This is a genomic window from Geomicrobium sp. JSM 1781026 (genome assembly GCF_041949955.1).
Lineage (GTDB): Bacteria > Bacillota > Bacilli > Bacillales > Marinococcaceae > Geomicrobium_A.
In genome coordinates this window covers 230,685-288,355 of record NZ_JBHFQF010000006.1, presented here as the reverse complement: position 1 = coordinate 288,355, position 57,671 = coordinate 230,685, and the positions used below count along the sequence as shown (strand labels likewise).

General features: G+C 43.6%; 46 protein-coding genes and 1 riboswitch (2 of these 47 cut by a window edge). Of the genes, 15 read left to right on the top strand and 31 right to left on the bottom strand.

Going from position 1 to position 57,671, the window contains the following annotated elements; translation table 11 throughout:
- Together pabB and ACE1TF_RS13120 are read right to left on the bottom strand one after the other, a co-directional pair.
- Positions 1-963, bottom strand: partial view of an aminodeoxychorismate synthase component I gene (gene pabB / locus ACE1TF_RS13125; RefSeq protein ID WP_375017355.1) — the 5' portion only. It extends 762 nt beyond the left edge of the window; the window shows 963 of its 1,725 coding nt (coding positions 1-963); its start codon is at positions 961-963; its stop codon lies beyond the left edge, outside the window.
- Positions 964-1,122: 159 nt separating this feature from the next.
- Positions 1,123-1,293 (bottom strand): hypothetical protein, encoded by a 171-nt coding sequence (locus ACE1TF_RS13120; protein ID WP_193744612.1) that lies wholly within the window; start codon positions 1,291-1,293, stop codon positions 1,123-1,125.
- Positions 1,294-1,479: 186 nt separating this feature from the next.
- Here ACE1TF_RS13120 and kynU point away from each other — a divergent pair, with 186 nt between their 5' ends.
- From kynU to ACE1TF_RS13100, 4 genes are read left to right on the top strand one after another with little or no spacing between them, the layout of a single operon-like run.
- Complete coding sequence (kynU, locus tag ACE1TF_RS13115) at positions 1,480-2,721, top strand: kynureninase (protein ID WP_375017460.1); 1,242 nt, start codon at positions 1,480-1,482, stop codon at positions 2,719-2,721.
- Positions 2,718-3,368, top strand: coding sequence for an arylformamidase (gene kynB, locus ACE1TF_RS13110; RefSeq protein ID WP_375017353.1), 651 nt, complete (start codon positions 2,718-2,720; stop codon positions 3,366-3,368). The genes kynU and kynB overlap by 4 nt, the downstream gene beginning before the upstream one ends.
- Positions 3,358-4,206: a tryptophan 2,3-dioxygenase gene (gene kynA, locus ACE1TF_RS13105; RefSeq protein ID WP_042396603.1), complete on the top strand. Its 849-nt coding sequence runs from the start codon at positions 3,358-3,360 to the stop codon at positions 4,204-4,206. The genes kynB and kynA overlap by 11 nt, the downstream gene beginning before the upstream one ends.
- Positions 4,207-4,239: 33 nt before the next feature.
- Positions 4,240-5,205, top strand: coding sequence for an MBL fold metallo-hydrolase (locus ACE1TF_RS13100; protein WP_375017351.1), 966 nt, complete (start codon positions 4,240-4,242; stop codon positions 5,203-5,205).
- On the opposite strand, the gene recQ is transcribed toward ACE1TF_RS13100, so the two are convergent.
- The gene (gene recQ, locus ACE1TF_RS13095; protein WP_375017349.1) at positions 5,190-6,956 is read right to left on the bottom strand and encodes a DNA helicase RecQ; all 1,767 of its coding nucleotides are present in this window, start codon (positions 6,954-6,956) and stop codon (positions 5,190-5,192) included. The genes ACE1TF_RS13100 and recQ overlap by 16 nt on opposite strands.
- Before the next feature lie 136 nt (positions 6,957-7,092).
- On the opposite strand from recQ, the gene ACE1TF_RS13090 reads away from it, so the two are divergent.
- The gene (locus ACE1TF_RS13090) at positions 7,093-7,935 is read left to right on the top strand and encodes an SDR family oxidoreductase (protein WP_375017347.1); all 843 of its coding nucleotides are present in this window, start codon (positions 7,093-7,095) and stop codon (positions 7,933-7,935) included.
- Between the two features lie 110 nt (positions 7,936-8,045).
- Here the strand turns inward: ACE1TF_RS13090 and ACE1TF_RS13085 are convergent, their stop codons facing one another.
- The 14 genes from ACE1TF_RS13085 to ACE1TF_RS13020 form a co-directional block, all read right to left on the bottom strand.
- Positions 8,046-8,171 carry a hypothetical protein gene (locus ACE1TF_RS13085; RefSeq protein WP_255357819.1) on the bottom strand — a complete coding sequence of 42 codons (126 nt, stop codon included), beginning with the start codon at positions 8,169-8,171 and terminating at the stop codon, positions 8,046-8,048.
- Positions 8,172-8,185: 14 nt separating this feature from the next.
- Positions 8,186-9,373, bottom strand: coding sequence for a hypothetical protein (locus ACE1TF_RS13080; RefSeq protein WP_375017345.1), 1,188 nt, complete (start codon positions 9,371-9,373; stop codon positions 8,186-8,188).
- 11 nt (positions 9,374-9,384) lie between these two features.
- Positions 9,385-9,837 carry an RNA polymerase sigma factor gene (locus ACE1TF_RS13075; RefSeq protein WP_375017343.1) on the bottom strand — a complete coding sequence of 151 codons (453 nt, stop codon included), beginning with the start codon at positions 9,835-9,837 and terminating at the stop codon, positions 9,385-9,387.
- Positions 9,838-9,959: 122 nt separating this feature from the next.
- Positions 9,960-13,331 carry an SbcC/MukB-like Walker B domain-containing protein gene (locus ACE1TF_RS13070; protein ID WP_375017341.1) on the bottom strand — a complete coding sequence of 1,124 codons (3,372 nt, stop codon included), beginning with the start codon at positions 13,329-13,331 and terminating at the stop codon, positions 9,960-9,962.
- Positions 13,328-14,521 carry an exonuclease SbcCD subunit D C-terminal domain-containing protein gene (locus ACE1TF_RS13065; protein WP_042396574.1) on the bottom strand — a complete coding sequence of 398 codons (1,194 nt, stop codon included), beginning with the start codon at positions 14,519-14,521 and terminating at the stop codon, positions 13,328-13,330. Before ACE1TF_RS13065 ends, ACE1TF_RS13070 begins: the two co-directional genes overlap by 4 nt.
- Positions 14,522-14,535: 14 nt before the next feature.
- Positions 14,536-18,282, bottom strand: a complete 3,747-nt coding sequence (gene addA, locus ACE1TF_RS13060) for a helicase-exonuclease AddAB subunit AddA (RefSeq protein WP_375017339.1) — start codon at positions 18,280-18,282, stop codon at positions 14,536-14,538.
- Complete coding sequence (gene addB / locus ACE1TF_RS13055) at positions 18,282-21,770, bottom strand: helicase-exonuclease AddAB subunit AddB (protein ID WP_375017337.1); 3,489 nt, start codon at positions 21,768-21,770, stop codon at positions 18,282-18,284. Before addB ends, addA begins: the two co-directional genes overlap by 1 nt.
- Positions 21,767-22,705 (bottom strand): S1C family serine protease, encoded by a 939-nt coding sequence (locus ACE1TF_RS13050; protein ID WP_042396572.1) that lies wholly within the window; start codon positions 22,703-22,705, stop codon positions 21,767-21,769. Before ACE1TF_RS13050 ends, addB begins: the two co-directional genes overlap by 4 nt.
- 153 nt (positions 22,706-22,858) lie before the next feature.
- On the bottom strand, positions 22,859-23,233 hold the full coding sequence (locus ACE1TF_RS13045) for a VOC family protein (RefSeq protein ID WP_375017335.1): 375 nt from the start codon (positions 23,231-23,233) through the stop codon (positions 22,859-22,861).
- Between the two features lie 23 nt (positions 23,234-23,256).
- Positions 23,257-23,703 carry an NUDIX hydrolase gene (locus ACE1TF_RS13040; protein WP_375017333.1) on the bottom strand — a complete coding sequence of 149 codons (447 nt, stop codon included), beginning with the start codon at positions 23,701-23,703 and terminating at the stop codon, positions 23,257-23,259.
- Positions 23,704-23,705: 2 nt separating this feature from the next.
- Positions 23,706-24,593, bottom strand: coding sequence for an acetamidase/formamidase family protein (locus tag ACE1TF_RS13035; protein ID WP_375017331.1), 888 nt, complete (start codon positions 24,591-24,593; stop codon positions 23,706-23,708).
- A gap of 129 nt (positions 24,594-24,722) precedes the next feature.
- The gene (locus tag ACE1TF_RS13030) at positions 24,723-24,926 is read right to left on the bottom strand and encodes a DUF6501 family protein (RefSeq protein ID WP_042396567.1); all 204 of its coding nucleotides are present in this window, start codon (positions 24,924-24,926) and stop codon (positions 24,723-24,725) included.
- 15 nt (positions 24,927-24,941) lie between these two features.
- The gene (locus ACE1TF_RS13025; protein WP_042423940.1) at positions 24,942-25,430 is read right to left on the bottom strand and encodes a hypothetical protein; all 489 of its coding nucleotides are present in this window, start codon (positions 25,428-25,430) and stop codon (positions 24,942-24,944) included.
- A 137-nt stretch (positions 25,431-25,567) separates the two neighbouring features.
- Positions 25,568-25,981 carry a hypothetical protein gene (locus tag ACE1TF_RS13020; protein WP_042396562.1) on the bottom strand — a complete coding sequence of 138 codons (414 nt, stop codon included), beginning with the start codon at positions 25,979-25,981 and terminating at the stop codon, positions 25,568-25,570.
- A gap of 537 nt (positions 25,982-26,518) precedes the next feature.
- Between ACE1TF_RS13020 and abc-f the strand changes: the two genes are divergently transcribed.
- A complete protein-coding gene (gene abc-f / locus ACE1TF_RS13015; protein ID WP_375017328.1) occupies positions 26,519-28,144 on the top strand; it encodes a ribosomal protection-like ABC-F family protein in 1,626 nt (541 codons plus the stop codon).
- Between the two features lie 65 nt (positions 28,145-28,209).
- Here the strand turns inward: abc-f and odhB are convergent, their stop codons facing one another.
- Positions 28,210-29,469, bottom strand: a complete 1,260-nt coding sequence (gene odhB / locus ACE1TF_RS13010) for a 2-oxoglutarate dehydrogenase complex dihydrolipoyllysine-residue succinyltransferase (protein WP_375017326.1) — start codon at positions 29,467-29,469, stop codon at positions 28,210-28,212.
- Positions 29,469-32,300, bottom strand: a complete 2,832-nt coding sequence (locus ACE1TF_RS13005; protein ID WP_375017324.1) for a 2-oxoglutarate dehydrogenase E1 component — start codon at positions 32,298-32,300, stop codon at positions 29,469-29,471. The genes odhB and ACE1TF_RS13005 overlap by 1 nt, the downstream gene beginning before the upstream one ends.
- A 534-nt stretch (positions 32,301-32,834) precedes the next feature.
- On the opposite strand from ACE1TF_RS13005, the gene ACE1TF_RS13000 reads away from it, so the two are divergent.
- Entirely contained in the window at positions 32,835-33,632 is a 798-nt protein-coding gene (locus ACE1TF_RS13000; protein WP_375017322.1) for an HAD family hydrolase, read from the top strand.
- A 31-nt stretch (positions 33,633-33,663) separates the two neighbouring features.
- Complete coding sequence (locus ACE1TF_RS12995) at positions 33,664-35,016, top strand: YjiH family protein (protein ID WP_375017320.1); 1,353 nt, start codon at positions 33,664-33,666, stop codon at positions 35,014-35,016.
- A 311-nt stretch (positions 35,017-35,327) separates the two neighbouring features.
- Here ACE1TF_RS12995 and ACE1TF_RS12990 read toward each other — a convergent pair whose 3' ends face one another.
- The 4 genes from ACE1TF_RS12990 to ACE1TF_RS12975 all read right to left on the bottom strand — a co-directional run bounded on the left by ACE1TF_RS12990 (position 35,328) and on the right by ACE1TF_RS12975 (position 38,211).
- Entirely contained in the window at positions 35,328-35,954 is a 627-nt protein-coding gene (locus tag ACE1TF_RS12990; RefSeq protein WP_375017318.1) for a hypothetical protein, read from the bottom strand.
- 156 nt (positions 35,955-36,110) lie between these two features.
- Positions 36,111-37,349, bottom strand: coding sequence for an alpha/beta hydrolase (locus tag ACE1TF_RS12985; RefSeq protein WP_375017316.1), 1,239 nt, complete (start codon positions 37,347-37,349; stop codon positions 36,111-36,113).
- A gap of 188 nt (positions 37,350-37,537) precedes the next feature.
- The gene (locus ACE1TF_RS12980) at positions 37,538-37,927 is read right to left on the bottom strand and encodes a type II toxin-antitoxin system PemK/MazF family toxin (protein WP_238544457.1); all 390 of its coding nucleotides are present in this window, start codon (positions 37,925-37,927) and stop codon (positions 37,538-37,540) included.
- 20 nt (positions 37,928-37,947) lie between these two features.
- Positions 37,948-38,211, bottom strand: coding sequence for a hypothetical protein (locus ACE1TF_RS12975; RefSeq protein ID WP_375017314.1), 264 nt, complete (start codon positions 38,209-38,211; stop codon positions 37,948-37,950).
- Between the two features lie 191 nt (positions 38,212-38,402).
- Between ACE1TF_RS12975 and ACE1TF_RS12970 the strand changes: the two genes are divergently transcribed.
- On the top strand, positions 38,403-38,933 hold the full coding sequence (locus ACE1TF_RS12970) for a hypothetical protein (RefSeq protein WP_375017312.1): 531 nt from the start codon (positions 38,403-38,405) through the stop codon (positions 38,931-38,933).
- 24 nt (positions 38,934-38,957) lie between these two features.
- On the opposite strand, the gene ACE1TF_RS12965 is transcribed toward ACE1TF_RS12970, so the two are convergent.
- Complete coding sequence (locus ACE1TF_RS12965; protein WP_375017310.1) at positions 38,958-39,602, bottom strand: hypothetical protein; 645 nt, start codon at positions 39,600-39,602, stop codon at positions 38,958-38,960.
- 164 nt (positions 39,603-39,766) lie between these two features.
- A riboswitch (Lysine riboswitch) is annotated at positions 39,767-39,948 on the top strand.
- A gap of 197 nt (positions 39,949-40,145) precedes the next feature.
- Here ACE1TF_RS12965 and dapA point away from each other — a divergent pair.
- Together dapA and yidD are read left to right on the top strand one after the other, a co-directional pair.
- Positions 40,146-41,033: a 4-hydroxy-tetrahydrodipicolinate synthase gene (gene dapA, locus ACE1TF_RS12960; protein WP_375017308.1), complete on the top strand. Its 888-nt coding sequence runs from the start codon at positions 40,146-40,148 to the stop codon at positions 41,031-41,033.
- 71 nt (positions 41,034-41,104) lie between these two features.
- The gene (yidD, locus tag ACE1TF_RS12955) at positions 41,105-41,335 is read left to right on the top strand and encodes a membrane protein insertion efficiency factor YidD (protein ID WP_375017458.1); all 231 of its coding nucleotides are present in this window, start codon (positions 41,105-41,107) and stop codon (positions 41,333-41,335) included.
- A 24-nt stretch (positions 41,336-41,359) separates the two neighbouring features.
- Here the strand turns inward: yidD and ACE1TF_RS12950 are convergent, their stop codons facing one another.
- The 5 genes from ACE1TF_RS12950 to kapB all read right to left on the bottom strand — a co-directional run bounded on the left by ACE1TF_RS12950 (position 41,360) and on the right by kapB (position 46,777).
- The gene (locus ACE1TF_RS12950) at positions 41,360-42,529 is read right to left on the bottom strand and encodes a M24 family metallopeptidase (RefSeq protein WP_375017306.1); all 1,170 of its coding nucleotides are present in this window, start codon (positions 42,527-42,529) and stop codon (positions 41,360-41,362) included.
- 43 nt (positions 42,530-42,572) lie between these two features.
- On the bottom strand, positions 42,573-44,018 hold the full coding sequence (locus tag ACE1TF_RS12945) for an aldehyde dehydrogenase family protein (RefSeq protein ID WP_375017304.1): 1,446 nt from the start codon (positions 44,016-44,018) through the stop codon (positions 42,573-42,575).
- A 30-nt stretch (positions 44,019-44,048) separates the two neighbouring features.
- Entirely contained in the window at positions 44,049-45,077 is a 1,029-nt protein-coding gene (locus ACE1TF_RS12940; protein WP_375017302.1) for a homoserine dehydrogenase, read from the bottom strand.
- Between the two features lie 13 nt (positions 45,078-45,090).
- Entirely contained in the window at positions 45,091-46,284 is a 1,194-nt protein-coding gene (locus ACE1TF_RS12935) for a cystathionine gamma-synthase family protein (protein ID WP_375017300.1), read from the bottom strand.
- A 133-nt stretch (positions 46,285-46,417) separates the two neighbouring features.
- Entirely contained in the window at positions 46,418-46,777 is a 360-nt protein-coding gene (gene kapB / locus ACE1TF_RS12930) for a sporulation phosphorelay system protein KapB (RefSeq protein WP_375017298.1), read from the bottom strand.
- Between the two features lie 175 nt (positions 46,778-46,952).
- Here kapB and ACE1TF_RS12925 point away from each other — a divergent pair, with 175 nt between their 5' ends.
- On the top strand, positions 46,953-47,924 hold the full coding sequence (locus ACE1TF_RS12925; RefSeq protein WP_375017296.1) for an FUSC family protein: 972 nt from the start codon (positions 46,953-46,955) through the stop codon (positions 47,922-47,924).
- Positions 47,925-47,996: 72 nt separating this feature from the next.
- Here the strand turns inward: ACE1TF_RS12925 and ACE1TF_RS12920 are convergent, their stop codons facing one another.
- The gene (locus tag ACE1TF_RS12920; RefSeq protein WP_375017294.1) at positions 47,997-49,484 is read right to left on the bottom strand and encodes a glutamate synthase subunit beta; all 1,488 of its coding nucleotides are present in this window, start codon (positions 49,482-49,484) and stop codon (positions 47,997-47,999) included.
- Between the two features lie 26 nt (positions 49,485-49,510).
- Entirely contained in the window at positions 49,511-54,091 is a 4,581-nt protein-coding gene (gltB, locus tag ACE1TF_RS12915) for a glutamate synthase large subunit (protein ID WP_375017292.1), read from the bottom strand.
- A gap of 336 nt (positions 54,092-54,427) precedes the next feature.
- Here gltB and ACE1TF_RS12910 point away from each other — a divergent pair, with 336 nt between their 5' ends.
- The 3 genes from ACE1TF_RS12910 to ACE1TF_RS12900 form a co-directional block, all read left to right on the top strand.
- Positions 54,428-55,519, top strand: coding sequence for a toxic anion resistance protein (locus ACE1TF_RS12910; protein ID WP_042397765.1), 1,092 nt, complete (start codon positions 54,428-54,430; stop codon positions 55,517-55,519).
- Between the two features lie 45 nt (positions 55,520-55,564).
- Positions 55,565-56,479 (top strand): hypothetical protein, encoded by a 915-nt coding sequence (locus tag ACE1TF_RS12905; RefSeq protein WP_042397762.1) that lies wholly within the window; start codon positions 55,565-55,567, stop codon positions 56,477-56,479.
- Positions 56,480-56,819: 340 nt separating this feature from the next.
- Positions 56,820-57,671: the 5' portion of an MBL fold metallo-hydrolase gene (locus tag ACE1TF_RS12900; protein ID WP_375017290.1), read on the top strand. 84 nt of this gene lie beyond the right edge of the window; 852 of the gene's 936 nt are visible here — the first part of the coding sequence; its start codon is at positions 56,820-56,822; its stop codon lies off the right edge, out of view.

Genomic DNA, 57,671 nt, shown 5'->3' with positions numbered 1-57,671 from the left:
ATCCCCAGTTGGTGTAACGTAGCCGATCGATCCACAATACACCCCTCGGGGGTCGGCCTCTAGGTCTTGAATGATTTTCATCGTCTCTTGCTTTGGCGCTCCGGTGATCGAACCGCAAGGGAAGAGAGCACGAACGAGTTTCCGAAATCTCACTTCAGGTCTCATCGTACACGCCACAACAGACGTCATTTGCCAAACGGTCGGGTATTGTTCAATATGGAACAAATCATTCACATGAACTGAACCTAACTTCGCAATGCGACCGAGATCATTTCGAAGAAGATCGACGATCATCACATTTTCCGCACGATCTTTCTCAGAGTGTACGAGCGTTTTTTTTAGTTGCTCATCCTCTGAAGACGTTTCCCCTCTACGAATCGTTCCTTTCATCGGCTTTGTCATAAGTTCATTGTCAGTTTTCGAAAAGAACAATTCAGGGGAGACCGACACAACTTTACGGCCATCCCCAATGTCCACATACGCACTATATGCGGCTTGTTGTTTCGTTTTCAAATCCTCATAATACGATTTCGCATCTCCAAGAAATTGACTTTCCAATTGCATCGTATAATTGACTTGATACGTATCGCCTTGGCGGATATGTTCGTGAATCGTTTCAATATCTTTCATATATTTACTCTTGGTCGTTTTCGTTTCCCAATGACCTACATCATATGGCTTTGGCTTCTTCAATTGTGGCACAGCTTTAGCTTTCGAAAAAATGCCAAACCAAACGAGCGGCATGCCACTCTCCTTATGAACCGAAAAACTTCGTATGTCTGCTTCATATGAAATAAACCCTGCCGCAAAGTACCCTCGTTCCGTCCACGAACCAACCTCATCTAGACATCGGTCGACTTCGTCAACGTGGTTTGTCGTTATGATATGTATGGGATTCGTGAACAACAGTGGGCCTGTCTCTTTATGATGAAAATCGATTTGTACGTACCCGCGATTTGTCATGATTTCGTCATCCTCTACTGCATGTAATGTCACGTAAAACAAGCGGAAACACACGCATCGCTATGCCCGTGTTTCATCTTCTTCAGTATACATTATCATTCTAATTGATGGGACTGCCTGCAGACAAAAGAAAAGCACCCCCTATGGAGTGCTTGCCATTTATGATGATTTCTTGTGGGAAGGTACGAGTGCATATGGTTGGTGTACTGACAGACGTTCATGAAACAACCGTTTTAGTGCATCGTCTTCCATATCCACCAGGAAAGGTCGAGGAATCCCGCATAACTCACTCAAAAGACGGATCATTTCTACTTTTGAAAAACGCAACATCTCCAAGCCCCCTATCAGATATTTGCTTACACTTATACTATACCGTTTATGAATGCAATATTCAAAAAATTATTGTTTAGAGAGAAATATGGAAAAGATACATCGTTCATGAGAAGATAGTACAGAAATCGATGATGAAGGAGGTCGTATGTTTTGCACCGTTATACATTAGAAAAGGCAAAAGAAATGGACAATCAAGAAACGGTCGCATCACTTCGTGATCAGTTTTACACAAACCATTCTCACATTTATTTTGACGGAAATTCCCTCGGACTCTTATCAACATCCGCGGAACAAAAAGTGCTTGAACTGTTAGAAAGTTGGAAACAACATGCCATTGATGGCTGGACGAAAGGCGATCATCCTTGGTTTTACTTAAGTGAGCAACTTGGAGAAAAAAGCGCCAACCTCATTGGTGCACGCGTCGGCGAAGTGATTGTCACTGGGTCAACGACAACGAATCTTCATCAGCTCGTTGCCACTTTTTATCAACCTGAAGGGAACAGAACGAAGATTCTCGCAGATGAATTGAACTTCCCGAGTGATATTTATGCGCTAGAAAGTCAACTCAAACAAAAAAATAAAAACCCTGACGATCACCTTGTGAAAGTTAAATCCCGTGATGGCCTGACCTTACATACCGATGACATCATTGCTGCTATGCGTGACGACATTGCACTCATTGTTTTGCCTTCAGTGTTGTACCGGAGTGGACAAGTGCTTGATATCGAAGCGATTACCCGGGCTGCAAATGATAAGAACATTCCGATTGGATTTGATCTTTGCCATTCCATCGGCAGTATTCCCCACCAACTTCATGATTGCGAAGTGGACTTTGCTTTTTGGTGCAACTACAAATATGTGAATGCCGGACCTGGAAGTACAGGTGGGCTGTTCGTTCATGAGAAACATCACGTGAAAACCCCAGGCCTTGCCGGATGGTTCGGTTCGAATAAAGAAAAGCAATTCGACATGAATCATGAACCTACGTTTGCCGATGATGCCGGGTCATTTCAAATTGGCACACCCCACATTTTGAGCACTGCGCCATTAATTGCCAGTTTAGATATGTTCGAGCAGATAGGCATTAACGCCCTACGTGAGCGTTCGTTACGGATGACGGCTTATTTTATGGATCTGATTGATGCCCGCCTATCATCGTTTCAGTTTACTGTCAGCAATCCGCGAGGTAACAAAGAACGTGGAGGGCATGTATATTTAGAGCATCACGAAGCGGCTAGAATCGTTAAAGCTCTTAAAAAGAATGGCATCGTGCCCGATTTACGGCCACCAAACGGGATCCGTCTCGCACCTGTGCCCTTGTATAATACATATGAGGAAATCTATCATGTGGTGGATGCACTCTATGAAATTATGTCGACGAAAGCATATGAACAGTTTAGTAAAGAGCGGGATGTCGTCTCATGAGCGAGTGGATTGATATTACCCAACCGCTCACGGGCTCACTCGCTCATTGGCCCGGTGACATTCCATTCACGTATAAAGAAACTTACTCTCACGCCGACACCGGATCCGTTGCCATCGGGCAAATTCAGCTGAGCCTTCATAGCGGAACTCATGCAGATGCACCGTACCATGCAGAAAAAGAAGGTCAAAGGATGGGCGATGTGCCGATTGAACCTTTTATCGGACCCGCACAAGTTGTGGATCTATCCGCTTATCCAACCATCTCAAAAGAAGCGTTGCAACAATGCGGACCGATTAAAGCCCGTCGCGTATTACTTAAAACAAAAATACCGAACGATGCGAACCGTTTTCCGGATTCAATTGCAGCGATAGACGAAGCGGCGGTTGACTATTTATTTGAGCAAGAAGTAAAACTCATTGGTGTGGATGTGCCGTCTGTTGATCCGCTTGATAGCAAATCGATGCTCGCGCATAAAAGATTAAATTTACGCAACATGTATATATTGGAAAACCTTATGCTCGACCACGTTGAAGCGGGGGGCTATTTTCTATCAGCATTACCGCTTGCAATTACACACGGTGATGGTAGTCCGGTCCGAGCCGTTCTAAAGAAGCAAACGTTAGGAGGAACATGTTTTGGACAATGACGATCAATTGAAAGCGTTTAAAAATGAGAAAGACATCCATACCGATTTTAAAGACAATATGACGTACAGTGACTACTTGACGTTAGATCAAATTCTCTCCAGCCAAAACCGGTTGTCAGATCATCCAGATGAAATGCTCTTCATCATTATTCATCAAGTGAGTGAACTATGGATGAAGCTCATTATTCATGAGTTAGATCGGGCAATTCAATCAATACAAGCTGGTGAACTTTCACCTGCATTCAAAATGCTCGCGAGAGTTTCAAAAATCCAATCGCAAATCATCCAAGGTTGGGATGTGTTATCAACGTTAACTCCGGCAGAGTACATGGAGTTTAGAGATGCTCTTGGCAAAGCATCAGGGTTTCAATCCTATCAGTACCGAATGATTGAATTTTCCCTCGGATATAAAACCGAACATAGCTTAAAGATTTACGAGAACGAACCCGAGATTTACGAAAAGCTCAAACACCAGCTAAATAGACCGAGCTTGTATGACGTGTCGATACAAGCGCTCAGTCGCGCGGGCTTTGCTATTGACCAACATGTACTAGAGCGCGACATTACCAAGCCATATACGACACACGAAAGTGTACAAAAAGCTTGGCAAGCTGTATATGAAAACGTAGATGACCATTGGGAGCTTTATGAGCTAGCCGAAAAGCTTGTTGACCTTGAAGATTGGTTCCAACAATGGCGCTTTCGCCACATGAAGACCGTCGAAAGAATTATCGGTAATAAAAAAGGGACGGGCGGTTCATCAGGTGTAAGCTACCTTAAAAAAGTAATTGATCAGTACTTCTTCCCAGAGTTATGGGAAGTGCGAACAACGATCTAACCAACACCTAGACGATGATCGGAGGACAATTCGATGGATAGAGAGAATACGATACGGATTGGAGATTTAGAAATTATACGTGGTGAGAATGGCAGTCGCGTACCGTTCACCACCAATGTGGTTGTGGTCGGTGACGGGGAGTCTGCACTCATTGATGCGGGTGCCGGAAAAGAAGCATTCTCCTACATCCATGACCAATATGATATAAGTCAAATATTCCTCACCCACTTTCATATTGATCATACGTGGGGCATCAAGCATTTCCCTACCGCACAAGTGCATGTCAACCCGCTTGACGCCAAGAAACTCAGTTCTATGGAGGAGCTTCTCAAAATAGGTGGCAATTATGCTGTCGAAGGGGAACAAAACCTCCAGGCGATGATTAAGAGCCGGGAAGGACGAGCGTTTCAATCAGTCGTTGATCGCAACAAAGAGATCTACCCATTCGATGAAGAATTTGTTGTCGCTGGAAAACGAGTGCAAATGATTCATACACCTGGTCATTGTGAGAGCTTTTGCTGCCCATATTTCCCAGAAGAGAAAGTAATGATCGTCGGGGATTACGACCTCACTTCTTTTGGGCCATGGTATAACAACGCTGATTCGAACATTAATCAGATGATTGCGTCTGCGGAGAAAACGCTCGGCTATGATGTGGAGCATTACGTGACGCTCCATCACAAAGGTGTATTTTCTCGGGAAGACTATCATGCGAAGTTAAAAGATTATATGCAAATCATTGATGAACGGGAAGCGCGCCTCATTGATCGAATCAAAGCAGGTGTCACCCCAGAGGAAATTGTCTATCAAGAGATCTTTTATCGGGAGAAAAACTTAAAACAATCCCCTCCTCTCGTTGCTTTCGAGAAAATAGGGATTGCGAAACATCTTGAAAGACTGCTAGAAAACGACGGGCGTTACCGTGACTTTTATGATTCATTCCTTCAAGCCAACTTCAACGCCCCATCGTTCGTACACTACTATCATTCGACGGTTTGATGCAGTGCTTGTAAAAAAGCTTCGCCGTAAACATCTAATTTATGCTCTCCGATCCCTTTGATCGAGAGCATTTCTTGTTTCGTTTTTGGTTGACTGACCGCGAGATGCCGCAATGTTTGATCAGAAAATACCATATAAGGTGCGACCGAATGTTCTTTTGCAAGCTGAGTACGCACTTTCTTTAACTGTTGAAACACGGGATCATCCACACTAACACTCGTCGTAGCAACCGTTTCTTTCTTTAACACCCGTTCTTCTCCTTTAAGAACATCAACGGACCGTTCATTTAGTGTTAATACCGGATACTGGCCTTCACCGATTGTGACGTAACGATGGGCAGCAAGAAAATCAATAAAAGCGGTAATCTCTCGTTGAGAGCGACCTTTCATGAGCCCATATGTAGAAAGTTGATCGAGTTTAAAATCAATGATTTTTCGATTACTGGAACCCGCAAGCACTCCAGCAATCATCGTCTTTCCAAATCGCTCCCTCGTTCTTTTCATACAGGAGAATACCATTTGCGCTTCCTTGGTCACATCGACGGTCTGACGTTGGTCCGTACAATGAAGGCAACGTCCACAATCTTGTGCGTCATCATCACCAAAATACTTCAATATAAACTTCATCAAGCAATCTTCTGTATGACAATAATTCACGATCGACCGGAGTTTTAAAAACTCTTGCTGCTTCCTGTCTTCAGAGAGTTGGGTTTGCTCTAGTAAGAAATTTTGGATTTGAACATCTTGTGGTGAAAATAACAATATACATTCACTGTCCAGGCCATCCCTCCCCGCTCTCCCCGCTTCTTGGTAGTAAGCTTCAATCGTCCGGGGAAGCTGTGCATGGATCACATAGCGGACATTGGATTTATTGATACCCATCCCAAACGCATTCGTTGCAACCATGACGTTTACTTCATCATAAACGAACTGCTCTTGACTCTGTTCACGCGACTCGGAATCCATGCCACCGTGATACTTGCCAGCTTGAATTCCTTTTTGTGTAAGGTAGTGATAAATTCTCTCGACTTCTTTTCGCGTGCTTGCATAAATGATCCCGGATTCTCCGGCACTTTTTCTAACGTAATTGACGATATACTTGTCAGCGTCTTGATCTTTAATGACTGACAATGTCAGATTTTCTCGAAGGAATCCGGTGTTAACCCGCTGGTCTTCAGGGATACGAAGAGCTTCACACACATCCCTAGCAACTTCTGGGGTAGCCGTCGCAGTAAGTGCGAGAACGCTTGGCTTCTTATCTAGAGATTGAATAAAAGAAGGAATCATTAAGTAACTCGGTCGAAAATCGTGACCCCACTGGGAAAGACAGTGTGCTTCATCGATGGCGATTAATGAGATATCCAACTCATGCAAGCTCGATGTGAAATCTGGGGATACGAGCCGTTCAGGTGCTAAGTACATTAGTTTGTACTCATCGCTTTTCGCAGCTTCTAATCGCCGATGGGTTTCTTTTCCTGACAGCGAACTGTTAATGTATGTAGCCGGAATCCCGATCTCTTGTATTTCATCCACTTGGTCTTTCATTAATGAGATAAGCGGGGATACGACAATCGTCATGCCGTCAAGAAGTAGAGAAGGTAACTGATAACAGATCGACTTCCCACCGCCTGTAGGCATAATTCCCATCACATCTTGGCCGTTCATAATGGAATCTATGACTTCAAATTGTCCAGGGCGAAACGAGTCATATCCGTAATAGGTTTGTAGTAATTTCTTTGCTTCGTCTCTCATGACTCTCCTCCTGAAATGCTGCTTCTTTAATCATAGCGAGTGAATTAAAGACTATCAACCGTTTTCTATAAATCTGTTTCACCTCTAACGACTAAGGGAATATGAAACTATTATTGGAAGTAAAGGGGACTTTCCTATGCGGCATATGAACGTCATCATTACTGGAGCAAATTCAGGAATTGGCAAAGCAACAGCGCAAGAAATTGGCAGAAGAGGGGCTCATGTGACGATCGCTTGTCGATCAATCACACGCGGGGAAGAGGCGAAACAGCAATTGCTCGCTGAAGTGCCTCATGGTCGTTTTTCGGTCATGTACTGTGATTTAAACGACTTGGAGAGTGTACAGCAATTCGCAAAAGCCTATCAGAAAAAACATACCTCACTCGACCGACTCATTAATAATGCGGGTGTGGTCACTCTCCAACGTGAAACGACCGCGCAAGGATTTGAAAAGATGCTCGGTGTGAATCACCTCGGACATTTTTTACTCACACAATCTTTGTTACCGATGATGATAAACGTAGATTCTGCACGTGTCATTAATCTTTCCTCAGGAGCATATAAATGGGGGGCATTTGACCCACAAGACCCTCACCTTGACCATTCTTTTTCAATTATGAAAGCTTACGGGCGCTCAAAACTCGCGAACCTTTGGTTTACGATGCGTTTAGCTGAACGATTAAAACACACTCGTGCGAACACCGTTGCCGTTCATCCTGGGGCTGTGAGCACTTCTCTCGGTGTGAATCGAGATACAGGCTTTGGCAAAGGTGTGCATCAAGTGTTGAGGCCATTCTTTTCTACAGCAGAACAAGGAGCAGAAACAAGTGTCTTCTTAGCAGAGACTGACGATATCGTCAACGGAGGGTATTATTACAAAATGAAACGCCGACCCGTGAAACAAGCGCTCGCATCTGATCAACGAGAAGCGGAGAGGTTCTGGCAATGGAGCAAACAGATGATTGAAATTTATACGTAACCCGAAAGGCAGCAGGCCAGTTTATGTATAAGATAAATTCGGTCATCACCTCAACATACTCTTTTTGTATGTTGAGGGGATGACTTTCTTGTGACTCTTGCCAGCGGCCACTACTCATCTCGCTTTCGCTCTCTTCTTTTCTTTTTCCCTCGATGCCATTGGGAAAGGTGGTAATACCGGTTTTGTCGTTCACGTTCATTCCGATAATATGCTTTCGTAAACTCATCATGCCACATCCGCATACACCTCCCTATATTCTGAGCACTCCGATGTTTCCCGTCCCTTCTTCATTCTTCTCTGTTCGAATGCTGCCGTGATCAACGTCTAACTTTTGCTTTACGACCAACTTAATTCCAGAATGTACATACATTTTTCCGAACAAATAGATCGAGCCTAACGTCTTCAAAGTTTCTTTTTGCACATCTTCAGCTAGTGTGAGTGATCCGTTGATAATGATTGAAGTCCCTTCATCAACACCTTGAATCGCTTCATCATCCCATTCTTCCTTGCCATCGACGACGATGAAGTCGTTGTCGATCGCTAAGATCTCTGTTTCTAAACCATCTGCAAGTTCATACAATACGTCCTCAATTTCACTCGAACCAACAATGTATGATGAAGATTTAATATTTGTGATCGTTGTCACCAATCGCTCTCGGTCAACATCTTTTCCAAAAAATATCGGCTTCTCCGTGAATAGCTTTTTATGTTTCCAAAAGGAAAGTTGCTGATCTCGCAATTTAAGGGTTTTAGGGACCACATAATAGTCATCTGGAATGAGCTCTAGTACGGTACTTTTTGATGTTAACAACGCTGTTACTATAGGTTCCAATCGGCTGCGTAATTCGATGACACCTTTAACGGACAGTGAAGACATTCGCTGTAAAGACGCTTCATCCACATCATCTTCAATGTATAACACCCCTTTGATTTCCATGTGAATTTCTTCATCCAAGTTTTCCAGATACGATTTACTTAAACGGAATGTGCCTTTTTTTGTAATGGTCTTGATGTCTTCATCATTATAGCCATGTATGTTACCGCCTCGGTCGGTCATGCGTGTTTGAATCGAACCTCTAAGCTCTTCCGGAATATTGACCTGACCATAATACTGAATGTCGGCAATGTATTTTTGTATCATTTCTTTTGTGACGTCTCGTTCAAAGGTTACAACACTTGTCGTAGTCGCTTTAAGCGGATGTTCAAGCCCTTCTAAATAGGAGCGAGTAATTTGGAGGTCTTCCAAAAAGAGCTCATATCCTTCCTCAACCTCAACGACGACCCCGATATTGCCAATTGAGATTTGGTGCAATAGATGGCTTCCTCCCTGTCGTATAAGAACGACACCGACATTTCCAATTTTTGTAATTCCTTTAATTTCTTCTTCTTTCGTTTCTCGTAAATCGAGTACACCTACGTTTCCAAATTTACCGCTCATCATCATTCCTCCTAATATTTTTGCAATTGTTTTAATGCCGTTTTCATCTTTGATCGAACCGTCGATGGCGGCATATTGAGTTGTCTACCAATTTCAGTACTGGACAATCCGAGCCAATATTTCTGAAATAATATCGTTCTTTCTTCTTCGGGAAGTGTTGAAAGGATCTCCATCACTTCAATTTTTTCATAGTCACTAAATGGAGATTCAATTCGATCATGAATCGTATGATCAAATACATCTTCACGTTGACTTTTTCGTCGTTCATCAATTAAAAGACGTTTCATCGTTTTGAAAAACCACGCACGTTGTTGGTGAACTTCTAAGTCAAAGACGTGGGGGTGTTTCATCGCTCTCGTCCAAGCATCGTGGATGAGATCTCCTGCTTCATGTTCATGTCTTGCAATACTATTGGCAAATCGCCAAAGGTCGGGGAACAACTGTTCATAATGATGATCAAACATTAGGTTGGCCCTTTCTATTTTGTCGGTTCATATAGGTAACGGTTGAGAAAGCAAAACTGACGAAACTTTTTTAATTTTTTTCATAACAATAGATGACGGAAGAAAAGCTAGCCGAATGTCGGCTAGCTTTGAACGGTCACACGTGAGCCCGTACCTTCTGCCGTAGCAGGGGTGACGAGCAATCGCGTTTGAAGACGTTCTTGTAATTCCGGAACATGACTGATGACACCAACGGCTAGGTGATCCGTTTGCAATTGCTCCAACGCCGTTACGACTGTATCTAACAACTCCGTATCCAATGTCCCAAATCCTTCATCCAAAAAGAAGAACTCTAGGTTTTGCTCTCCAGTGAGTTGAATGGAAGCTGATAAAGACAGCGCAAGGGCAAGTGATGTAAGGAACGTCTCTCCTCCAGACAGAGAGGTTGTCGGGCGTTTCTCACCACCGTTAAAATAGTCTGCAATGAGAAATCCTCCGCTCGAGTCAAGCACTAAAGCATAGCGGCCTCTCGTCAAATCATGAAGTCGTTCCGAAGCGTTTTTCGTGACATGAATCAATTGCTCTTCCGCTAAAAAGTCAACAAATTCTTTTCCACGAAACACAGACTCCAGTTCTTTATAGTTACTGATTTGTTGCTCGTAATGCTCCTTTTTCTTGTTAAGTTTTGCGTAGCGAACATGTTTCTCTTGCACGTCTTCCCACTTTGATCTGGCGGTTGTTCGTTGTTCTTTAAGCAGTTCGACACGAGACTCACTCTCTTTGTACGAACGCTCAAGCTCGGCAAACGCCTTTTCGTCAAAGGTTTTTCCTCCCATGCGTTTTTCAAGACGCTCAACATTTGCGGTAACACTTGTGATCTTTCGCTCATAGTCGTCTTTTTGTTCTTCATTTTTTAACCGTTCTTCATCAGACAATACCCATTCCGATAACTGCGCAGCAGTATCGAATTGAATCAGATCACTTAACGTTGTGAACGATTTTGTTTGTTGATAATGTCTCCATTCTTTATCGGCTTTTTGTTGAAACTCTTTTGCCGATTCGAACCGAGTCCGAGCTGTTGTCCGCTTCGCATCAATTTCCTCGTAATGCTTCGTAGAAATTTGTACTCGCTCGTCACTCGACTTTACTTTTGCTTTTAGGCGCGCAATCTGCTCTTCGACATCAGCTTTTGCTTTTTCGATATTGTCTACGTCCACAAAGTCATGATGTTGCTTCTCAAAAGACGAGATTTGTGCTTCTGCTTGTTGGCGATTATGTTGCGATTTAAGGACGTCAATCTCAAGCTTGTAAATGTCTTCTTCGAGTCGTTTATGGTCGGCTTCTAGCTTCTGTAGCGATTGCTGCTCTTGTTGCACATTTTTTCTTAAGCGACTAATGATGCTCGCTTGTTCGTGCACACGCTCCCTCGTTTTAGCGATCGTCGTAAGTGACCAATCCGAATAAGAATTTTCCCAACGGTGTTTTTCAGCTTCCCACTCCGCATGCTTTTCGTTACGCCTTTTTGTTAATTCTTCAACCGTCTTCTGCTCGTAGTTCAACTCAGCTTGATGGGCTTGTTCAACGCGCAGTTGCTCTTGGTGTTCTTTCATAAGCGTTTCTGTCCGCTCTTTGATTTTTTGAACTGTGTTCGTTTTCGGAGGGATCTGTTCTAACCATTGTTCGATGATTGCAACCAAATTTTCATTGGACTTTTGCTCATAAAGTGTTTCTTCTACTTGTTGAACCTCTCGATCCCGATGCTCATCAATGGCGACGGTTGTGCGCACTTGGCCCGCAATCTGTTCCAATAGTTGTGTGTTGGAAATGAGGGTAGGCGTCTCGGTATTCAGATTTTCATATAATGTTTGTAGCCGCTCTTCGGCTTCGCTCGGTCGCTCAGTGTTCGGGTTTGGATGTGAAGTTGACCCACATACTGGGCATGGGTTTCCTGCTTCTAAGCTTTGGGCAATCTGATGTACAGAAGCTTGGGTGTGATGCATTCCCTTAAGTTTCACGGCATCCATCATTTTCGCTTTTTGTCGCTCGAGATCTTTAAATGTTGAGTACCAGTTTAACGCGTACTCATAAGCGATCGCTAGTTTCTCTTCAATTTGCTTTCGGTCATTTATCGCTTGCCGAGCCGTTGCCTCAATCTCTGTTTGTTTTTTTCTCGTTTGAACGAGCTGCTCGTCGACTTCCTCGACCGATTTGAACAGTGCGTCAAGAGACTTGGCATGCGCATACGCTTCATCCACTTGTTTTCTTTCATCATCTCGATCGTCATATGCATTCAAATCATTTTGCATCTGGTCGATGTTTTCTTTTTGCTCCGTAATTCTGTGTGAGAGAGCTTCTTTATTCTTACTTAGATCGTTTACTGTTTTGTTCAATTGTTGCTCGTTTTCACGTTCCTCTTTTACCGTCTTTCGTGCGACTTCATATTGTTTTGCTTGTTCTGCGGCATCAGCAATTTTCGCTTGCCGAACGAGCAGCTCAGGTTCTTTTTTCTCACGATCTTCTTTATCTTGTTGTTGCTGTTGTTTTGCGCTTTCAAGCTCTTTCACGATTTGAGAAAACGCTTCTTCTTGCTTTTTATACTCGTTCTCTTTCACAGACACGTCCGCTGCTGCTTCCTCAACTGCAAGCAATAGAGGTTTCGCTTCTTTGGAAAGAGCGTGAACCCGAAGGCGTTTTTGGCTCTTCTCGTAGAGTGGTTTTTGTTCAACTAAGCTCTGTTGTTCCTTATGCGCATCTTGAAGTTCTTCATATAAGCTTTTCAATTGTTGAGCAGCTTCCCATTGACGCTTATGCTCTTCTATTTTTTCTTGTTCCTTCTTCAGCGTTGTTTCAGCTTCCACCACTTCTTTTTTCGCTCTGTTTACCGCTGCTTCTGAAGCTTCACCAATGCCTTGCAACTCACCATCAATGACGCGATGTTCCCCTTGTAAATGTTGCAATCCTTCTTTGATCTTGTGGTTAAGGTCATCGCCGTACTTATGAAGGTTAAACAACCGTTGCAGCATTTCACGTCGGTCGGAACCTTTTAGGTGAAGAAACTCAGAAAATTTATTTTGAGGCAGTACGACTGCACGTGTAAAGTCGGCCAATTTCAATCCGAGCAGCTGTTCGATTGAAGCGTTCATGTCGCCCACTTTGTCGGTAAGCACAACCGCTTCGTCTGTAACATCTAAAAACCGTGCACGCGTCGTTTGCAGTGTATCATCTTTGGAACGCTTTACTCTTCGTTCGGCCGTATACACACGTACCCCCAGCCGAAACGTATAAACGACCATCGCTTCCTTTTCGGCTTGGTTAATCATGCTCGCACCCGTTGCACCACTGCGACCGATTTTCCCATATAAAGCAAAGGTCATTGCATCTAATATCGTTGACTTACCACTACCTGTAGGACCAAAAATCCCAAAGACCCCACCTGAACAGAGCGTGTCAAAATCAATTTCTACGGCGTCACGGAAGCTATGCAGACCGCGGATACTCAAATAGACAGGTCTCATTTTGCACCTGCTTTCTGTTCGGTGCTCTCTTGGTCAATGAGATTTAGAAACAACTCCGTAATCTCTTGATCCGGGGTAGCTCCACCTGTCTTCTTTTCATAAAACTGTTTAAACAGTTCATCGATCGGTAAGTTTCGACGCTCTTCTCGCTCTACATATTGTTCTTCTGGTAATACCGCACGAATCGTCACAATGCCCGGGTGGGACCGTCGTATTTTTTGGATGTCTTCAGGGCGCAACGTGTGGTCGCTATGAATGGACAAATCCACCCAAAAATCAAGTGATGCCGATTCATCCAGCCATTTGTAAACTTCCTGTAGTCCGTTCTTCGCTTGCCATTTCACGAGAGGCTTGCCGCTTTTGAGCGGTATCTCTCGAATATGAGCGTCTTCATGAGGCACGACGTCAATTACCGTTACTGATTTAGATACACCCGTATCATTAAACGAAAAGGATAGCGGTGACCCTGCATATCGAGTTGGAGCCGGGGCGTGGTGTACCCATTGGGGGCGATGTAAGTGCCCAAGTGCCGTATAACTCACATTTTCCGGCAAGCTCGTAGGACGAACCGTATAGGCACCTCCAACTTCGATGGGGCGCTCGGAATCCGTCGCCGCTCCACCCCCAACAAAAATATGACTCGTCGCTATATTAATGTCATCATCGGAAAATGATTGGGTCATTTGCTTAAAAAGTTGTTGAATCCGCTCGTCGTACGTCTGTTGGAATGCCAAATCATCTCCGTCAAAGCTTCCATTATTTGAAAAGCTCGTCCGTAATCTTGATTCAGAAGGATAAGGTAACGCGGCGACTTTCATTGTTACGTCGTGTGATTTGATCGGGACGTGGAGAGGCCCGGTAATCGGCATACCTACCAGGTACATGTTTTGCGACTGAACGAGAGGAAGCGCTGCTGCGAGACGATCAGGTTGATCATGATTTCCAGCAATCACGACAATCGGACGCCTGCCTCCGTCGGATAAACGACTTAATGCTTCGTAGTAGAGCTCCTCCGCAGCTGCTGGCGGGTTCATGCTATCGTATAGATCACCGGCGATGAGTATCGCATCCACCGCTTCTTCTTCAACAATCGTTACGAGTTCATCAACAAATGCAGCATGTTCAGATAACCGGTCTCTTCCTTCTAAAGAGCGACCGAAATGCCAATCAGCTGTGTGCAATATTCGCATGTGCAGCCCTCCTTTTATACGTTAATTTCAATTTCATAACTCCCATCAAAAAAGTATAACCAACTCTCATCGACTTGTCGGTGCCAAATCTGTTCGATGGCTTCCTTATATATTTCTAATTGCGCACGGTAGCGCTCACAAAGAATAGGCCCTGCTTCAGCAATCCTACCAGAAAAACGCGAAGCCGCTTGGTCCGTTTTATAGTCAAGAAGGACAAGTCGGTCATTTTCATCAACAAACAGACAATCCGCCATGCCTTGTATAAGAATCGGCTCATCTTCAGCGGTTTCCCAATCAGGATAAACGTGACGACTCTTCTTAATGAAAGTAAAAGGGACTTCTTTGTACAATCGTTTGGCTTGCTTCATCCTCATCCCGAGCGGTGACGTTAAGAAATCCAACACCCATTGCGGCTGAATCGTCTCTTTTTCTGAGAGGGTAAGAAGTTCTTTTTCATATAGTTGTTGAACGAACGCTTCGATGTCTAAAAGACTGGCATCTTGCATCGGGAGATGTTGCATCACAGTATGCATCGCTGTTCCTGCCTCTGCACCACTTAACGCGCCCTTTTGTAAAAACTCAGGTCGTTTTGCTCTTTCAGAAGAGAACGTGCGAGCGGGGCTTTCAGTTGCACTGTATCGGTCTTCAGCGAGTCGTTTTATGTCTGTAACCGTCTGTTTTGCAAACGATTTTGTCGCTTCTGGATGAGGGTAGCTATACGACAACCTCTCGTCAACTTCAGCCATGTGTGAATCCCCACGGTTCTCCACAGGTTGAAGAGATTTAATCAAGCCGAGCTTTTCATTCTGATCTGGCTCTTTCTCACCTTCCTCAGACAAAACGGTCTGTTCAAACTGCAATCGCCATTTCGACGGGTGAGCAATTGATGTTTGCAGCTGTACATCTGAATGAGCTTGCTGAATACTAGGGTGTTTTAAGATCGCTGGCACAAGCCAATCAAAAAATCGTTTTGCATTTTTTCTCACGTGTAACGGCAAGAGCTTAGAATCGTCATCAGCCAGCTTTATCCAGTCGAGCATTTTTTTCTCGCGTTCTTTTACACTGCCAACAAGAATTGCTTTTTCTTTAGCGCGAGTAAGTGCGACGTAGAGAATTCGGAGCTCTTCGGACAGCTGCTCACGTTCTTGAGCATTCTTAATCGCCAATTGTGGCAACGTTTTTCGTTTCGTACGCTGATTTGTATCAATATGAACGGAACCGAACCCTAACGTTTGGTGAATTTGCGTCGCCCGTTTACTATCCGAGAAATTAAATTCTTTCATCCCGTCCACGATAAACACAACGGGGAACTCCAAGCCTTTACTTTTATGGATGCTCATGATTCGTACGACATTTTCCTGCTCACTTAACGTTCTTGCACTTTCTAAGTCATCCCCTCGCTCTTCCATTCGATCAACAAATCGTAAAAAGCGAAAAATCCCACGAAATGACGTTTTTTCATACGCTCTCGCGCGGTCATATAACGCATGAACATTTGCTTGTCTCTGTTTGCCGCCTATGAGACCACCTACATAGGAATCGTAGCCAGTCTCTTCAAAAAGCTGCCAAATAAATGGCGCTAAGGCGGTATGTTTGGACCGCGTACGCCACTGTTGAAAATGCTCATAGAATAGCACAAGTTTTCGCTGCCACCGATCGGTTTGACGCTTTTCTTCAATGTAAGTGGTCGGCGATGGCTCAAACGTAGACGCGGGCTCATTCGTAATCGTCTTTTTCACCGCTTCATAAAAAGGCTCACCAACAGCAGCGAGTCGAATCTCTGCTAATTCATTTTCTTGTAAGCCAACAATCGGAGAACGAAGCACCGCAGCGAGTGGAATATCTTGATACGGATTATCGATAATTCTTAGCAAAGCAAGCATCACTTGAACTTCAATTCGTCGGAAGTACCCTTCATCTCGATCTGAATATGCGGGAATGCCTTCATGCTTAAAGATGTCCAAATAAACCGGAGCTGATGGCAGTGATCGCATGAGCACCGTAATGTCCCGGTATTCAATCGGTCTCATTTCTTTTTTCTCTTTGTCAAACACCGGATACTCGCTTGCGATGAGCTCATTAATTTTCGATGCTGTCCACGTAGCCTCGATCTCAGCTGCTGGCTGTTTGTCCTCATCCTCTGATTCCCGCTCTAATAAAGTCAATTCTACTTCATAGCGGTCCACATCAGGAACATAATCTACATTTCCGTATTTCAACGATTGAGCATCATCATATGTCACATCGCCAACATTTGAATCCATCGTTTGTTCGAACACATAATTCACACCATCCAACACTTCTTCACGGCTGCGGAAGTTATCGGATAGATCGATGCGTACTCCAGGTGCTCGTTCAATCTCCTCTGCCGGTTGTCTGAGGGTTGCATACGTTTCATGCTTCTTAATAAAAAGACCGGGTTCGGCAAGACGGAATCGATAAATGCTTTGTTTGACGTCCCCTACCATAAAACGATTGTTCCCGTCTGATAAAAGCTCCAGAATTGCTTCTTGAACTTGATTTGTGTCTTGATACTCATCGGTAAGGACCTCTTGAAAATGGTCTTGGTACTGTTTTGCAATGGCGGATGGTTGATCCACGGAATCATTACTGAGAATTTCTAACGCAAAATGTTCAAGGTCGTCATAATCCATTAATGTCTTTTCACGCTTCGTTTCTCGGTACTCTTTGGCGAACGTTTGTACAATCTCGACAAGGGTCTCTACACGTGGGTGCAACTGTTGAATCGTATCCAGATAATCATCAGGGTTTGGGCGCAGTAATTTTTCTACCTCAGCGATCATCTTCTTACTCTCATCACGCAACGCTTTCGCGCGTGCTTGAACGACAGGATCAAATTCAATCCCTTTTTTCTTACTCGGTAATCTTTTCCACGTAAAACCGATCACCTGTTGGCGCAATTCTTCCCACGTATTCACACTTGTTAATTGGTGCAGCCGGCCGTACTCTTCTTCAAATAGGTCGAGGTAATGAGGGGGGCCTTCAGGGGCGTGAACCGCCTCTAATCCTGACTTCATTAACCCTAATGCGGAATGCACTTGTTCTAAAGCGTAAGAGAACACAACTTGTCCCCACGGTGATTGTTGAGGATGTTCATACGGATGTGCGTACATTTTCTTGACGTAACCCAACCATTTATTTGGCTCTGGGTGCGCTCTTGAACGAGTGTATAGGTCAAAGATAAGTTTGCGCAATCCCGTGTCGCTTCGGTCGTTGCTATACGCTTCTGCCATTTCATAAAAGATCGGTGCTTCTTCAATTGATGCTCCGTAATAGGTTTCAAGTACACCATCGAGTACTTCTTCTTTCAGGAGCTCGCGCTCCGTGTCATTTGCAATTCGGACTTTCGGGTCCACATTCACTTCATAATAGTGCTGACGAATAAGCTCTGAGCAAAACGAGTGAAGCGTGGAGATGTTTGCGCGATTTAACAACTGTCGTTGACGTTGTAAATAGAGCGAAGGGTTCGCATTTAATTCTTCTTCAATCCGCTCTCCAATCCGTTCTTTCATCTCAGCTGCAGCGGCTTTAGTAAACGTCACAACGAGCAACCGATCTACTTCTGCCTCATCGCTTGAATCAACAATTCTACGTACAAGGCGCTCAACAAGTACGGCTGTTTTCCCGCTACCGGCTGCGGCTGCGACAAGAATGTTTCCCCCTTTTAAAGAGATCGCTTCCCACTGCGGGTCCGTCCAACGGACACCCGTGGGCTTTGCTTCTAGTTTCCAACGCTTCATCACTTTTCACCTTCTCTCTTTGCACGAAGATCCATCATTTTTTGGAGTGCTTCGTCATCGTCAAGTTTTGGGATATCTCGATAGTCGTTTCCTGGTAATGTCGGATCAAACTGACAGACCGATTGGAATGGACAAAACGTACAGGCAAGTTTCTTGTTGTCTTTATTGTACGGAGTTATGCTCGTTTCCCCAGCTGTCATGCGATTGCCAATGTCAACCATCTTCGTTTGCAAAAACTCATGCAGGCCATTTAATTCGTCTTGATTAATCACTTTCGAGTGAGCGTCAAAATTCCCGTCTTTTTTTAGTTTAGCTGGAACCATTCGTGAAGCACCTGTATCGGTGAACTCCTCATCCATTAACGAGGCGACAGCCGGATCTTTTTGTAACCATCCATTCATTTTGTACGATTTAAAACGTTCAGCTGCAATTACGGTATCCTCATCCGCCTCAGTTAAGTCAATTACCGGATTATGAACGTGGAAATAAAACATTCCCCCCGTATGAGCTTCAATCCCCATCCAAGACTTGGCACCATTAACGACAATGTCTAAGTACACAGGCATTTGCAAGGATATGCCATGGAGAACATCGGTAAATGAGAGCGATTGTTCACTTGACTTATAATCAACGACTTGCATATAAGAACCTCGGTCTGTTGTTGCTTGGTCAACACGATCAATTCTTCCTCGAAGAGACATTGTCGCCCCATTGTCTAACGTGTATACCGGTGACTGCAATGGGCTTTTTCTTCCAAACTCTACTTCTAAGTCAATCGTCTCAAAGTTGGACTGAATTGCCTGTTCACGAAGTGTTTTCGTCACGCTTTGCATGATATTTGTTAATTTGTACTGAACATATCGGAAATGATTCGAGCTCTCCAATATGTGCCGTTGAATTTTCGGTATAACCGCTTTCGTTACTTCTCCAGTAATGTGGCGACACTCTTCTTCAGTCATTGTTTTCCATGTCTTGTTCTCTCTTTTTAGTACATCCGAGATGTCTTTTAGCACCGCATGGAATAATTCCCCAATATCAAATGCTTCTAAGCGGTAAATGTCACGTTCTTTTAGGTTTAACCCATATTGACTAAAGTGTCGAAACGCACATTGTTCAAACAGCTCCATTCGACTGACACTTGCTTCAATGTGCTCGCCAAACAATTTCGCAGATGACTCCTCACGCAAAGCTACCGCTTCATTGTCGTACGTAAGACTTTGTAGTGCCGTCTCAAAATGAGCATACCAGTCGGGTTGTTTCGTAAACCAATTATAAACGTCCCACCAAATTGGAGCGATCGTCTCCCCCGCTTTCCACCGTTGGAGTTGGCGAGATAAAAGGTCGATCGCCTGTCTAGGATGGGAAAGGTGGGTCAGTTGTTCAGAGAATTGTGTGCCCGCGGGTTCTGCTTCAACAAATGCCGTTTCAATCCCAGAAAACTGTTCATTCAACTGGCGAATTAGCGGAGAAGGCAACAAGCTACTTCCTTCTTCATCAGCAAGTGCATAGGAAAAAACGATGTGATGACTTGAACTAGATTGCGTAAGATAAACGAAAAAAGGTTCATGCCATAACCGTTCCACCGCAGACGGCCCAAGAGACACTCCTTGTTCTTCCAACAGATTGCGGTCTTGGTCTGATAAGATCCCGTCCTCAGTCGGTCGCTTTGGAAGCAACCCTTCATTGCAACCAATTAAAAATGTCGTTTTTATTTTAGGTAGGCGAGAACGCTCCATATCTGCGATCGTCACTTGATCGATCGCTGGGGGGACTAGACGAAAACTCAAACTTTCAAAACCAGCATCGATGAGTGTAGAAAACGTCTCAAGTCCAAGATCATCGTTACCGGCCACGTGCACAAATTGATCGATCACATCGATAATGTTTTCCCAAACTTGATCGTGTTCACTGCTTTCTTCCAAAGCCCCTCGATCTACGGCTGCTTGACTCAATTGTTCCAGCTTTTCTGGGATGTGTAGCTCAATAAGAAATTCATAAAGTACTCTGCTCATCTCTTCAACATTTGTGCATGCAGATAACGCTTTATGAAACTGTTCTATCGGAGCGATGAGCATATTTTTTGTTTCATTTAAGCGTTCTTCAATCTTCTTTTCTTTGTCGGTTTGACTTCGTACATCTAAGAGATGACGGGCGCTTGAGTATGTCCAATTTGTTGTGACTGTCCAATCCTGGCTTCTCTTTCCGGTCGCGAGCACATAATTCTCCAACTCATCCACACGCTCACGAAACATCTGCCAATTCGAATGTAGTGGAAACAATAAATCCGTCTTGAATGCACGAAAAACCGGTTCGTAGCGGTAATTCTGTATCATCATCTCGAACGTTGAACGAATAAACTCAATAACAGGATGATGCATCATCGACCGAGAATCATCAAGAAAATAAGGAATATCAAAACGTGCGAATGTATGCTTCAATAAATCTTCATAAGGCTCAATATCTCTCATGAGAATCGCGATTTCTTCATAACGATACCCGTTCTTTCTGACGAGGTCACGGATGGCACGGGCAACACTTTCGACCTCTACGCGTCGGTTCACAGCTTCAACAATTTGAATGCTACCGTCACCTACATGCTGTTTTGTGCCTCGTGGCTGGTCATCAAATTGCTCCAACATCGAAATGCCAGCATTTTCAAAACGTCCCCCACCAGCAAATTGACGTACGCCCCAAGACAAGTTTTCCGCTTGTAATATTTGGGTTAACTCGCTGTACGTTTTCGCAGGTAAAAAGAAGCGATTCAGTTCATTCGGCGATTCTCCAGATCGGGGTACTTCAGGTAACGTTAGCGACATCTTTACAGAACTTGCCACATTGAACAATTTATGTACAACGATTTGCTCTTGCTTGCTGAAATCATGGAACCCGTCAATGTAAACGATGGCCCCTCGCGCAATCGTTGATTGGTCCACTAACTCCGCTAACAGTTTAATCGATTCTTCAGCGTTTACATAAACCCCAGTAAACAACGATTCGAACGTCTCGTAAATCAGATGGATATCATGAATTTTGTCACGCATCACGTGTTGGTCGCTTTCTGCGAGAGGCTCTAGCATTTCTGCTGAGACCGCTTGCCTTCTCATTTCCGTAATGATGCGCTCCATCTCGGCAATGAACCCTTCCGTATCTGCCGTTTTTTTATAAACGAGTAGCTCATCCTTTTTCTCCTCGACAATCTTTCGAATGAGCATGTGCATACCTGGCTTTTGTAAACGTTCCCTTCGGTGCCCTCCCAATTCTTGCAAAACCCGGTGAGCTAAACGTGAGAAACTATACACTTGAACTCGTGTCATGCCACCAGTTAGTTTCGCCAACGCATACTCCACTTGAAAAGTCATTTGCTCGGGTACAAGAAACACGATCGGTGATCCATCGACCGGCTCGTTTGACAACAAACGGGCAACTTCACTGATCATTTCCTTAGATTTCCCACTTCCATTTCTCCCTAAATAAAACTGGATGCTCACTCGTTAGCACCTCCTTCTTCAATTATTGTCACTTGGTCAATGACTTCATTAACGGGGACCATCAATCCGACACGACCTTCATCCCCTTGATTTCTCGTTGCATAAATAATACCGACTACTTCTCCCTCATGGTTAATCGCTGGACTACCAGAGTTACCACTAAACGTAGGGGCACTGATGACAGCTGGCGTGCCTGTTTCCAATACCTCTCCCTCATTCGCAATGCCTGTAAAGGAAAGGGGATTGCCAATGACAATAATATCGGTACCTACATCCATAATCGGCTCATCCTCTGCCAAAGGCAAATACGGGACAGGCGTTTGCTCTCCAATATCAATAATTGCAAAATCCAATTCATCAGAAATAAACACCGGTTCCGCTTGAAACGCAGTACCATCATGCAACGTTGCAATCACTTGAAACGCCTCTTCCACTACATGTCTGTTCGTCGCAATCAAGCCATCTTCATTTATAAAAAAGCCTGTCCCTCTTGAAGATGCTCCGGGAGCTTCGACTTGTAACGTGACGACAGATTCCCGCCACTCGGCAACTTCTTCATTTTGTGAGAGTTCGTATGATGTCGTAAGAAAATCAATCACATCTGGTCGTAAGAATTGAAACAATGCCGCTGCGCCTTGAACGACGAGTAAAAAAGAAACGAAGATGATCCCGAATTTTTGCCACCGTTTTAGTGTCTTTTTCTTCTTTTTCGTTTTATCATCGATCACTTCTTTTTCAAAAAAAGCCTCTAAAGGGGGTTCCTCTGGAGGGATATTCAAATCATCATCAGACTCTTCTGTTTGCCACTCTCGAAAGTCTTCTTCTATAAATTCATCGTTAAAATCATCAGCGTCATCATCGAACTCACCTACGATGTCTGATTGTTCACGATTTCGTCGTTCTTCCTCGCGTCTTCTTTGATCATCTTCTGTCATAAGTACAAGTGGCCCCTTTTTGTTCGCTATATGTATTTTATCATGCAAGGCAAAGGAGCGTCATATGAAAACATCGAAAGAAAAAGAAGTGATTCGTATTGATCACTTCTTTTGATTATATATTACGGTATGTGAAATTTTATTTGGTGTATATTAGCAATTACAAATCATAATGACGTTTCCATCTAGGTCTTCAATGTTGAACCATGCCGTTTCGCCGACTTGTTCAATTTCTCGTACGACGCGTATGCCTCTACTTTGTATATCATCATAGGCATCATAAATGTTTGGCGCATACAAATTAAACAAAGGTTGTGTTGTCGCTTCGTAGTGGAAATTTGGATCAAAACGATGATCGTCCAATGTGAGTGACGTCGGCCCGCTCACGGGCACATTGTGTACGGGTGATTCCACATGAGACACATTCAATTCCACCCCTACCAAGTCTGAATACCAAGCCGCCGAAGCTTTTAGATCTTTCACATGCACAAAAATACTATTAATTTGATTTCTTATCGGTAACGTCATGAATGATCCTCCCAACTATTTGTTTAACCCAATCGCTTTCTAATTGAATCGGCTTGTCGAACATTTTTCTTTAAGAATTCAGGTGCTTTTGCCGTATCGAGCAAGTCTGAAGTGGACAGCCATAAAACGGCTTTCACTTCTTTGTTACTTTTCTCGTAGGGTATGCCTGACGCCAATTCACAAACGTACACAATATCAACAACAGGCGTACCGTTATCTGCAAAAAACAGCGTACTATTCACATACTGCAAATTTTTCACCTGCACCCCAACCTCTTCCATCACTTCACGATGGAGAGTTTGCTCCAATACATCGTTTGCTCGTGCCCCAGCCTCGACTCGTCCACCGACAAAAGCCAATTGCCCAGCGGCGTGTTCTTCTTGCTCACTCCGTTTTATGAATAACCAATGGTTATCATCATAAATGGCTGCTTCTACATTAACGACAAACATCGTTTTCTCCTTTTTCATCATCACTCAACGCCTGTTTGTTGGAGGACTGATTTTGGCATTTTTAATCGCACGGTTTTCAACGGATTGACCGCCTGGCATATTTCCAAATTCGAAGAAGCACTGAGTAGCATCATCGCTTCTTCACTCGTTAGCCGTGACCGCGTGGCAAGGAAGGTTGTCCATTCCGACGCCGCTCGTTTGGCTGCCTCTTCGAATGTTTCTGCTGACGCAATAACTTGCCAACTATCGCTCGTTTCTAACCACGGAAGATTTATTTCCTCCTTCACGACCGAAAACTTCACTGTCACACGGGCAGCAATTTCCACACCGGTCACACACACTTCACCATCTCCCATTGCCGCATGCACATCACCTAAAGCGAATAGCGCCCCATCACACGAAACCGGAAAGTAGACCGTTGATCCTTCGGTCATACTCGTGTTATCCATATTCCCACCGTGATTCCCAGGCGTTCCGCAACTCACCGCCTCGCCTGTCGGTGCAACGCCAATCACGCCAACCATTTTGCGCACTGGAAATGAAATCTCATCCGAAAAAATCACGTGATCGTCGCGAACGTCCATCAGTTTCGATTGAAAACGATCCACCTGATCTCCTAACACCCCTAAACCAGGAGCAACAGCCATGACACCTTGCGAATCTAAATCAATGCTTACAATCTCTACTTTCAGCGCATCTCCAGGTTTTGCATCGTCTACAAACACCGGTCCGGTAGCAGGGTTCACGGCATTCATATCAATTTTGTCAAACGTCGACGTTTCATCCACAATTTGATTTGAAAATGCATCTAACGTATGGAATGTCACTTCTTTTCCTACAGGAACTGAACGAATGGCTCGATGCTCCTTTGAAAACGTAAAAATATGATCCGTTGATTGTATGTTCATAACCATCACCTCTTTTCATACTATTCTAACATATATTATCAATTTTTAAGTTTACATAATATTTTTATTGGAAACTTAATTACTCAATGCCGATTCTCCATAAAAAAAAGACGGCTGTTCGCCGTCTTACTACTGCTCTTCAAAATAATCTTTTAAGAAACCAGCCATCGTTCCCGTGTCATCAATCACAAAATAAAATTCTTCAGTTTCGTTCTTCACTTCGTACGTATTCCCTGGTGTAAGGACGGAATCTACTTTGTATTTCTTCGCGTTCACATGCACACAAGTAATTGTTTTGATTGTCGTGTTATTTTCCCATGTATAGTGCAGCATCTATAACTCCCCTTATTAATCGTGATGGTAAACAAGTTCTGGTAAGTGATCGAGAATAAACTGCGCTTTGTTCGCATCGGCAAGTAAATTGAAGCGCTTATAGTACGTGAGCACTTTCTCGAAATGATGCTCCATTTGTTTACTTTCCTTAAAGATGCGTTCAAATGCTTCGTCAGCAAGCATAAACGCAGCAACAAAATCCGTAAACGGAATCACATAAGACTTCGCTTCGGTTTGAATCGATGAACAATAGATCATTTCATTTGATTGTTCTTTGAAAAACTGAGCAATCTCATCCATATAACGCTGATAACTTTCGGGAACCCAACTTGCTCGGTCGGCATAATAAGAATGAAGCTCCCGGAAAAATGTAATGAAAAACGGTAAATCTTCACGTTTTATATTAAGATCAAAGCCATTTTCTTTAATGCGTGGCCAATTCATCGGTTCCAAAGAGTGATGCAGCGAGCGACAATAGAAATAACGCTTTCGGCTCGTATCCATAGTATCCCCTTTCGGATCATGCTTTTCCTGATTGAGAGTGATTATCAATAGTATATCATGCGACATGCTTTCATGACAATCTGAATACAACCCAAAAAAACAGCCGTCAACAATTGACGACTGTTCGACTTTACCATTTATAAGCAATTCATTCTACGTACGTCGCTAATAAAATCAATGAGCTTAGACTCCCCGGAAAATGCTGTTTCATTGAGGTCATGTTCACTTATTGTAATATGGAGCGTATCGCGATCGGGTTTGTGTTCAATCCAGATTCCACTGAGCTCTAGTGAATCTTCGTTCATAATTTGCATCTCAAGCCGTTCAGCAATTTCTGATAATTGTACACGCTGCTTAGGGAGATCAATACGGATGCTTAACTTCTCAGGAACATCTGTAGAAATAAATCCCCATTTCGTCCCTTTCCAAGAACGACATCCAGTTCGACTATTCAGAACGATGTCTTGTTTATCATCTACGGTGAGTGTTGTGTTTGACCAGCCTCTCATCTGAATCGCCGCACGCAATTCTTGAGCTTTCGTTTGTACCATAAGAAATCCCTCCTCAAAAATGTGCACCTCACGGTTATCGACGGACTACGGGCGACTTTCGCTTCAAGAGGCGATATAAAGTATTCAGCCCTCGAATGAACGTTTACGAGGGCTAAAGGTATACTATATATTACCACATTTCTAGATGATGTAAACCCTTAAATTTCATATTTTCTCACAATTGCTCGTCTTAGTGATTTTAGCCTACCATTCGACAACTTCGTCTTGTGACACAAATGATTCCGGTTTACTTTTGAGAGATTATTCAGTAAAGTATAGGCGATTACATACAAATGGGAGGTGAGTAGATATGAGTCTTTTTAGTGGTCGTCTGGCAAAGATCGGTTCGTTTTTAACACGTTGTCGGACGATTTTTTCCGTATCGGTTGCGAAATTGGATCAGTCTGTCTTTTTTCAACCTATACGATGGAAAAACTACTAAAGGGACGTGTCTATTCATTTTTCACACGAAGATGATGGAGACTCATGCTCCGTCATCTTTTTTATTGGTCACGTCTTCTCAAAGGAGAAGCAACAATGATTGTATGCTACGCACATCAAATCGAACAAACGTATGGTGGGACCACCATATTTTCCAACCTATCTTTTGAAATTCAATCAGCTGACCGAATTGGTCTTGTCGGTCAAAACGGGTCAGGTAAATCAACACTCGCCCAGTTAGCTGCAGGCGAAGAATTACCAATCGTCGGCACGATTGGTTGGCAAAAAAACACTTCAAAAGGTTTGCTTGCACAAATTCCAGATCACTCGAATGAGGGTACAGTTTATGAAGTACTCCAACAAAGCTTTGAACATATATACGATATAAACAATGAGCTGCAACGTCTAGAAGAACTGCTTCAACAACCCGATCAAACCAACCTAGAACAAACGTTACACACGTATGGATTAATACAAGAGCGATTTGAAGCTGTGGGCGGTTATGAAATGGACGCCTTAATCCGACGCGTATCTGATGGATTAGGCATTAATACGCTCTTAGATGCGAGTTGGGAAGCGTTAAGTGGTGGCGAGCGTGCCAAAGTTGAACTTGCACATTTACTACTCACAACGCCGGACTTACTCATACTAGATGAGCCAACCAACCATCTTGATCTTTATGCACTCGAATGGTTGAGCAAATGGGTCCGTAATTACAAAGGTGCTGTGCTTATCATTTCCCACGACCGTGCATTTCTCGATGATACGACAATAAAGACGTGGGAGATCGAGCAAGGCACATTGCACACGTACAATACAAATTACAGCGGATATGTCCTAGAGCGAGAGGAACGATTACTGAAAGAATTCCAAGCTTATACCGATCAGCAAAAAAAGATTAATAAAATGAAAGAAACGATTAAACGTCTAAAAGATTGGGCAAATCGCGCCAACCCACCAAATGCTGGAATGCACCGTCAAGCTAAAAGTATGGAAAAAGCGCTACAACGAATTCAACAATTAGAACGTCCAGTTCACAAGAAGAAAATCTCATTAACTTTCAATCATGAAAAACGAACAGGAAATGATGTGTTCACTTGTCATAATGTGCACAAGTCGTATGCTCACCTACCGATTTTGCAAAACGCCTCTATGCACATTCGTTACGGTGAGCGAGTGGCCATCGTTGGTCCAAATGGCGCTGGCAAATCGACGCTTCTACACGTATTAACAGGAGAAGTACTTGCTGATGATGGAGAAGTAACAGTCGGCACGAATGTATCCATTGGCTATTTGTCTCAACACCCCACTGTTGGCGATCAAGAGGATACGATCGTTGCAGCATTTAAAAAAGAAGTGGCCGTCACTGAGGCTCGGGCCCGTCATATTCTTGCATCGTTTCACTTTTTCGGACATGACGTCTTTAAGACAGTCGTCTCTCTTAGCGGCGGGGAGTTGATGCGGCTTCGCCTTGCACAGCTCATGCACCAAAACCACAATGTTCTTATTTTGGATGAACCGACGAATCACCTTGATATCGACGCGCAGCATATGATTGAAGATGCAATTGAAGGTTTTACGGGTACAATCGTTGCCGTATCCCATAATCGATACTTTCTTAACAAATGCTTCCCAACCACCTTCTGGCTTGAAGATGGCCAACTTACGAAGTATGAAGGATCTTTTCGGTATGCTTATGAAAAACGGGTAAAGGAGCGTTGAAAAGACGCCCCCTCACCTATCAAAAAACCGCTCGGATGATCGGCATCCGAGCGGTTTTTCCTATATTATCCTTCGAGTAAAAGTTGCTCCGGCTCTTCGAGCATCTTTTTAAGTTCCACAAGGAAACTTACAGCTTCTTTCCCATCAACAATACGATGGTCGTAAGAAAGAGCGATGTACATCATCGGACGGTTTTCCATGCGTTCCTGATCAATGGCTACTGGACGCCATTGAATGGTGTGCATGCCTAGAATCCCAACTTGAGGAGCATTTAGAATTGGTGTGGATAGCAATGATCCAAACACGCCACCATTCGTAATCGTAAACGTACCGCCTTGAAGGTCAGAAAGAGCGAGTTTGTTATCTCTTGCCTTTTTCCCAAGCTCACCGATTTCTTTCTCAATGCCTGCAAAACTTAACCGTTCAGCGTCACGAACGACCGGTACAACGAGACCATCATTCGTTGATACAGCCATACCGATATCGTAGAAATCTTTTTTCACAATTTCATTGCCTTGAATTTCTGCATTAAGAAGTGGGAATTTCTTCAAAGCACCTACGACGGCTTTCGTAAAGAAACTCATAAATCCGAGACGTACGCCATCATGTTGTTCTTGGAAGGCATCTTTACGACGCTTACGAATATCCATAATCGCACTCATATCTACTTCATTAAACGTCGTAAGCATCGCACTTTCTTGTTGTACATCAACAAGACGCTTCGCAATCGTTTGACGACGACGGCTCATCTTGATTCGCTCATGCGGCTTGCCACCGAACTCATCTTTCTTTTCTGGTGCTGGGCTTTCATTCTTCGCTGCTGGTGCTGATTTCGGCTGGTTCGTGTGCGCTTCTACATCCTCTTTGCGCACCCGGCCAAGTGGATCACGGGTCGAGATTTCATTCAAGTTAATCCCTTTTTCACGTGCCAACTTACGAGCAGCTGGAGAAGCGATTACGTGGTCCGTTTCACTAGACTCAGAAGAGTCATCTCCGCCAGTCGAACTAGGCTCCTCTTTCTTTTCAGAAGGTTGTTCAGCAGCTGGTGATTCTTTTGCCGGCTCTTCAGCTGGTGCTGAACCTTCCTTGGCATTCTCATCAATCGTCGCGATGGCTTCACCAATCTCGACTGTGTCTCCTGCTTCTCTTAAGTGTTTTTGCAACACACCAGATTGTTCGGAGTTGATTTCAACGTTCACTTTATCGGTTTCTAACTCGGCAATCGTTTCCCCTTGTTCGATATAATCGCCTGGTTGCTTTAGCCACTCAGCAATTGTACCTTCTGTAATCGATTCTGCGAGTTCAGGAACTTTAATTTCAGCCACTATTTTGTTCTCCCTTCATTTCGACCCAATGCTGTATTAATAATCCGCTGTTGTTCGTGTTTGTGGAAGTTCGGATCCCCTTCAGATGGACTGGAACGGCGACGACGACCTACGTAATCAAGCGTTACGTGATCTGGCAAACTTTCACGCAAGTACGGATCAATGTAATTCCATGCGCCCATATTCTTCGGTTCTTCTTGTACCCAAACGGCTGAGGTCACGTTCTTATATTTGTTAAGAATCGTGTTCACTGTCTTGTGAGGGTAAGGGTACAATTCTTCAAACCTTACGATATGAATCTTCTTCGTATCAACGGTGTCATCAATACTTTCATGCAAGTCAATCGCCATTTTACCTGTACAGAAGACGAGTTTCTCCACTTCATCTTCGTTTCCAAGCGTCTTCGGATCGCCAACAATACGGTGAAAACGTCCATCGGTAAATGATTCGTTTGAATCGGCTAAAGATTTGTTTCTTAATAAGCTCTTCGGTGTCATGAGCACAAGCGGTCGAACTTCATCCATCTCCAAGCTCTTCGCTTGTCTTCTAAGGATGTGGAAGTATTGCGCTGTACTTGACAAGTACGCAACGTTCCAGTTGTTCTCCGCTGCAAGTGATAAGAAACGTTCGAGACGCGCACTTGAGTGCTCAGGTCCAGAGCCTTCATAACCATGAGGTAACAACAGCACCATACCTGAACGTTGTCCCCATTTCGCTCTACCCGCTGACAAGAACTGGTCAAACTGGACTTGTGCGGCGTTTGAGAAATCTCCATATTGCGCTTCCCAAAGTACAAGTGTCTCTGGTGCTTGAACGTTGTACCCGTACTCAAAACCAACAACTGAAGCTTCAGATAGCGGGCTATTATGCAACGCAAACGATGCTTTCGCCGTTGACAACGTGTGCATAGGTGAATGAATATCACCCGTTTTATGATCATGCAAGATCAAGTGTCTATGGTTAAACGTTCCACGCTCGGAATCTTGACCTGTCATCCGAATCGGAGTTCCATCAGAGATAATCGAAGCAAATGCTAGTGCTTCAGCATGACCCCAATCAATTACACCATCTGTAAATGCTTCTTTTCGGCGTTCTAAAATCTTCTTCAGTTTCGGGAATGCCGAAAACCCTTCTGGGTGCTCGAGCAGTTCTTCGTTCATCTGCTTTAGCGTGTCATAATCTACGGCAGTATCCATCTTTGGCAAGCCTTTTTCGATCACTTCAGGCGGGTTCATTTCAGAAACCTCTTTATTCGCCTCGCCTACTTTGTCATACTCACGCTTTAGTTTGTCTTGGATGTTTGTTTGCATTTCTTTCGCTTCATCTTCAGTAATAACACCATCGCCAACAAGCTTTTTCGCGTACAACGTTCGTGCAGTATCATGATTTCGAATTTGTTCATAAAGCTTCGGTTGTGTTGATGCAGGCTCATCGGTTTCATTATGTCCGTATCTACGGTAACCAACGAGGTCAATTAAGAAGTCTTTATGGAAACGACGACGGTATTCACAAGCGAGATGAACAGCAGCGATACATGAATCAGGATCGTCTGCATTCACGTGAATAATTGGAATTTCATAGCCTTTTGCAAGGTCACTTGCATATGTTGTTGATCTTGAATCGTGACTTTCCGTCGTAAACCCAAGCAAGTTATTTGCAATAATATGCAAGGTTCCACCCGTTTGGTATCCTTTAAGACGGCTCAAGTTAAGCGTCTCCGCAATAATGCCTTGACCTGGGAACGCCGCGTCACCATGGATAAGAATGGCGCCTGCTCGCTCCATTTCTTGACTCGGAAATCCGATTTCTGTACGGTTTTCTTGTGCAGCACGCGCATACCCTGCGACAATTGGATCTACATACTCCAAGTGACTTGGGTTGTTCGCTAATGCAACCGTTGTATATGTTGATTCTTCACCAATTTGCTTATTAGCCCCGAGGTGATACTTAACATCCCCAGTCCAACCTTCGCTCAATGAGCCTTCAGTTGGTGCTTCTTCTTCATTTGGTGCATGCTTAAATTCAGAGAAAATTAAATGGTAAGGCTTCCCTAATACGTGGGCAAGCGTACTTAAACGACCGCGATGCGCCATGCCAATCATGATGTCTCTTGCACCATCTTGCATGTAGCTTTGCGTCATTTCTTCGAGCATCGGTACCATCGCGTCCAATCCCTCAATGGAGAAACGCTTTTGTCCGACAAAGTAACGGTGTAAAAACTGCTCAAAACTTTCGGTTGCCGTAAGCTTTTCAAGGATCGATTTGCGTTTATCGCTTGACAGCTCTTCGTATATATTACCCGTTTCAACCATCTGATTGAGCCAATTTTTCTCTTCGAGGTCGTGTACATGGTGGAATTCAAATGCAATGGATTTGGTGTACATTTGCTTAAGATGATTAATGGCATCTAAACCATTCCGAACAGTGTTTGGTGCATCTTTACAAAGCATTTCTGCAGGCATTGATTTCAGATCATCTTCACTGAGACCATGCTCTTTTGGATCAAGAAACGAGGATTCTTCTCCTGGCTCTTGCAGAGGGTTCATATCCGCCAACAAATGACCAAATGTCCGAATATTATCGGCAAGTTTAATGGCAGCTGCAACCTTATGCATTGATGATGAGTTCACTTCTTGGCTGTCCATTACTGAAACACCATTAGTCGTTTCATCCATGGTTGGTGCACCGTATGCATCAAACCACGCTTTTAAATCTTCTTCAACTTCATCTGGGTTATCCTTATACACTTCATACATGTCCATCACGTACCCTAAGTTCGGTCCGTGAAATGTTTCCCAAGACTTTCCAAGCTTGGAAACCTTTCTGTCCATCTGCTACTACCTCCAACTACACTTGTTTACAATCTGTGAATGATGGCCGCTAATTCTACTAAACTTCGTCTTACCGAACAATTCCGATCCACTCAGAATCATCATTCTCCTCATTATTTTCACACACTAAAATGACGATATTGCAAAAAGCGAATATCACATACAACAGTCATCCATCAAAAAAATCATTCATGACGAAACTATATCCATATAACAATCATTCGTCGTTACACGGTGGATCCGTGTTAATCACGGTTAAAACTAATTGCATCATTGCATGAAAAAATGATTGACGTCATTTCGTAACGCTTTCACGATACTATTTTAACATGCTCTGCGAAAGGATACAAAAGATAGAGCAGATTTTGTTTGTTAAACTGACAAACTTTTATTTTCACAACGTAAACGCCGAAAAATTCCGAATATATGACAAACGGGTGTCACTTTCCGTCAGAATATTATATTTATACGTCTATCTGTTGACAATATGCTACAATATGAGTAAATATACACTGACAGGAAAGGATGAACATTGTGCTAAACACATTGATCTTTGACCTCGACGATACATTGCTTTGGGACAAAAAAAGCATCAAGGAGTCTTTGCTTGCAACATGCAATGAAGCTTATACACTTGCTGGCGTTGATCCTGAACTACTTTTTGTAGCCGTAAAAGAACGAGCGCCAGAAGAGTACAAAAAGCAAAGTTTTTACCCGCTCACTGTAGCTTTAGGAATTAATCCATTCGAGGGACTTTGGGGCTCCTTCAATGACGTTCATGACGCCAGGCTTCGGGCGATGGCTACCGACATTGGTGCTTATCAATTTGATGTATGGATGCAAGCATTAAGAAGTGTAGGGAATGAAGACTTGTCTCTTGCCCGCAAACTTTCCAGAACGTTTATTTATTATCGAGAAACATTACCTTATGTGTTTGAGGAAACGTTTGATGTACTCACACAATTAAATAAAGCTTTTCAACTCGTTTTACTTACAAATGGAGCACCTAGCTTGCAATTGAAAAAGTTAGAAATGACCCCGGCACTCGTACCGTTTTTCAACCGTATTTTCATTTCCGGTTCTTATGGTGTCGGTAAACCTGACTTAGGGTTTTATCAATATGTACTAGGTCAGCTTGACTTAAAACCAGAACATGCAGCAATGATCGGCGATAACCTTCATACGGATATAGTTGGCGGGAATCAGGCTAAACTAACAACAATATGGTTAAATCGCGAAGGTACGAAAAACGAAACATCAATTACCCCAGACATTGAGATCGTCAGTTTGCGGGAAATGCACGAAGTGGTGGAGCGAATCTCCATCTCATAACTTTCTATTTTTCATCTAAGGTGGGAACATCATGAACAGCACGACAAAACTTCCAACGATCCTTTGGTTTCTTATTCCTTCATTAATAGGAATATTTATCTTTATGCTTCCCATCAGTTATACGGCGGACGGTCAATCGCAATTGACGATTCCGATTGCCTTTATATCAGAAACAGCAGAAATGGCTTTTGCACCGATCCTTGCAGAAATGACAATAGTGCTTGCTACTTTATCTGTTCTCGGTAGTCTCGTCTACCTTTATGTGAAACCAACGTGGATGAACAACTCCGTATTTGCATCAATATTCAACGTATCTACCTTTTGGTTGATCGTTCGAATCATCGGGTTAACACTTGGTCTTTTTATCTTTTTCCAAGTCGGTCCAGAATGGATTTGGGGTGAAGATACGGGTGGACTCATTCTTGATCTCGTTTCATTTCTTATCGTCGTATTTTTATTTGCCGGCATCTTTCTCCCGCTTTTGCTCAATTTCGGTTTGTTAGAGTTTGTCGGAACGCTCATGAACATCATCATGCGTCCGTTGTTCCGTTTGCCAGGACGGTCTTCGATTGACACGCTAGCTTCTTGGTTCGGTGACGCTACAATTGGCGTCATGATGTCCAATCAGCAGTATATTGATGGCCACTACACGAAACGAGAAGCAGCAGTTTTAGGGACTACGTTTAACATCGTTTCCATTACGTTTACGATTGTTATTCTCGGTTATCTAGACTTAGAGCACTTGTTTATACCATACTATGCAACAATTGTCATTGCAGGTTTAGTTGCCGCACTGATCATGCCGCGCATTCCACCACTGTCTAGATTTAGTGATGATTATTATGAATATGCTACGCCTAAAAGAAATGAAGAAGCATCGAATGAACCGCTCTTAAAAATAGCATGGCGTGGAGCGATGACCCGAGCCGCTCATGCTCGAATTCGGGATACCGGAAAACAAGGAATGCAAAACGTATTGGATTTATGGTTCGGTGTCATTCCAATTGTCCTTGCCATTGGTACTGTCACGATCATTATTGCAGAACAAACACCGGTTTTCACCTGGTTAGGTATGCCGTTCATCCCATTTCTAGAGCTCATGCAAGTGCCAGAAGCTGCTGCTGCCTCGGAAACGATGCTCATCGGCTTTGCAGATATGTTGTTGCCAGCACTCATCGGTTCAGGCATTGAAAGTGAAATGACGCGATTTATTATCGGTTGCTTATCTGTTACGCAACTCATCTTCATGTCCGAAGTCGGCGGATTGTTACTCGCATCAAAAATCCCCGTAAACTTTTGGCATCTCGTTGCGATCTTCTTGCTTAGAACGATCATAACGTTACCGGTAATCATTTTATGTGCACACGTTGTGTTTACGCTTTAACAGGCTTACACATATCATCTTTGTAAAAGAGATACGCCAATACAACGATTCACAAAAAACCGGATGTTCCATAGCGAACATCCGGTTTTTTGTGACATTCTTTCTAAGGTGGGTTTAGGCAAACAATTCACAGTCGTTAGAATTTACTCTACCTCCGTGCTCCGTAGAACCTCAATAAATTAGATTTCGATTTTCTTAGACACATTATGTGTTCATTCTCTCTCTGACCCCAAGCTAATACTTGCGGATATGCATCACTTCGTACTCAAAAAAGAACTGAGCGTACAATTCCGCTCAGTTCTTTTTTATAGTTATACGTTGTTTAGTCGTTTTTCAAATCGTCTAAGTTCCTCGCCACTGTTTCGCTTCTCATGGATGAGCAACTGGCGCATGAGTTTCTCGGCTTTAATGGATACCGGTAAAAGCCGTTGACTGATCATACTCTGACGTAAAAATTCTATTGAAGTAATCTGATATTGCTCGGATTCATCCACTTGGTCTAAATATCGTTCAAACACATCGCGGATTGAATCCCCTTTTTGTACAATACGGCCGTATTTCTTTTGATTAAACTGAAAGTTCCATAGGTCTACACTGTTCATGAGCACTTGTGAGAATAACATTTCGTTACCCTCCATCTGAAACCCTTGCGACTTGCAATATTTTACGAACAATGGCAAGTCTTTATCAAAAAAGGCAGCTCTCTGACGTGACTCTTTCGTCTGTGGACGTTGCTTTAGACCCGTCCGTTGTTTAGACGTTTGAAGAAAGTTTACGAGCATCTCTTCTGATTCATCTTTTAATAAAAAGACCGGTCGAGTCATTTGAATAAACTTCTTCATTTCCTGTTCTAAAAAAATCACCGCTTCTTCGTTGTTCGTTGTGTGGTTTACGCGATTCATCGGACGATTCAATCGCAGCTTAAGTCCTGCCAGCATCAGGAGGCCCCCTTTCGGAATTGTCATTAACCAAAATGTAGTGTATCACAGTCAAAGGTAAAATAAAATAGAGAAATACAAAGAATACACGAAAAAAAATCACCTGATCAGTTCTGTGCTGATCAGGTGCCGTTTTTTCGTCGTTTATCACTATTTTTACTTGAATTCGTCATCTCGATCTTCAGATTGAAATAACCCATCTGCTTGTTCTACCATCTGATTAAATACGTTCGAAAATTGAATGGACAGTAAATAAATTGCTGCAGCGTGTGCTTCAATTTCTTCTTTCACACGTGCCCATCCACTAGGGGGTTCGCGGTCTATGACGCGGAAACCTACAGTTGCCTCTCGGTCCCCTGCCCACTCATTTTCTAGGAAGGCAAGACTATCATTTAGCGCTGTGTTACCCGTGGCCATCACTTCATAAAACGATAAAAACCCGTGCATGACGCCTTCGTAGCGCATTGTTTCTACATGTACACCGTCTTGGAATAGTTTCTCAGCATACAGTTCACCCTCATCACGGAGTGGATCATATTCTGCAGTTGCGATAAACGCTGGTGGCAAATCGGTAGCTTCTCCAGCATCAAGTGGTGAAACATACGGATTCTCCCACATCTCTTTTCCTGGTGTATATGAATCTCTTGCCTTTTCCATTACCGCTCTGGAAAGCAAGTAGTTGCCGCTGCTGTACTTGTCCCTCGTCTCAAGGGCATGATCGTGAAACGTCGTTAATGGGTAATAAAGAAGCTGGGCCACGAGGTTTGGCCCCCCTAAATCTCTTGCTTTCATCGCCGTGACGGTCGCTATGTTTCCACCTGCACTGTCCCCTGCGACAGCGATATTATCTGAATCTCCTCCGAGGTCTTCTGCATGTTCATGCACCCAAACGAGAGCATCATACGAATCTTCAATCGCTTTAGGGAAGATATGTTGAGGTGCAAGACGGTAACCTACGCTAACAACAATGGCGCCAGACCGATTCGCTAAAGCTCGGACGATATTATCATGAGAATAAATGCTGCCGTATCCTTCCATGAATGCCCCGCCGTGATAATACATAATAATCGGTGCATTTTGCACACCTTTCGGCTTGTGCAAACGTGCCTCTAAGAAGTGACCATCACTTACTGGGATTACAATGTCTTGTCTTTCAAAGACAATCCCTCCATTATTTGATCCTCGCGTAAGAAATGCAGGTGCTTGTAAATTATCGCTTGGCACGATGAGTTGGTTGTTAATGGCGTGAAGAACGACTCCCGTTTTTGCAGGTAAATTCCCTTCTGCGGTGACTGACCAGCTACTGACAAAACTTGATAAAATAATGCCAAAACCAATCCCTAGTTTGAATAAGAATGTGATCATTTTCCAAAGTTTCGTTGATGAGATCTTCACGATTATCTCGCCTCCCGCACTTCTCCTATTTATCTCTGTTTTCACGATATTCATGCATGTTTTTTATATTATATCACAATGTTTGGTAAATGTTGCGTTATTTTTTTAATTTATCACACATTTTTACACATTATCAGCAATGAAAAACCGACTCGGGGAGGTCGAGTCGGTTTTTATCGGTTATGTAGCTACAAATCTCTTAACCCAATGCTGATTTCTAACGCTTCATTCACCTTTTGCATCATGTTCTCATCGAGATGTGTAATCTTGTCTGTCAGCCTTTGTTTATCGATCGTTCGGATCTGTTCCAAAAGTACAACGCTATCTCTGTCAAACTTGTGTTTATTCGCATCAATTTCTACATGTGTTGGCAACTTGGCTTTCTTTATCTGTGCAGTGATCGCCGCAACGATGACGGTCGGGCTAAACCGATTGCCGATATCATTTTGGATTATCAACACCGGCCGAACCCCGCCTTGTTCGGATCCTACAACCGGAGATAGATCTGCAAAGAAAACATCGCCGCGTTTGACGCTTTTCTTTGCAGCTGGATGTTGCGATTGATTATGGTTGCTCACCTCATCCATTCACCTCCTTGTTAATAATGGGTGACCTTTTGTGTGTGATTCTTTTTAAACGCTTCCCATTCACAATAGGCAAAGGCTTCGGCAATCGCTAAATTGAGATCTGCCATTTCCTCATAACCATATCGAAGATCTTGAATGAGTTGTTCGCGCTTATTCTTTTGAACATAGTATCGAACAATATTGTGAAACAGGCGATTTTGTTCGGGTTGCGTCAAGTGCCTTATTTCACTAAATAAATCATTTGAAAGTGGAACTGCGATTTTTTCTGAATGCATGATCCTACTCGCCCCCCAGCCATGTATTCCTTATCCATTATAAGTGAAATCGGTGATGGAATAAATGATTTTTCACATATTCGCTTCCCTATAATGTAAGGATGACCGGTTCTGTTAGAAAACATGCATAGAATTGTCGCGCAAATCCCATACTACGAAGTAAAGAAGATTGACAGAAAGGGGTTTCTATCGTGAGAAGGCAACTGTTCGCCATAATGGCCATCGCTTTATTGGCTGGCTGCAATCAATACGGAAACGATCTTGAGCAAGATCTACAACAAGACAATGCTAAGCCTCACATCGAGGATCAGCAACCTAACTCCATTTATGTAAAGAATGAGAAACATCCTCCTGAAGAAGAGGTCATGCTCTATAGTGATCATTACGCATACTTTTTGGAGCAATTTCACGATGAACTTGATGTGCTTTACAACCACATGCTAAATGGCAACTACATGAGAGCAGAAAAAAGTGCTGAGACATTGTTCAATTACACAAAAGATATGGAAGGAATCTATACACCTCAATCTTTTGAAGATGTAAAAGAACTCATTGTTAGCTCACGTGTTGAATTAAACGCCATCCTCGACGACCTACCGAACTGCGATGGGCAAACAGACTGTGACAATGCGAAAACACATACAGAAAACCTTACGAATTATCTCGTGACGATGGAACATTTGTATGAGGCAAAAATTAACGACTTAGGCATCACATCGTAAATATAAATGAAGAGGGAGGATGGTTTAATCTAACCATCCTTTTCCTCTTTTTTGTAGCTCATACTCCATCTCATGAAACCAATCATCTAGATGCCTTTCTTGATTCGGGTGTTCAGCACGTTCAGCAGCTCGGATTCGGTTCACCGCTCCTCGATCTGTAAACCATTCGTACTGCGCATCATTTCGTTCTGCATTTACAATCTCTTGGATTGCACGATTCATCTGCAACTTATCCTCAGTTTCACTTTCTAAACCAATAAAAAACCTGCCATTGAGTTCAACAACATAGGCGCTGTATACAGGGTGAAGTTTTTCTAATTTGTACTTAATCTTCACAGCATCTTCACCTGTATCCGTCTGTTCGATACGATCGTTCATTTGCTCAGCCTCATGTAACAACGCATCAGGATGTGCATGCGAATTCGGCCTATCTTTAAACTTCCCTGTTTTTGCAGGAGTTAAACGATTATTATGCCATCCATAATCTCTTTGTGTCGGTTTGTTTGTATAATTATAGTATTCATCAGAACTTAAGTTCTCAACCATTTGATCGTCGTCTCGATTTGGATAGCGATCTTGACTACTTTCCTCCATTGCATTTTCATTGCATGCGCTCATCAATACGAGCTGACCAAGCACGATCAATACTACTATGCTTTTCCTCTTCATATTACGCGAACCTCCCTCTTACCGTTATTTTTCACTGCTTTACTTGATTTATTGAAGGCAAATGTCGTCACTGTTTCCAATACGTAACAAAATGATCATCGTTTACCCATTGCATCGGGTGAGATCGTTTGTTAGTATAAGGATATAAGTTTATACAAACTTCTTCTGGGAGTAGAGGAGCAAAGATCATTAGTAAGTAAATGGAGAAACGTGAGTTTCTTTGAAGTTTACTGAAAGGGGAATTTGCCGAAGCTAAGGCATGCTCACGCAGTCAAAGCTGGTCTTACATTGAACAAATGTATGGCTGTCATATAAGGACAACCTTATATGGAGGGCTATCTCACGCATGAAGTGCTTTTCTGTTTAGGAAGGTATTCATGCAGCAATGAGATCTCTCATTGTTGCTTTTTTATTGGCAGGCTGCCGCCCTTCCCAATCAAACAGCTGCACTTTCACTAGTGCAAGCACATATTATGTTTGTGTCAGGCCCCTCATGTTTTTTAACAAACCTAGACTACAATTTATAAGCAGAGGGTGATATTCATGGATTTTGGCCGAATTGTCACTGCGATGGTGACTCCATTTAATGAACAAGGACAGATTGATTACAACGATGTTACGAAGCTTGTGAATCACTTAGTCGGAAACGGAAGCGACTCACTGGTTGTTGCCGGTACGACGGGTGAATCCCCAACACTGTCCAAAGAAGAGAAAGTCTCTTTATTCAAACATGTGATTCGCATTGTTGACGGACGAATTCCGGTCATTGCCGGTACGGGCAGCAACAATACGAATGCATCCATCGAATTAACGCAAGCAGCAGAAGAAGCTGGAGCAGACGGAATTATGCTCGTTACACCATACTATAATAAACCATCACAAGAAGGCATGTACCAGCATTTTAAAGCAATCGCTGAAACGACAGCTTTGCCAATCATGCTCTATAACGTACCCGGTCGGACGGTTGTCAGCCTCATGCCAGAGACAACAATTCGTCTTTCGCACCTACCCAACGTGGTCGCCATTAAAGAGGCGAGCGGAGATTTGGATGCAGCCTCAATGATTATTGAGAACTCCTCTGACGGCTTCGACTTGTACGGCGGAGACGACAGCATGACATTACCGCTTCTCTCCATCGGTGCTAAAGGTGTTGTATCTGTTGCTGCCCACATTATTGGGAAGAACATGGCACAAATGGTTCAACAATTCTTGGATGGTAACAATACGACCGCAGCGAAGCAACACCGTGAATTGCTACCCATTATGAGTGCAATGTTTATGGCACCAAACCCAGTTCCGGTAAAAGCTGCACTAGAAATGCAAGGCATCATCTCTGGCGATGTACGTTTGCCTATGATTCGACTTTCCGACGAAGAAAGCCATATTCTTTACAGCATTTTGCAACCAAACGCCACATTTTATGTGAGCTAATCTAACGTAAAGAGCGACCATTCGGTCTGCTCTTTACTTTTGTGATTGGAGGGATGGCTATGCTCCGCCAAATGGTTATTGCACCGATTCGCTTTTATCAAAAATTCATATCTCCTGCCACCCCACCTACATGCCGATTTCAACCGACTTGTTCTCACTATGCATTGGAGTCGGTGCAAACACACGGTGTCGTTAAGGGCCTACTCCTCGGCATCGTACGCATTCTAAAGTGCCACCCATTTCATCGCGGAGGATTTGATCCTGTCCCTCCAAAAAAAGAAAAAAAACAGCACTCTTCGTGAGTGCCGTTTTCATAAATGAAGGGACTACAACGGTTTTTCAAACACGTCACGGGTAAATGACGTAAGTGTTTCGACCCCTGAGTCCGTAATTAGCACTGATTCCGTAATCTCTACACCGAAGTCATCGAACCAAATGCCAGGCATAAGATGAAACGTCATGCCTGGTTCCAAAAGGGAACGATCCCCTTTTCGAAAACTGATTGTATGCTCTCCCCAATCTGGAGGATAACTTAGGCCAATCGAATAGCCTAACCGCGATGCTTTAATGAATCCGTGCTTACCAATCGATGTACGCCAAACTTCTTCCACCTGTTCAGCGGTTACACCTGGTTTCATTTGCGCCAACGTTTCTCTAATGCCTTCGGTAACCACTTTCCCTACTTCTCTTACAGATTCAGGTGCTTTTCCTAGAGACATCGTTCTTGCCAGTGGTGTATGATATCGCTGATAACAGCCAGCGATTTCCAATGTTAGAAAATCCCCTTCAACGTACTTTCTGTCTGTCCACGTTAAGTGAGGGCTTGCCGTGTTTTTCCCAGTCGGTAGCATAGGAACGATCGACGTGTAATCTCCACCGAACTCTTTTGTTCCACTCACTTGAGCGTGATAGATGGCGGCAGCCACATCATTTTCCCTAACACCAACATTTACCGTATCATAGGCCGATTGCATTGCATTTTCTACGATTTTCGCTGCTTTTCGCATATACCTGATTTCTTCATCGCTTTTGATCACACGAACCCAATTGACAATCGTGCTCGTATTTTTAAACTCCGCATCCGGTAAACCGTACGTGATGCGTTCATGACACATCGCTGTGTAATAGAACGCATCCATTTCTACACCAATTTTTCGTTGGCCTTGACCGAGGTCAGTAAGAATATTGGCGACAAAATCCATCGGGTGTCTGATGGTCGATTGTACGAACTCATCCGGATAAGGAATAATTCTTCGTTGGTCAAGCCACGTCGTCGTGCGAGCACTATGAGCATCCATTTCCCGTCCAATCCAAATCGGTTCTTCCTCATCAATTAACACGAGTACTACTTGGTGGACGTAAAAACTCCACGCATTGTATCCCGTTAAATAACAAAGGTTTGATGGATTGGATAGTACTAGTACTTCAACGCCATATTCGAGCATTTTCTGCTTTGTTTTATTCATTCTGAGTTGATACTCTTCTCTAGGAAACATAATTGGCCAGCACTCCTACTTCGTTGTGGAATTCGTGAAAAAGCTATTCTTCAATTTCTGTGAAGCAGACGACTCTTGGTTCTGTCATTTCATGGAGTGCAGACAGAACCCCTTCGCGACCGAGACCTGATCCTTTTGTCCCACCAAAAGGCATGGCGTCAATTCTAAAATCACTGCTGTCATTTACCATCACGCCACCGACATGTAATTTTTGAATGGCGTAATGTGCGTTGGATAAAGATGCCGTGAAAATACCGGCTTGCAGTCCATAGTTCACATCATTCGCGACCCTCACTGCTTCTTCTAGGCTTTGAAATGACTCGATCATTGCAATCGGTCCAAAGATCTCTTCCTTATACAACAGTGTATCTTTCGGCACGTCGGTGAGCAATGTTGGCTCTAAATAGTTGCCATGCAACACGCCCCCACATAAAAGGCGAGCGCCTTTGTCAATCGCTTCATCAATGCGGTGAATCATCCGCTCTGCTTCTTTTTCATTGATTAACGGACCGACATCATCGGTTTCACGCATCTTGTCTCCAAATGCTAGTCGAGACGTATGATCCGTCACTTGTTCAGTGAATGTGTCGATCACATCCTCATGCACAATCATGCGCTGAACACCTAAGCAATTTTGACCAGCTGATGCGAAAGCGCCGTCCACAGCTGCCTTTGCAGCAACACCGATGTTCGCATCTTTACAAACAATAAGCGGGGAATTGGCCCCTAATTCCATCCCTATTTTCTTTAGCCCGGCTTGCTTTGCTAGCGTTTCACCCGTTTTAAGTCCACCGGTGAAACTAATTAAACGAACATCAGGATGTTCAATCATCGGAGGGATCACTTCACTCCCCCGACCTGTAACGACGTTTAATACATGATCTGGAAGCCCAGACTCTTGAAATTTCTTCGTTAACCAAAGAGCTGAAAGAGGTGTTTCTGTCGCCGGTTTTAAAACAACAGCGTTACCCCCTGCAATTGCTGGACCAATCTTGTGTGCGACGAGGTTAAGTGGGTCATTAAATGGTGTGATTGCACCGATGATCCCGATCGGAAACATGAATGTATACCCATGCCGATGAGCATTTCCAGGCATCTGGTCGAAATTTACTGTTGATCCAGTTAACCTTCTTGCCTCTTCAGCACAAATTTGCAATGTTTCTGCCGCTCTTCGCGCTTCTTTACGGGCTTCAGTAATCGTCTTAATACCTTCAGATGCAATGATTTCAGCGATATCTTCACGCTCTTCAAGAATGAGGCGAGACACATTCATTAAAATGTCCATACGTTCTCGCACAGTGAGCGCCGCTGCAATCTCTCGACCGAGTACAGCCGACTGCAACGCTTCCACCATGTCTTCTTTCTGTCCATTCGGGACATACCCGATCGTCACCCGTTTACCTGGATCTTGTACTTCAATCATCTCGTTTTTTTGTTTCCACTCGCCTGAAATAAACATCGCTTGTTCTTTTTCATTAATTCCGATCATCTCTTACACCCCTAACCTATTAGAATTCAATTATCGGATAGACAAAATGTCAATGAGTACAGCAAATCCTGTCTCCGTAATTCCCGCTCCTGCACCAATAAGTGTTACATTTCCAGACAAATCGCACTGATACGTTACCGCATTCATTGGTCCATTAATTTGCGCTAAAGGATCATCTGCGGTAAGTAATTTCGGCTCAACTCGAGCCGTTACGACGCCACCATCGTTTTCTACAACACCGAGAAGTTTCCACACTTGATTTGAATCTTTTGCCTTCTTAAAATCTTCTCGTGTGAGTTTCGTGATGCCGGTGCAAGGAACGTCATTTCGCGTAAGGCTAGCACCGAGTAGAACATTCGCTAAAATGACGACCTTTCCTTGAACATCATACCCTTCAACGTCGTTCGTTGGATCGGCTTCGGCATACCCTTTTTGTTTCGCAATATCAAGGCTGTCCTCATAGCTCATGCCACTCGCCATGTCTGTAAGCATACTGTTTGTCGTACCGTTTAATATGCCTTCGATGCGTGTAATCGTATTTCCTTTCAGTGTCATAAGTGGCATACGAAGCGCAGGCGTACCACTCATAACCGTTCCTTCAAACAGAAATTCAACGCCTTTTTTATCCGCGGCTTCTTTCAGTTGTTGATAGGCTTTAACGATGGGGCCTTTGTTTGTCATCACCACGTGTTTCCCCGCTTCAATTGCTGTTTTACAATGAGTGATTGCGGGCTCTCCAGTCAAAACATCTGTAAATGTTAGCTCAACGATAATGTCAGCATTCGTTTTCTCGATTGTTTTCACTGCATCCCAATCGGATTTTATTGCCTTCTGATTCTTGTAGTGTTCGAGTGTTCCATCAACGTCTAAACTTTTAAATACTCCCCCCATATCGAGCCCGTCATCATCGTGTAATGTACCTTTGTATAGATCGTTGATCGACACGATCTCAATGTCTTGTTGATGGTGACTGATTAGCTGTTCTTGTTTCTCGGATAACAGGTTGGCGAAGCCTTGACCGACTCCGCCAAAACCAATAATCGCAACTTTTTTCTTCATGAGCACTCTCCTGTTATTGAGTTACTGTAATGGCTTTCATCGCTTCTTCAAGGTCTGCTTTTAAATCTTCAAAGTCTTCAATGCCTGCAGAGTACCGAATGAGCCCGTCAGGGATGCCGAGCGCTTTTCTTTCCTCTGGTGAAGATTCGACATGACTCGTTGTTCTTGCGGGTCCAACCGTTGTTTCGACTGCACCAAGATTTGCCGCACGATTGGCAAATTTCAATTTCGGAAGCATCTCTTTGACCGCATCCATACCACCGTGTAATGAAAAACTAAACATTCCGCCAAATCCGCGCATTTGTTGTTTAGCAATATCATGGTTAGCATGATCGGTAAGCCCCGGGTAATACACCGATTCTACGAGTGGGTGCGCTTTTAAATATTCCGCTAATTTCCCTGCGTTTTCTGTTTGTTTCCATACGCGCAGATGAAGAGTCTTCATGCCTCTTATGAGTAAATAAGCAGCCATCGGGTCCATCGTTGCCCCGTTAATTTCTCGGTAATGATACACCCGATCAACGAGCACTTCATCTCCGCATAGCACACCGCCAAGCGCGTCAGCGTGCCCACCTAGAAACTTCGTAGCAGAGTGAATGACAAGGTCAGCCCCAAGTTGCAGTGGGTTTTGTAACACCGGCGTCGCGAATGTATTGTCAACAACGACAAGAGCTCCTGCCTCTTTTGCTGCTTCGGCAATTTTCTCAATATCTGTAATCTTTACTGTCGGATTCGTCGGTGTCTCAAGATATACGACTTGGCAACCTTTATTTATTTCTTCAATCATCTCATCATGATTGCCTGTTTCACACAATGTGATATCGATATCTAGACGTGGAAGAAACTCACTAAAGATCTTGTTCGTGCCTCCGTACGTATCTTTAATGCTTACAATGCGGTCTCGAGGCGTCAAAAACGTAAGCAACGTATTGCTAATTGCGGCCATTCCTGTTGAAAAGCTCGTTGCAGACTCTGCGCCTTCTAGCTGTTTCACTTTGTCTTCAAAGCTAGCGACAGTTGGGTTTGTATTGCGACCATAAATATGACCTTCTGCGTTTCCAACCGCCACTTCATACCAATAATCAAGATCGTCGTACGTATACGCAACACTGTGTACGACCGGTACTTGGCTCGCGCCGTGTACCCGATACTTTTCTTCTCCTGCCCATACCGTTTCCGTTGCAAATGATGGTTGTTTACGTGTCATTCTATCCACTCCTCAATTCATCAAACGATTTAACTCATTGAAAATTCGGACGAAAAGATACTAAAAAAAGCGTAAGAAAAGAGGAAGACAGTAGCGTCACCTCTTTGGTCTTACCCATCTATAAAGTTTCCCTTTACTTACTGTACCTTACCTTTAGTTCTTCTAAACTCTTTAGCGCTTCATCCCCAAATGAATCATTTCGTTCTTTCATTCGGGCAATCTCATCATCAACAGCGGATTGCAAACTATGCTCATAAGAAGGCAGATCATCGGTAAACGATTTTACTGTGACCGTGGGTACCCACGCTTTCTCTTTATGTGCAAGTGCATTGCGTTGATGAAACAAAGGGACATCGGTGGCGAATCCTTGATGGAGGTCGCCTTGCAGTGGATGCTTGATGACCGCTTCAACTTGAAGTAGCGTTTGGTCGCGCCTCTCTTCCATAGGCGTACCTGCATAGACCCCTGTTTTATACTTTCCGGTTACGTACACCAGATCACTCCCTTCAGAACAACTCATCTCTTGATGACTTTTTTACCGTAATTTCACTTCTATCATACGTGATGACATGAGCATTGTTCAAGATGTTAATAAAAAAATGCATAAAATGTTTTCGTTTTGACACCCTAAGCATCAGGAGCATCCGGTTAATACGGTATGTGAAATTATGAAAGGCCGTGCGCTTATGCAATTGTTTATCCAACGTCTGTCTAACCGAACCATTAAATCACTGATTAGTATCGCCGCTTGCGTTGTTCTCTGTCGTGCATTGCACTTGCCTCCTGGGTTTGCCGTCATTACAACGTGTTTAGCTTTAGAGGCTACGAGTCTTGATGCAGTTCGAAACGGGGCTGTCCGTTTAGGCTCTGCCCTTGTCGGGGTGTCGTTTGCCCTCTTTTTCTACTACTCCCTCGGTGCCCATCCATTTTGGTACTTGTTTGCGATTAGTGTTTTACTTCTCGGTACGATGCAGTTGCAAGTGAATAAGCGCACCCTTATTGCTTCGATCTCTTTATTTGCGATGATGCCGACGATGTTTGATCAACATATTGATGATTACAGTGTACGCGTTATGAGCTCGATGATCGGCATTATGATTTCAACAGTCGTAAACATCTTTGTACTTCCAAATAATTTCATGCCAGAACTAAAAAAACGCCACGATCGTCTTTTTCAAGAACTCAAAGCGCTACCGTCTTTATACGTAAACGGGAAACATCCGTATGCGAGAGAAAAAAACCGGACGAGACTTTTGAAGAGCGTCCAAGAGTTCGAACGAATGGCAACGTTGCAACGAAAACAATGGCAGCTTCGTCCTCCTGAAAAAAGTGAGATGAGGAAATTACTCTATTTTTCTCATCAACAACGCCAAGTGAGAACTCTTGTGCTTGACCTTTCGCAACGAGCGGGAGCGAAGACGGCTCCGTACTTAATTCAGTTTGCAGCTAACGTTCCAAAGCATTTGCATAAACTTTCTAAAGACGAACGCGGACAAGTGATTCAATGGTTGCTCCGAAAAGAGAGTACCATTCCACCCGCTTATTTGAACGATTACCACCTCATCATGCGCACATTATTTCTTTTGGAGAGAACCGCCGTATTCTCGAAACAATCTGCCGAGCGTAGACAAGCGGGTTGAGAAAAGTTGGGTAGAGAACGAACCGAAGCCGAGGAGGGTACCCTCCTCGGCTTCGGTGTCTTCTCCTACCGTTTATGGTAAAATCGTATCTCCCATCAAGTAACGGTCGCACTCACGAGCCGCTTCTCGACCTTCATGAATCGCCCATACGACAAGGCTTTGACCTCTACGATTATCCCCTGCAGCAAATACACTCGGAACATTCGTATTGTACTTACCATACGGGGCATCAATCGTACCACGGTTTGTTACTTTTACTTGCATCTGTTCAAGCAACTCTTGCTCTGGTCCGGTAAAGCCGATCGCTAGTAAAACAAGATCAGCATCCCAAACCTTTTCAGTTCCAGGAATCGGTTTTCGAATTTTGTTTCCATCTTCAAAAATGGTTTCGGCTTGGACGGCTTCTAATCCAACAAGGTTATTGTCTTCATCTGTTACAAACGCTGTCGTAAACCATTGATATGCTCGTGGGTCTTCACCGTAAACCGCTTCCGCTTCTTTATGACCATCTTCTTTCGCAAACGTCATTGGGAACAACGGCCACGGGTTATTGTCCAATCGAATGTCTTCTTTAATCTTATTAATATCAAACTGGGTAATCGACTTCGCCCCATGTCGAACAGACGTTGTAATGCAGTCAACCCCAGTATCGCCCCCGCCAATAACAATTACATTTTTATCTTTAGCGGTAATGTATTCTTTATTTTCATGGTTTGAATCTAGCAATGACTTCGTGTTTTGTGTGAGAAAATCCATCGCAAAATGAACACCATTTGCCTCTTTGCCTGGCACGTCGCCAACACCTCGAGGTACTTGAGCACCTGTGCAAAGAATGACAGCAGAATAATCATTGTTCAATTGCTCCCACGTGATTGTCCGTCCAATTTCTTCGTTCGTCTTGAACGTAATCCCTTCTTCTTCGAGCAACCGGACTCTTCTCATGACCGTATCATACGGCAATTTCACGTCCGGAATCCCATACGTTAATAGACCACCAATGCGATCATCTTTCTCGTAAACAACGACGGTATGCCCTGCTTTATTCAGTTGGGCAGCAGCGGCAAGTCCTGCAGGACCTGAACCAACCACCGCGACGCTTTTTCCTGTTCTTTTTTTCGGTGGCTGAGCTTTCACCCAGCCTTCTTTAAACCCACGCTCAATAATTTGCCACTCAATGGATTTAATGGCGACGGGATTGTCATCAATGGCAACCGTACAAGACCCCTCACACGGAGCTGGACACACCTTTCCGGTAAATTCCGGGAAATTGTTTGTTTTGTGAAGCCTCTCCAACGCTTCATACCATTTGCCTTGATAGATCAAATCATTCCATTCGGGAATGAGGTTATATACCGGACAACCAATTTCATCAGAACCTGGGATGCTCGTACCTGCCTGACAAAACGGGATCCCGCAATCCATACAACGAGCGGCTTGTGACTCAATCAGTTCTTTTGACGGTGTCAAATGGATGTCTTTCCAATCTTTTGATCGTTCCACTGGATCTCTTTTTGGCGGAGCTTCTCGTTTAATCTCCATAAAACCAGTCGCTTTTCCCACTGTGATCCCCTCCTGTTCTTACGGTACTATTTAACCGCCGCTTTCTTTTGCTGACTTTGGTCAAATGCTGCCATAACGGCTTCTTCTTCTGAAATGCCTTCTTTGATCGATGTTTCAATCGCTTTTAACATATTGCGATAATCGGTAGGGATCACTTTTACGAAGTTCGCTACTGTCCGCTCCCAATCACGAAGCAACCGCTCGCCTAGCGGACTGCCAGTAACCAAAGCGTGCTTTTCAATCAGTTCTTTTAACTCCGTCACATCTTCATCTTTCACTTCATCTAATTCAACGAGAGCACGATTGCAATGTTTTTCAAATGACTGTTCAGGGTTGTATACAAAAGCCGTCCCCCCTGACATACCTGCAGCAAAGTTCTTACCTGTTTCTCCAAGAACGACAACCGTCCCGCCAGTCATATATTCTAACGCGTGGTCTCCTACACCTTCGACAACAACACGAGCGCCACTATTTCTCACGCAAAAACGTTCGCCAGCGATGCCTGAAATGTACGCTTCTCCATTTGTTGCACCGTATAGCGCGGTGTTTCCAACGATAATGTTTTCCTCAGGCTTGAGTGGTGCCGATTCATGAGGGTGAACATAAATCTTTCCCCCTGACAAACCCTTTCCGATATAGTCATTGCTGTCACCTATAAGGCGAAGCGTCATGCCTTTCGGGATAAATGCCCCAAAGCTTTGGCCTGCGGAACCAGAAAACGTTAAGTCCAACGTATCTTCCGGCAGTCCATCCATGCCATAACGCTTAGAGATCATGCTTCCAATTACCGTACCGACCGCACGATTTATACTCCAAATTGGATAGCTTTGCTCGACTTTCGTTCCGTATTCAATCGCTTCTTCACAACTTTCCATCAACATCGTTATATCGAGTGATTCATTCACAAGATGTGTTTGTTCAAGATGCCCGATATGTTTTTGCTGATTTTCTGTCTCAGGTCGATAAAGCAATGAAGCAAGGTCCACCTGTTTTGCTTTTTCATTCGTGATGTCTGTACGTTGTTCTAACAGATCGGACCGACCAATCATATCATCAAGCTTTGTAAACCCTAGTTCTGCCATGATTTCTCGCATTTCTTCAGCAACAAATGTCATGAAGTTCACGACATGATCTGGATTTCCAGCAAAGCGCTTGCGTAATTCCGGATTTTGGGTCGCAATACCGACTGGACACGTATCGATGTGACAGACGCGCATCATCACACATCCTAAAACGACGAGCGGAGCTGTGGAAAATGCATATTCTTCTGCACCAAGCAGCGTTGCTGTAATAATATCTTTACCTGTCATCATCTTGCCGTCTGTCTCTAACCTTACACGTTCCCGGAGACCATTTAGCACAAGTGTTTGATGAGCATCAGCCAACCCAATCTCCCATGGAAGTCCCGTATGCTTAATCGATGTACGTGCAGCTGCACCTGTACCCCCATCATAGCCACTAATGACAATTCCATCCGCACGACCTTTTGCGACACCGGCGGCGATCGTACCGACACCTGTACCCGATACAAGCTTCACACTAATCCGCGCGGCAGGGTTTGCATGTTTCAGGTCATGAATGAGTTGAGCCAAATCTTCAATCGAATAAATATCGTGGTGTGGCGGCGGCGAGATCAGACCAACGCCTGCAGTCGTTCCGCGCACTTGCGCGACCCAAGGGTACACTTTGTTTCCCGGCAATTGTCCACCTTCACCTGGCTTTGCGCCTTGCGCAATTTTGATTTGAATTTCATCGGCATTCACTAAATAATGACTCGTTACGCCAAAGCGGCCGGATGCCACTTGTTTAATCGCACTACGTCTTAAATCACCATTTTCATCAGGAGTAAAGCGTTCTGGGTCCTCCCCACCTTCTCCTGTATTCGATCGCCCACCAATCCGGTTCATCGCAATGGCTAAAGATTCATGCGCCTCTTTCGATATGGAACCAAAGCTCATTGCACCCGTTTTGAAGCGTTTGAAAATCTCTTCAACCGGTTCAACTTCATGCAATTGTACAGATGGACGGTCTTTCTTAAATGAGAGCAGACCTCGAAGTGTTGTTTGCTTCTCTTCTTGCTCGTTAATGGAACGACTATAGGCTTTAAACAATTCCTGGTCGTTTGATCGACAAGCTTGTTGGAGCATATGAATCGTGTGGGGGTTAAATTGATGCTCTTCCCCATTTCTTCTCCACTGATGGTCGTCACCGTCTGGTAAAGAAAGTTGTTCACTTTCAAAAAGACGATAGGCTTTTCGATGACGTTGGATCGCTTCATTCGCAATCGTCTCAAGATCAATTCCACCGATTCTTGTTGGCGTCCAAGTAAAGTGATGATTGATCACATCTTCATGAAGTCCAACCGCTTCAAAGATTTGCGCACCTCGGTAGCTTTGTATCGTGGAAATGCCCATCTTTGAAAGGACTTTCATCATCCCTTTTGTCGCTGCTTGAATGTAGGCTTTTACTGCATCGACGTAATTGAGACCACTTAGCTCTTCATCTCTTGCAAGACCTTCAAGAGAATCAAACACAAGATACGGATTGATCGCTTCTGCCCCGTAACCGAGGAGAACTGCGAAATGATGAACTTCACTCGCTTCACCGGTTTCCACAATTAAGCTCACTTTAGTTCTTGTTCCTTGTCGGATGAGATGATGATGCAAGCTCGAGACGGCCAAAAGCATTGGCAGAGGAACGTTGAATTTATCTGAGTCACGATCCGTTAACACAATGAGTGTCCGGTCGTCTTCAATTGCCCGATCTGCGCGTTTGTGTATGTCTTCAAGTGCTTTTTCAATATTTGAAGACGAGCCACTCGGCTCAAACGTTGCAGACAGCACTTCTGCTTGTAAGCCTTGCTCGTCACAAGCGGCAAGCTTGGCTAACTCCTCATTCGTTAGGAGTGGTGTTTCTAAGTAAATATGGCGGGCACTCTTCGCCGTTGGGTGAAGCAGGTTGCCCTCTTTCCCGATTGTCGTACCTACCGCAGTCACGACTTCTTCTCGAATCACGTCGATCGGCGGGTTCGTTACTTGTGCAAATTGTTGCTTAAAGTAGTTGTACAACAGTTGAGGTTTCTCCGACAACACAGCTAGCGGATTGTCGTACCCCATAGACCCTACCGGGTCTGCGCCATCTGTAACGAGCGGCTTGATCTGTTTATGAATTTGCTCAAACGTATACCCGTGTACGAGTTGATTTAGGAGCACTTGTTTTTCGTCATACTCTTTAAATGCATCTGAGCTTTCACGGATGTCATCTAGCGTCTTTAGTTCTTGAGCAACCCATTCTTCATACGGATGCTTAGAAATAATCTCTTGTTTTACATCTTCATCTGGAATAATGCGCCCTTCACTCGGGTCGACGATGAGCATCTGCCCCGGTTTTAACCTTTTCTTCTCAACAACTTTCTCTGGCGCTGCGGGGAGTACACCCACTTCAGAAGACATGACGACGATGTCATCTTCTGTCACGATGTAACGGGATGGACGAAGCCCATTTCGGTCAAGACAAGCGCCTACACGATTTCCATCCGTGAACACAATCGCTGTCGGTCCGTCCCACGGTTCCATCAGCGTAGAATGATATTGGTAAAATGCACGCTTATCTTTAGCCATGTTTTCAGCATTTTGCCACGGTTCAGGAATCATGAGCATTGCTGAGTGGGCAAGCGTTCTTCCAGACAATGTTAAAAATTCAAAAGCATTATCGAACATCGAGGAGTCACTACCATTTTCATCAACGACGGGTCGCACTTTTTCAAGGTCGCTTTGGAAATAGTCGGATTCGAATACTGCTTCTCGCGCTCGCATCCAGTTGACATTCCCTTTTATCGTATTGATTTCCCCGTTATGCATTAAATACCGGTTTGGATGTGCTCGCTCCCAACTCGGAAATGTATTCGTACTAAATCGAGAATGCACGAGAGCAATCGTACTTTTGAATAATTTCTTCTTCAGATCGGTATAAAACGTACCGAGTTGATCCGTTGTGAGCATGCCTTTATAGACAATCGTTCTTGTTGAAAGACTGGCAAAATAAAAAGAATCACCCTCTTTTAAAAGGGCTTTAACTTCTCTTTCAATACGTTTTCGCACAACATATAATTTTCTCTCTAAAACGTCTGAAGACAAACCTGAAGATGTAATAAATACTTGTTGAATATAAGGTTTTGCTGCGAGTGCAGTCTTACCTAACCCTTGTTCATTCACAGGAACATCGCGAATACCAATGACACTTGCTTGCTCCTCTATTGCAATCGATTCAAGTAGGTCGAGGACAGCCCTTCTTCTGCCTTCATCAGTTGGCAAGAACAGCATCCCAACACCATACTCCCCGGCGTTTGGTAATGAAAAGTCGTTTTCCTTTGCAGCTTCTACAAAGAACGGATGAGGGATTTGCAACAAGATTCCTGCCCCGTCACCAGAGTTCTTCTCCGCCCCTTGCCCACCTCGATGTTCAAGATTGCTCAAAAGATCAAGTGCGCTTCGCACGATCGTATATGATGGTGTTCCTTTAAGATTTGCTAAAAACCCAATTCCGCAGTTGTCATGCTCAAATTCAGACCGGTACAATCCTTGGTCCCCTTGATATTTGTGAGTCAATTCATTCCACCTCTTTCATCCAACTTGAAGTTGTCTCAGTAAACTAGTAAAAATGATCTTACCACTTATCTGAACCTTCGGCAAATTGGAACTGCCCGTCGCTTCAGCATGTAAGCGCTTAATGTATAGTTGCTTCGGGAAAAAATCTAACAATCATTTTTCTGCCTGTTTTCTATATTTTGATCCGTAATTGTACTTTTCTTTAATAGGAATAATACATACGAAACCTTTATCTGTTTACAAACGTAAATGAATCAAGACATGATTGTTGTGAAAATGATATAATGAACAAAGAATTGCTCGGCTGGTTTTTACTGACAGAAAGGTGGTCTATCCATGCAAGAAGAAAATAAACATGCCCCAGAAGTTGATGAAACGAATTTTGAAACTGACCTTAAAGAGCCTGAGAAACAAGAGGCTGAGAAAAACGCAGAACAATACATGAACAAATTCAAAGAAAGTAGCAACACAGCTGAACTGATCCAACAGCTAGGTTTGTTAGGAGAAGATGAGCAAAAACTTGCTGGAGACTCCCTTGAATCATTAAAGCGACCAGTGCAAGACATGCTCTCCAATAAAAACAGTGAGTTGCCTGAACAGCTCTTTGAACTTCGTCAGCAAGTGTCGACGCTAGAGCCAGAACACCTTAACCAAAATGCATTGCAAAAAGCGTGGAACAAGCTTACCCGCAAAAATCCAATTGATCAATATGCACAGAAATATAAAACGGTCGAAGAACAAGTGGAGAACATCATTGAAGCGTTGTTAAAAGGGAAAGACAAATTGCAAGAAGACAACTTGATGTTAGAGCAACTTCGGGAGACCGCGACTTCTCGGATTACCAATTTGGAAAAGCAAATTGAAACGGGTAAACAGTTAAACACGATGCTTGAAAGTGAAATGACTGCCGAGAAATGGCGAGACAACCCGGTGGAGTTGCAAAAGGGTCAACAAAAAGTGATTACACGGATCAAAAACATGACACAAGCGGTTATGGTATTACAGCAGTCACTCGCTTCTGTTGACTTAATAAAAGAAAACAACGAAAAACTTGAAGAAGCGATTTTTAATGCGATTACGATGACGAAAAACGTCATTACGGTTACAGCAAGTATCCAACTTGCACTTGGCAACCAACAAAAAGTCATTGACGCTGTGCAAAGTGTGAATCAAGCAACAGAAGATATGATTTTAAGTAATGCCAAAACGTTGCGTACGAATACGGAAGAAACATTAAAAACATTGGAAGAGCCTGCGGTTGCCATCGAATCCTTCCGTAAAGCTTATGAAGACGTTCAATCTGCGATTGAATTAACCGAACAGTCCAATGAACGAATTGTTCAGTCCGGAAAAGCGTTTATCGCCGAACTTGATGACTTGAACAAAAACGTTCAAGCTCGTCTGCCCGAGCGATCGGAGCGTTCATAGCGCCGGATCATTGACCACTACTTTACGATGAAGGTGATGATGTTTGTGAAAGATTGGCTAACCTCCTCTTGGAGGGAGCGTTTTATTCCGGAGCGGATGCGCACCGTTGACGATCATATATTTTCTGACCCAAACGGCCTTTCACTCATCAAAGAAAGTGAAGCGGTTTTAGATAAAGTCATCTCTCATATTCTAAAACACGGGCCACCACGAGGCTCACAAGTGTATAGAAAAAACGGGCGCACCTTTAAGATGAGGCTGAAAGTAAGTCAAAAACATTTGAAGTTGCTCACTTTTGATACCCATCAATCTCCTTCTGCCATTAAAAAACGCTTTGTGTTGCATTACGTAAGAAGTGAACATTCAAAAGCCCAACAAAAAATGATTAAAGATGGGTTTGTCTATTATATGAAGAATGGGAAGTCACATGTGAGAAGTGTCGTTAAATCACCGTACTTTCACGGCATGATACAAAAATTGCAGCACATTGATGGAGCTTTGGATGGACATGCTCCTACTTCTCTCATTCAAATGCAAGACCAACCTGATCACGAAGAAACGATCTCCAAAGAAGCAAAATCAGAGCAAGATCAATATGCAGGATCACTAAATTACGTATCAATGCTCGAGCACGAGTTGCCCGCGCCTTTGCAAAACCGACTGCGCCAGCTTCTAGAACGGTTGTATCCACTTAAGCAACAACTTAGACACTTATCGGTTGAAGATCGGTATCAAGTGAAACGCATGCTCCAACAAGACATTCCAAACCTATTAGAAGCCTATCAGCAATTGGATGAAGAAGAACAGTCGGAGCAGATGGAAAAGGTGTACGAAGCCCTGACACAAATGGAAATTACAGTGAGCCGTTTGCAAGAAAATGAAGACGATATGAAGTCAGAGCGATTCGATTACCTCATTCGACTAAACGAACGCCGCTATAATGAAAAAAAAGACCGCTAAACAACGTTCAGCGGCTGAATGTAACCCCAAGTTCGAACCATAAACGAATTTGGGGTGTTTTATTTGTGAAAGCATCGAGAGCGTGTATGAAGAGGTGGTTTAGAAGTCTATGGAAGGCTCGGATTGTAACATTCAATTATCGCAAAACAACAAGTCATAAAGTTCATCTTGTATCCATTCAAAATATCTTATTCATAATACCAGGTACAGAAGACGACGAAGTGAATTTTTATAAATCGGAAGATTGTTAAGATATCCTTTATGCAAATTGTGATTTTACGTTAAAATAATGAGCATATGGCACTTGCCGTTACAATCAGCCCACTTTGGAAAGGAATCGATGATGCAAAAACTATTTGATCACACGTATCTCATTGATGGACTCGACCTTGGCATGAAAGAACGTACCGGAATTTATGTGTTGGACAATGAGCAACTAACCATTATCGAAACAGGACCGAGTCAATCATTTGAGCCGATTCGCCTTGGACTCAAACAGCTCGGTTATGAAATGACTGACATTTCTCACATTATCTTAACCCACATTCATTTAGATCATGCAGGAGGCGCCGGGCAGCTCGTTCAACACGCCACTAATGCTCGCGTCCACGTTCACCCAAGTGGCTACAAACATCTCATTGACCCGACGAAATTGATCGAAGGAGCTCGTGTTGTGTATGGGGATGCGTTTGACCGCACGTTTGCACCTGTTCTCCCCGTTCCAAAACGGGTGGTCATTAGTCAAGAAGATGGAGCACAGCTCCATCTTGGCAACGACCGAACGCTCACATTTTTCCATACTCCTGGCCATGCAATGCATCATATCTCCATTCTAGACAGCGAAACGAATGGGATCTTTACTGGGGATACGGTTGCGGTCTATTATAAAAGTTTGAGCGAGCGTTACGATCAATGTGTAAGCGTGCCGAGTACATCCCCTTCCCAATTCGACCCAGCAATGATGGCTAATTCGTGGGAAAAGATTCGTCGGTTATCTCCGGATGTTTTGTATTTAGGCCATTTTGGCGCGTCGCAGCAAACAGATCAATTGTTTCTAAACAGCGAACAACTGCTTGAGAAATTTATCGATGCATTAAGAACAGAAGCACAAGATGCAAAGCGGTTAGCGCGCATCCTTCAACAAACCGTTCAAGATCATTTTCAGCTCGAACAACTTACAGATGATGAATCC

What these genes read in the sequence shown, in the direction of transcription:
- ACE1TF_RS13120 (WP_193744612.1), bottom strand. Translation starts at nt 1,293, where the DNA reads ATGTTGCGTTTTTCAAAAGTAGAAATGATCCGTCTTTTGAGTGAGTTA.
- kynU (WP_375017460.1), top strand. Translation starts at nt 1,480, where the DNA reads ATGGACAATCAAGAAACGGTCGCATCACTTCGTGATCAGTTTTACACA.
- kynB (WP_375017353.1), top strand. Translation starts at nt 2,718, where the DNA reads ATGAGCGAGTGGATTGATATTACCCAACCGCTCACGGGCTCACTCGCT.
- ACE1TF_RS13100 (WP_375017351.1), top strand. Translation starts at nt 4,240, where the DNA reads ATGGATAGAGAGAATACGATACGGATTGGAGATTTAGAAATTATACGT.
- recQ (WP_375017349.1), bottom strand. Translation starts at nt 6,956, where the DNA reads ATGAGAGACGAAGCAAAGAAATTACTACAAACCTATTACGGATATGAC.
- ACE1TF_RS13090 (WP_375017347.1), top strand. Translation starts at nt 7,093, where the DNA reads ATGCGGCATATGAACGTCATCATTACTGGAGCAAATTCAGGAATTGGC.
- ACE1TF_RS13085 (WP_255357819.1), bottom strand. Translation starts at nt 8,171, where the DNA reads ATGTGGCATGATGAGTTTACGAAAGCATATTATCGGAATGAACGTGAA.
- ACE1TF_RS13080 (WP_375017345.1), bottom strand. Translation starts at nt 9,373, where the DNA reads ATGAGCGGTAAATTTGGAAACGTAGGTGTACTCGATTTACGAGAAACG.
- ACE1TF_RS13075 (WP_375017343.1), bottom strand. Translation starts at nt 9,837, where the DNA reads ATGTTTGATCATCATTATGAACAGTTGTTCCCCGACCTTTGGCGATTT.
- ACE1TF_RS13070 (WP_375017341.1), bottom strand. Translation starts at nt 13,331, where the DNA reads ATGAGACCTGTCTATTTGAGTATCCGCGGTCTGCATAGCTTCCGTGAC.
- ACE1TF_RS13065 (WP_042396574.1), bottom strand. Translation starts at nt 14,521, where the DNA reads ATGCGAATATTGCACACAGCTGATTGGCATTTCGGTCGCTCTTTAGAA.
- addA (WP_375017339.1), bottom strand. Translation starts at nt 18,282, where the DNA reads ATGAAGCGTTGGAAACTAGAAGCAAAGCCCACGGGTGTCCGTTGGACG.
- ACE1TF_RS13050 (WP_042396572.1), bottom strand. Translation starts at nt 22,705, where the DNA reads ATGACAGAAGATGATCAAAGAAGACGCGAGGAAGAACGACGAAATCGT.
- ACE1TF_RS13045 (WP_375017335.1), bottom strand. Translation starts at nt 23,233, where the DNA reads ATGACGTTACCGATAAGAAATCAAATTAATAGTATTTTTGTGCATGTG.
- ACE1TF_RS13040 (WP_375017333.1), bottom strand. Translation starts at nt 23,703, where the DNA reads ATGAAAAAGGAGAAAACGATGTTTGTCGTTAATGTAGAAGCAGCCATT.
- ACE1TF_RS13035 (WP_375017331.1), bottom strand. Translation starts at nt 24,593, where the DNA reads ATGAACATACAATCAACGGATCATATTTTTACGTTTTCAAAGGAGCAT.
- ACE1TF_RS13030 (WP_042396567.1), bottom strand. Translation starts at nt 24,926, where the DNA reads ATGCTGCACTATACATGGGAAAATAACACGACAATCAAAACAATTACT.
- ACE1TF_RS13025 (WP_042423940.1), bottom strand. Translation starts at nt 25,430, where the DNA reads ATGGATACGAGCCGAAAGCGTTATTTCTATTGTCGCTCGCTGCATCAC.
- ACE1TF_RS13020 (WP_042396562.1), bottom strand. Translation starts at nt 25,981, where the DNA reads ATGGTACAAACGAAAGCTCAAGAATTGCGTGCGGCGATTCAGATGAGA.
- abc-f (WP_375017328.1), top strand. Translation starts at nt 26,519, where the DNA reads ATGATTGTATGCTACGCACATCAAATCGAACAAACGTATGGTGGGACC.
- ACE1TF_RS13005 (WP_375017324.1), bottom strand. Translation starts at nt 32,300, where the DNA reads ATGGACAGAAAGGTTTCCAAGCTTGGAAAGTCTTGGGAAACATTTCAC.
- ACE1TF_RS12995 (WP_375017320.1), top strand. Translation starts at nt 33,664, where the DNA reads ATGAACAGCACGACAAAACTTCCAACGATCCTTTGGTTTCTTATTCCT.
- ACE1TF_RS12990 (WP_375017318.1), bottom strand. Translation starts at nt 35,954, where the DNA reads ATGCTGGCAGGACTTAAGCTGCGATTGAATCGTCCGATGAATCGCGTA.
- ACE1TF_RS12975 (WP_375017314.1), bottom strand. Translation starts at nt 38,211, where the DNA reads ATGCATTCAGAAAAAATCGCAGTTCCACTTTCAAATGATTTATTTAGT.
- ACE1TF_RS12965 (WP_375017310.1), bottom strand. Translation starts at nt 39,602, where the DNA reads ATGAAGAGGAAAAGCATAGTAGTATTGATCGTGCTTGGTCAGCTCGTA.
- dapA (WP_375017308.1), top strand. Translation starts at nt 40,146, where the DNA reads ATGGATTTTGGCCGAATTGTCACTGCGATGGTGACTCCATTTAATGAA.
- yidD (WP_375017458.1), top strand. Translation starts at nt 41,105, where the DNA reads ATGGTTATTGCACCGATTCGCTTTTATCAAAAATTCATATCTCCTGCC.
- ACE1TF_RS12950 (WP_375017306.1), bottom strand. Translation starts at nt 42,529, where the DNA reads ATGTTTCCTAGAGAAGAGTATCAACTCAGAATGAATAAAACAAAGCAG.
- ACE1TF_RS12945 (WP_375017304.1), bottom strand. Translation starts at nt 44,018, where the DNA reads ATGATCGGAATTAATGAAAAAGAACAAGCGATGTTTATTTCAGGCGAG.
- ACE1TF_RS12940 (WP_375017302.1), bottom strand. Translation starts at nt 45,077, where the DNA reads ATGAAGAAAAAAGTTGCGATTATTGGTTTTGGCGGAGTCGGTCAAGGC.
- ACE1TF_RS12935 (WP_375017300.1), bottom strand. Translation starts at nt 46,284, where the DNA reads ATGACACGTAAACAACCATCATTTGCAACGGAAACGGTATGGGCAGGA.
- ACE1TF_RS12925 (WP_375017296.1), top strand. Translation starts at nt 46,953, where the DNA reads ATGAAAGGCCGTGCGCTTATGCAATTGTTTATCCAACGTCTGTCTAAC.
- ACE1TF_RS12910 (WP_042397765.1), top strand. Translation starts at nt 54,428, where the DNA reads ATGCAAGAAGAAAATAAACATGCCCCAGAAGTTGATGAAACGAATTTT.